The organism is Halomonas sp. DP5Y7-2, from assembly GCF_019802025.1.
Lineage (GTDB): Bacteria > Pseudomonadota > Gammaproteobacteria > Pseudomonadales > Halomonadaceae > Halomonas > Halomonas litopenaei_A.
The window spans coordinates 230,687-288,357 of sequence record NZ_JAHVHY010000007.1 but is presented as its reverse complement, the minus strand read 5'-3'; the positions used below and the strand labels follow the sequence as shown (position 1 = coordinate 288,357).

Below are 57,671 nucleotides of genomic sequence, written 5' to 3'. Positions count from 1 at the left end.
GCTGTTCGATGACGAGATCGACTCGATCAGCCTGTTTGATCCGTTGACCGGCGAAGTGCGTGGCAAGGTCCCGCGCATGACCATCTATCCCAAGAGCCACTACGTGACCCCCAGGGAAACCATCCTGGCGGCGGTGGACCGGATCAAGGAAGAGCTGGTGGAGCGTCTGGCCTTCCTGCGTAAGGAAGATCGACTGGTCGAGGCTCAGCGCCTGGAGCAGCGCACGCTCTACGATATCGAGATGATGCTTGAGTTGGGCTACTGCAACGGCATCGAGAACTATTCCCGCTACCTGTCTGGAAGGAATCCCGGTGAGCCGCCGCCCACCTTCTTCGACTATCTGCCGTCCGATGCACTGCTGTTCATCGATGAGTCCCACGTGAGCGTGCCCCAGGTAGGAGGCATGTATCGGGGTGACCGCTCGCGCAAGGAAACCCTGGTGGAGTATGGCTTCCGCCTGCCCTCGGCGTTGGACAACCGTCCCATGACCTTCGAGGAGTGGGAGCGGATCTGCCCTCAGACGATCTTCGTGTCCGCGACGCCCGGCCCTTACGAGGCCGAACACGCCGGACAGGTCGTCGAGCAGGTGGTGCGACCCACTGGACTGCTGGATCCGAAGATCGAGGTCAGGCCGGCGTCGACCCAGGTGGATGATCTGCTGTCCGAAATTCGGTTGCGTACCGGCGTCGGTGAAAGGGTGCTGGTCACGACCCTGACCAAGCGCATGGCAGAAGATCTGACGGAGTATCTGGACGAACATGACGTCAAGGTTCGCTACCTGCATTCCGACATCGATACGGTCGAACGGGTCGAGATCATTCGTGATCTGCGACTGGGCAAGTTCGATGTGCTGGTGGGCATCAACCTGCTGCGAGAAGGCCTCGACATACCAGAGGTGTCTCTGGTTGCCATTCTGGATGCGGACAAGGAAGGCTTCCTGCGTGCCGAGCGTTCGCTGATTCAGACGGTCGGGCGAGCCGCGCGTAACGCCAACGGCAAGGCCATCCTCTATGGCGATCGCATCACTGACTCGATGCGCAAGACCATCGACGAGACCGAGCGTCGTCGCGCCAAGCAGATGGCCCACAACGAGGAGCACGGCATCACGCCCCAGACGGTCACGCGCTCCGTGGCCGATATTCTGGAGGCTGCCCAGGCTCCCGGTAGCCGCAAGAGCAAGGGGCGGGGCAAGGATCGCAAGGTGGCCGAGCCGGAAGCCACCTACGACGTATCCAGCCTGTCGGGGGATGAATTGCGCAAGGAAATGACGCGGGTCGAGGACGCCATGAGCGAGGCCGCCGCCAACCTCGAATTCGAGGAGGCTGCGCGTTTGCGCGATCGCTTGCACGAGTTGCGCGAGCGTCAGCTTGCCCTGGGGGCGATGTAGGTCGCAGCCTGCGGGGCCGGCATGATGGCGAGGGATGAGGCGACGCTGTCGCCTGCCGTTGGCAGGTAGCGCCCCTCACGGTACGCCTGATGGCCAATGGTTGCCGCCCCCGGTATCCGACAGGAGGCAGAATGCCAGAAGGTCCCGAGATTCGACGCGTCGCCGACCGGTTGGGACAGCAGTTGCAAGGTCGCCGGCTCGATCATGTATGGTTTTCCTTCGCCGAACTAAAGGCCCAGGCGTCGTCGCTGATAGGGCGCAAGGTGTCATCGGTGGACTGCTGGGGCAAGGCGCTGCTGATTCACTTTGACGATCAACGAACGCTGTATTCACACAACCAATTGTACGGTGTGTGGAAGCTGCACCGGCGTGATCGTCCCCCGTCCACGCGGCGTTCGCTGCGGGTATCGCTGGCAGCAGGGCAGCACGCCGCCAGTCTCTATAGTGCATCTGATGTCTCCCTGTGGCAGCACGATGCACTAGCCGATCACCCGTTTCTTGGCCGATTGGGGCCAGATCTGCTGACCCACCAGGTCACTCCTGAGGATATCGAAGAGCGTCTCGACGCCCCGCAGTGGCGCGGTCGGGCGCTGGGAAACAGTCTGCTTGACCAGGGGCTGCTGGCCGGTATCGGCAACTATCTTCGCTCAGAGATCCTGTTCTTCGCCGGCGTCGCTCCAGGGCGGCGCCCCCGGGATCTGTCGACTCAAGAGCGCCAGCGACTGGCGCGCACGATCCTTGACATCACGCAGCAAGCCTACCGGCAGGCCGGGGTCACCAACCGCGCTGAGTGGGTGTCCCTGGCCCGGCAGCAGGGAGCCACACGGCGGGGGTGGCGGTTTGCAGTGTTCGAGCGGGATGGCAAGCCATGCCACGCCTGCGGCGGCGAGATAGAACGCATCAGCATGGCCTCGCGTCGGCTGTATCACTGCCCGCGCTGCCAGCGCTGAACCGTCTTTCACGCCTGTCTGGGTCGGGGAGTGGCTGCCTAGCGCAGCGCATTGCGCTACACTAGCGCCCCTCGCAAGCCTGCCGTGCTGCCTCCGCGTGGCCAAGAGAGCGGGCGTACCGACCCAGCCAAGGAGTCTGCCATGACCGTGATTCGCCAGGACGACCTCATCACGAGTGTCGCCGATGCCCTCCAGTACATCTCCTACTATCACCCGAAGGACTTCATCGACGCCATGGCGGCCGCCTACGAGCGTGAGGAGAACCCGGCAGCGAAGGATGCCATCGCCCAGATCCTGATCAACTCGCGCATGTGTGCCACGGGGCACCGCCCGATCTGCCAGGACACCGGGATCGTGACCGTGTTCGTCCACGTCGGCATGAATGTACGCTTCGAAGCGGACATGAGCCTCGACGACATGATCAACGAGGGCGTGCGTCGTGCCTACAACTTTCCTGACAACGTGCTGCGCGCCTCGGTTCTGGCTGATCCTGATGGCAAGCGCCAGAACACCAAGGACAACACCCCCGCGGTCATCCACCACAAGCTGGTGCCGGGTGACAAGGTAGAAGTCCACGTCGCGGCCAAGGGCGGCGGCAGCGAGGCCAAGTCCAAGTTCGCCATGCTCAACCCGTCCGATTCCGTGGTGGACTGGGTAATGGAGCAGTTGCCCAAGATGGGGGCTGGCTGGTGCCCGCCGGGCATGCTGGGTATTGGTATCGGCGGGACCGCTGAAAAGGCCATGGAGCTTGCCAAGGAAGCGCTGCTGGATCCGATCGATATTCAGGATCTTCAGGCCCGCGGAGCATCCAGCCGCGCCGAGGAGCTGCGTCTGGAGTTGTTCGACAAGGTCAACAAGAGTGGTATCGGCGCCCAAGGTCTGGGTGGACTGACCACGGTGCTGGACATCAAGGTCAAGGATTATCCGACCCACGCAGCCAACAAGCCGGTGGCGATCATCCCCAACTGCGCCGCCACTCGTCATGCCCATTTCACCCTGGATGGTTCCGGGCCTGCTGCGCTGAAGGCGCCCAAGCTTGAGGACTGGCCCGAGATCACGCGCGAGGCGGGTGCCAACGTCAAGCGCGTGAATCTCGATGAGGTGACCGCCGAGGACGTCCAGAGCTGGCAGCCGGGTGATACGTTGCTGCTGAACGGCAAGCTGTTGACCGGGCGCGATGCGGCTCACAAGCGCATGGTCGATATGCTGGCCAAGGGCGAAAGCCTGCCCGTGGATCTGAAGGGGCGCTTCATCTACTACGTCGGGCCGGTGGATCCGGTGGGTGATGAGGTCGTCGGACCTGCAGGACCGACAACCGCGACCCGCATGGACAAGTTCACCCGCACCATGCTTGAGCAGACTGGCCTGCTGGGCATGGTCGGCAAGGCCGAGCGGGGACAGCTTGCGATCGATGCCATTCGCGATAATCAGGCGGTGTACCTGATGGCCGTTGGCGGCGCCGCTTACCTGGTGTCCCAGGCGATCAAGGCATCCCGCGTGGTGGGCTTTGAAGACCTTGGCATGGAAGCCATCTACGAGTTTGAAGTGGAAGACATGCCAGTGACCGTGGCCGTGGACAGCCAGGGCACGTCGGTGCATCAGACCGGCCCGGCCAAGTGGAAGGAAATCATCGCCGAAGCGGTGTGACCCTGCCGCTACGACGGCCGGGGAGGCAGTGGCGTGATCCCAACGTCGCCTCTGGCGATGCGCGGCTCATGCGCTGACGAGATACGACGGCTCCGCCACCTGGCGGGGCCGTCGTCGTTACCGGTATGCTGGTGCCGGCACGAGGATGCAATACGGTGCCTTGTCACATGGACGGAGACCCGCGATGACCTCATGGTTGATTGGTGTGGCCATCTTTTTGATACATGTCGGCGGCGCCATTTCCGCTGTCATGGCGCTGATGTCGAGCCGTACCTCCCAGGGCGCGATTGCCTGGATCATCTCGCTGCTGACGATGCCCTATCTGGCCTTGCCCGCCTACTGGGTATTTGGGCGTCCACGCTTCTACGGCTACGTATCCGCTCGTGGGCAGCGCGACACCTTGCTGAGACGCGTGCTGCTGCGCTACCGAGATCGGTTCGACTCCTATCTGGTCAGTTCAAGCCATGCCGATGTCAAGGCGGTCGAGAAGCTGGCCATGATGCCGTTGACCAGCGGCAACCGCACCGAACTACTGATAGATGGTGAGCAAACCTTCGATAGCCTGTTCGCGGGTATCGATGCCGCTCGCTCCTACATCCTCATCCAGTTTTTCATTGTGCGAGATGATGCCCTGGGGCGACGCCTGCAGCAGCACCTGATGCGTGCCGCCGAGCGTCAGGTACGGGTCTACTTCCTGTATGACGAGATCGGTAGTCGCCAATTAAGCGAGGGTTACCTGCGGGACTTGCGCGACGCTGGGATCAACGTCAGCGCCTTCCATTCATCGCGAGGCTGGCGTCACCGCTTCCAGCTGAATTTCCGCAATCACCGCAAGATTCTGGTGGTGGACGGCCGCGAGGGCTGGCTCGGAGGGCTCAATGTCGGCGTCGAGTACCTCGGAGAAAATCCGCGACACGGAGCCTGGCGAGATACCCACCTCAAGTTGACCGGCCCCAGCGTGCTGGGTCTTCAGGAGGCCTTTTGGGAAGATTGGCACTGGGCCACGGGGACCATGCTCAGCCTGTCGTGGGCGCCGGCTGTCGATCATCACGACGCCACTGACGACAGTGACCGTCAGGTGGTGATCGTGCCCTCTGGTCCCGCCGATCCCCAGGAGACGGCCAGCCTCATGGTGCAGCATCAGATTCACAGCGCGCAACATCGGCTGTGGGTGACCAGCCCCTATTTCGTGCCGGACGAGGGGGTGCAGGGGGCGCTACGTCTGGCGGCCATGCGCGGCGTCGATGTACGTATCATGATGCCGGAGCGTCCGGATCATCTGCTGGTGTTCCTGTCGGCCTTTGCCTTTCTGCCGGACATGATCAAGGCCGGTATTCGAGTGTTCCGCTATCAACCCGGCTTTTTGCATCAGAAAGTGATGTTGATCGATGACGAAGCCGCCAGTGTGGGCACCGTGAATCTCGATAATCGATCCTTCAGGCTGAACTTCGAGATCACCGCACTGGTCCCTCACCGCGGGTTCGCCAGTGAAGTGGAAGCCATGCTGCAACAGGACTTCGCCAATTGCCGTGAGGTGACGCTCGAGGAGATGCGTGCACGCCCTCTGTGGCGCAAGCTGGTGTCCCGCGCCGCGTATCTGTTGGCGCCGGTGCAGTAGGGGCCGGTTTTGTTGCAGCAAGGCATGGCTTCAAGGCATGGCTGCAAGGTACGGCTTCAAGGTACGGCAACGGTGAAAGTGCGGCGGTCCCGACACAAAGTCTGGGACGATGCTTGGGCATGGGCCTGGTTTCGGGTACATTGAGCCGCTTTGGCATCCATCACAGCCATTTGCCCTCTCGAGAGCGTTAGTCGAAGAGGGCGACGTTGGACGGGGCAACAGTTCAAGGAGTACCGGTGAATCTAGAAACGAAATGGCTCGAGGACTTCGTTGCCCTGTCCAACACTCGGAGCTTCTCGGCCTCAGCACGTCAACGCCACGTCACGCAGCCCGCTTTCAGTCGCAGGATTCGCTCTCTTGAGCAGGCGGTAGGGGTCACACTGGTAGACCGCTCTACCACGCCGATCGACCTGACCCCCCAGGGGCAGCTGTTTCTGGTCACGGCGCGCAATATCGTCGAGCAGCTCAATGAGTCGTTGGGCCACCTGCGTGGCCTGGCCATGGCCAATGAGGCGCTTGATGTGGTGGCCGCGCACTCTCTGGCCCTCAGCTTCTTTCCTCAGTGGATTTCCCGGCTGCAGAAGGGGTTGGGTGAGCTGCCCACCCGACTGGTCGCGATGAACGTGGGGGAGGCCATTCACGTGCTGCGCGAAGGCAATTGCGACTTGATGCTGGCCTACTATGATCCCTATGCCAGCATGCAGTTGGATGGGGAGGTCTTCCCATCGTTCTCGATCGGCAGCGTCAAGATGATTCCGGTGTGTCAGCCGGACGCCAATGGCGAGCCACGCTTCTCGCTTGACGGCGATTCGTCGCTGCCCTATCTGGCCTATACCCAGGGTGCCTTCCTTGGCCGCAGCGTGCGTATGCTGCTGAAGAATGACCCCTTGCGGCTGCGCTTGCGCACCGTATACGAGACGGCGATGGCCGAGGGCTTGAAGGCTATGGTGATGCAGGGGGTAGGGATGGCATGGATTCCCGATTTCTGCCTGCGCCAGGAGCTGAAAAACGGCACCGTGGTCAGGGCTGGCGGTGAGAAATGGGATGTCCCGCTGGAGATTCGCCTGTACCGCTGTTCGCTGGTGCACAAGCCGGGCGTCGAGAAGCTGTGGCGTCAGATGATGAAGCTGCCACGGGACTTCCTGGAGGCCTGATGCTGGCCAGGCCTCGGTGGTGGGTGAGATGGCGCTCGTGGTCAGGAGCGCCGGTCGGCAGGCAGGCCAAGAAAGTTCTGAATGATGAAGAAGTGATCTTCGAACAGACTCTCCGGCTCCAGTTCGGCCAACGGTACCCAGCGAGCATGATCTCCGCCCTTGACGGGTTTGATCCGAGGAAGGTTCTGGTCAGGGCGCAGCGCAAAATAGAAGGCCTCGGCCAGGGTCCTGCCACGCCAGCTGCGATGGGGCTCGTCGAACAGGCGTTGTCCCCTCAGTGATCCCTTCAGCACCGGCTCCGGCACTTTCAAGCGGATGCGCTCCCGCAACTCTCGCAGACAAGCATCCATCAAACGCTCCTGGGCGCTGATAAACCCCCCTGGCAGGGCATACAAGCCCTTGCCCGGGGCCGAGGTGCGCCTTGCCAACAGCACGTGACCCGACTGCACCACTACGGCGCATACGGTGACAAAGATCGGCGGATAGGGCGCCTGTGCCCAGGCCGCGCGATATTGATCAAGTAGCTGTTGTTCCTCTCCCAACTGGCGGTAGGGTTTGCTGTCCATGAACTCATGGACGTGCTCAACCACACCGGGTGGAAGGTCATGGCTGGCGTTAGTGGAGAGATATTCCACTGCGGAGCCCTGTGAGCGGAACAGCCGCTCACGAATCTGGCTGGCAGAGATCGCTTCTACCAGCGGCACGCTGACGGACTCCCACTGGGGAAACAGCGACAGGTAGTAGCTTGACTGTCCTCTGCTTGCGCCGATCAGACCGATTCGCGGCAGTCTCGCGCTTTCGGGGTGCGCCAGATCACGCACCTTGCGCTGCACGTCGTGGACCCAGACGTCGTCGTTGTACAGTGCGTCGAGCAACGGCACGATTTCGAGTCGGGCGTTGTCCTCGTCGTCGAAGGCGCTACGTAACATCTGGCGGCGCTCGTCGAAGCGCCAGGGGTTGCGTAGAGATCGCGCCTGCCAGGCAGACCCTACCAGGACGATGACCTGGCGCGCCTGCTTCAGCGCCGCCCGGATCACAGCGAGATGGCCCAGGTGCGGCGGCTGGAAGCGGCCAATAAAGACAAGGCAGTCGAAGCTGGCCTGGGACGATGGGCTGGCCGGGACGGGGGGCATGAACGACTCCTGTATCGCAGACGCCGCCATTATGGTGGGGTGGGGCAGGTCGCGCAAACCCCTACATGAGACAGGGTGTTGAACATCGATTCTGCGTTGTCTCGCGCTCTTCGGTATGCTGACAGCAAAGAAAATGACGAGGGAACGTTATGATCATTCCATTCTTCGCCTTCTGGTGGGGAGTACTGCGGCGGTCCGTGGCGCTCTGGCTAGAGCGCAATGCTTTCAGCTATGCAGGGTCCCTGGCGTTTTACACGCTGTTCTCCCTGGCCCCCACGGTGATCATTGCAGTGACGGTGATTGGGGTAGTGCTCGGTGAAGAGGCGGCCCAGGGACAGATATTTGCCCAGCTGCAAGGCACCATGGGACCCGACGCCGCCTCTGCCATCGAACAGGCCGTGGCCCAGTCGCGGATTCAGGAGTCCGGGCTGTTGCCGACCTTGCTGGGCTTTGGCGCCTTGATCGTTGGTGCCACCACCGTGTTCGGTCAGATGCAGTTTTCACTGAACACCATCTGGGGAGTAGCGGCCCGTCCTACCAGTAACAGTGCCTGGATCTTCGTGAAGAACCGGATGCTGTCGTTGACCATCGTGCTCGCGATCGGCTTCATTCTGTTGGTTTCGGTAGGTCTTGGGGTCTTTGTGAGGGCGGCGTTGAAGGCCGCTGATGACCTTCTACCCTATGTCAGTCTACTGACCAGGGGCATTGAGTTTGCCGTGTCGGTGGGGGTCATTGCCGCCTTGTTCGCCACCATCTTCAAGGTCTTGCCGGACGTGGTGTTGCGCTGGCGTGATGTCATTGTCGGGGCCGTGGTCACCGCATTGCTGTTCTCGGTAGGCCGCTCAGGTATTGCGCTGTACCTTGCCTACAACGCCACTGCATCGACTTACGGCGCAGCGGGCTCTGTGGTGGTGGTGTTGCTGTGGGTCTACTACTCCTCCTTGATCCTGCTGTTCGGCGCCGCCTTTACCAAGGTGCACCTGGTCGCCCGCCACAAGCCGATTATTCCTCGCAACAGTGCCGTGCTGGTCAAGCAGGAGTTGATGGATCAGCAAAGCGTGAAGGCCCAGTGGAGCGCTGAAGAGCAGCGTGAATTCGAACAGGAGGCGCAACAGCGTCAGCAAGAGGTCGACACGCTTGAGCGCGTCGATGGGATGTCCGAACATGAAGTAGGCGGCACAGGCCATGCAGCCACCGCCCAGCAGCACGATCAGGCGCTGGAGGACGATATGGAGAGTGACATGATGTGCCTGGAGGCTGTTGTAGAAGGGCAGGTGCAAGGCGTGAGTTTTCGCTGGTCGACTCAGCAGCAGGCCCAGGCGCATGGGCTGGTTGGGCACGCGCATAATCAGCCTGACGGCAGCGTGGAGGTACTGCTGTGCGGCCCTCGCCATGAGGTCGAGCAGGTCGCTGAGTGGCTGGAGCAGGGTCCGCCCCAGGCCACGGTGACCCGAGTGACGCGTCAAGAGGTGACGCTCTCGTCGATGCCCGAGGCATTCACGACGGGCTGACGCGAAGGCGACAGCGACAGGGGGCGGTCACCGAGCGGTCGGTGGCCGCCCCCTTTGCTTGGGCGCCATGCGGCGTTGCTCCTTGCTAGATCAACGGGGCAACGAGCTAGTGCAAGATGCGCCGACGCCAGCGGCGTGCTGGGTTAGCCGAGCGTATCTGCGATCCATTGGCTGACCGCAGCGCCGTCTACCTCGAGACACACCTGCGCAAGAGGAGTGCCGGACCAGCGAGGCTCGATGAACTGGCGACCCTCCGCGGCAAGAATGGTCTGACCCTCCGCAGCGCCCTCGGTGACCACGGTGAGGTGGCCCCGGGTGGTCTTGAACAGCTCCGGGCGTACCAGCCAGGCCAATGCCACACTGTCGTGAGGGCAGCAGCCGTCGATGCCCAGGGCATCACGGTAGAAGGCGCGGTAGAAGTCATAGCTGCCGGCGAGGACGCGACCGAGACTCCCCTGGGCAGCTTCAATGCGGGACATGTGCTCGGGGGTTAGGATGCAGCGATGGGTGACGTCGAGTCCCACCAGGGTCAGCGGCCAGCCCGCCGTCAGTACCTTTTGCGCGGCGTGGGCGTCATTGAAGATGTTGGCCTCCGCCACCGGAGTGACATTGCCCCCTTCGCGGATGGAGCCGCCCATGACGACCACTTGGCGAACCAGATTGACAATCTCTGGCGCCAGCTGAAGTGCTGCGGCCAGATTTCCCAGGGGGCCCACGGCGACAAGTGACACCTCACCTGGACGTGCACGCACCGTATCCACGATGAATTGAGCCGCGTTGCGTGACTCCGCCTGGCCGGTGACGGGTGGCAGCGGAATGTTGCCAAGCCCATTGTCGCCGTGAATATGTTTCGGTGCCGGGTGTCGCGGCTTGACCATTGGGCATGCCGAGCCCTGGGCCACTGGCACGGGCTGGCCCGCCAACTCACCGAGCAACAGCGCATTGTGGGTGGCGGTATCGATATCGACATTGCCGAAGGTGGTGGTCATGCCCAGCAGGTCAATGTCGGGATGACGCAGGGCGATGGCGATAGCCTGGGCGTCATCAACGCCAGGATCGGTATCAAAGATGATCGGATACTTCACGATAGCTCCTGTGCGGCAGGCGTGGCGTGATGCCACGCCTACGCTGAAGAAGAATGGCTCAGCGGATCTGGTGCTGACCGGATGAAAGGGCGCTGTCCACTTCATGGCGCGCGGGAACGCTGGTGGCAGCGCCTTGGCGTTGAACACCCAAGGCGGCTGCGGTGGAAGCGAGGGCCAGGCACTCGGCAACGCTTGCTTGCTCCTGCATGGCGGCCAGATAGTAGCCAATGAAGGTGTCGCCGGCTGCTGTAGTGTCGACGGCCTTGACGCTGCTGGCGGGCTGAAAGTGCCGCTGATCGCCGTGCTGGTACCAGGCGCCTTCGGCTCCCAGAGTCAACACCACTGCCGTTGTTGGAAGCTGTTGCGCCAGGGCGTCCAGCAAGGCCTCGGCAGAGGCGTCATCCTCACATTCAGCGAGCCAGGCGGCTTCGCCGCGATTGACGAACAGCAGATCGACCAGATGCAGCGGCAGACGCTTGACGTCATCGCTCATCGGCGCAGGGTTGAAGGCGATCTGGACGCCGCGCTGATGTGCCAGCTGGATGCTGTCGGCGAGTACGCTGCACTCATTTTGCAGCAACAGCCAATCACCGGCTGAGCAAGCCCGCATCAGTTCGGCGATATCCTCCGCCTTGAAGTGATGATTGGCGCCGGGGAAGAGCAGAATGGCATTTTCCGCGCTGTCGTCCACCTGAATGATGGCGTGTCCGGAAGGGCCTGGCACGTGCTTGACGCCGGCAACGTCGACGCCAGCATCCTGCAGTAGCTCGCGAGCCCAGCCATCCTGTGCGTTGAGGCAGCCCCAGTGCTGGACCTGGCCTCCCGCTTTGGCAAGGGCCAATGATTGATTGGCGCCCTTGCCGCCAAGACCGACACGGTGTTCGTGGCTGGCAAGGGTTTCTCCAGGACGCACCAGATGAGAGACGCGGTAGACATGGTCGAGGTTGATCGACCCGTAGTTATACAACATAGGGTGTCCGATGACGGTATGGGCTTAGGGCTTGTGCGAAAAGTGCCTGCGCTTGGTGATACGGCGTTAGCGCGAAGTATCGGAGTGAAGGCCGGTGTGTGCAAGCGCAGTCGACGGTAGATTCATGTTTATACCGTTATCTTCATAGGCAAGCACCTTATTGAGGTGCCCTCGAGTAACATCAAGGTTAGACAAGGGCACCAGGGCACAACGCAAGGTCGTCAGGCGTTTCGCAAGTTCTCGGCGGTCAGCCGCACAATGTTCTGTCGCGCTTCCGGGGTGATCCACGCACTGTGTGGCGTCACCAGTAGATTGAGCCGCGGCGTCTCGTTGAGCGCGTCAATCAGCGCATGACCATCGCGGGGTGGCTCTACCGGCAAGACATCCACGGCCAGGCCGGCCAGACGGCCATCACGCAGCGCCGCCAGTGCGGCTTCCTCGTCGATGACACCACCGCGGGCGCAATTCACCAGCAGCGCGCCGGCCTTCATGCGTGCAAGGTTGTCGGCGTTGATCAGGTGGCGGCTGTGTTCGGTCAGGGGACAGTGCAGGCTGACCACATCGGCCTCCGGCAACAGTTCGGCCAGGGCGGGGCGATGGTCGTTGGCTTCATTACCTGGACGTGCACTGAACGTCACCCGCATGCCGAACGCCTCGGCCAGAGAGGCGACGCGAGACCCAAGCTCACCCTGGCCGACCAGCACCAGATGCTTTCCTTCGAGCTGTACCGTGGGATGCCCCATCATGCAGAAGAAGGGACTCTCACCCCAGCGTCCTTCAGCAACATCGCTGGTGTACTGTGGCAGGCGAGTGGCCAGCGCCAGGATCAACATCAGGGTGTGCTGGGCGACGCTGGCGGTACCATAGGCGCTGACGTTGTCGACCCGAATGCCGCGTTGCCGGGCGACCTCCATATCGATGTTGTTGGTGCCCGTTGCCAGCACGCAGATATGCTTCAGCGAGGGCAGGGCGTTCAGCGTATCGGCGTCCAGCACGACCTTGTTGACGATCGCAACATCAGCACCGTCGAGGCGCGCGCGGGCCTCGGCGGTGGTGCTGGTGGGGTGGACGTCCAGGCTGTCGAGCTGCTCGCGCAGGGGGGTCAGGTCAATGTCGTCGCCCAGGCTGTCGGCATCGAGTAGAACGGCTTTCATCACGGCTCCTCTTGTCATTGGGGGTAGCATGGCCGAGTTTGAGCGGTTTGATCGCACAGGGCTGTGCCTCATGGGGTTCAGCGCGCTATAATACGGCCCCTTGATCTGGGCTTGGAATTGCTTTTGGCCGGCCCTATATCGCATGTCGGGACAGAGAGCTGCGGAAGATGTGCCGCTGTGGCGTCTCTGTTCCTACTTTTAGGGTTGATGCGAACGGAGACCTCAAACCATGCCCATCTACGAATATCAGTGCAAGGCCTGTGGCCACCGTCTCGAGAAGCTGCAGCGAATGAGCGCCGCTCCCTTGAGCGATTGTCCAGCCTGTGAAGCCCCCGAGCTGAATCGTCTGGTCTCTGCCGCAGGCTTTCGTCTTGCCGGCGGTGGCTGGTACGAAACCGATTTCAAGACCGGCGGCAGCAAGAAAAACCTGGCGGGCGACAGTGGTGCCTCGAGTGGCAGCAGTGGCTCCGGTAGCTCGTCCTCCAGAGACGGCGCCGCCGCCTGAGTCTCGATCCGTCCAACCTTCACGCAACATGACAGGAATCAACATGCGCAGCCATTATTGCGGCCAGCTCAACGAAACCCTGGTAGACCAGACGGTCAGCCTGTGCGGCTGGGTGCATCGCCGCCGTGACCACGGTGGGGTGATCTTCCTAGACCTTCGCGATCGTGATGGCATCGCCCAGGTTGTGGTCGACCCTGACACTGCCGAGGCCTTCGCCAATGCCGACCGCGCCCGCAGCGAGTACGTGCTGCGCATTCAGGGCCGTGTGCGCATGCGTCCCGAAGGCACCCAGAACCCGAACATGCCGACAGGCCTGATCGAGGTGCTGGCCAAAGAAGTAGAGGTGCTCAACACCGCCGCAACGCCGCCGTTCCAGCTGGACGAGCATGGCAAGGTCGGTGAGGAAATTCGCCTCAAGCACCGCTACATCGATCTGCGTCGCCCTGAGATGATCGAGAAGCTGCGTCTGCGTTCTCGCATCTCCCACAGCGTACGCGCCTTCCTCGAAGGCGAAGGCTTTCTGGATATCGAGACCCCGGTACTGACCCGCGCCACCCCTGAGGGTGCCCGCGACTACCTGGTGCCTAGCCGTACCCATGCTGGCAACTTCTTTGCGTTGCCGCAGTCCCCACAGCTGTTCAAGCAGCTGTTGATGGTGGCGGGCTTCGATCGTTACTACCAGATTGCCAAGTGTTTCCGCGACGAGGACCTGCGGGCGGATCGTCAGCCTGAATTCACTCAGATCGACCTCGAGGCATCCTTTGTCGACGAGTCCGACATCATGGGTATTACCGAATCCATGATCCAGGGCCTGTTCAAGGATGTGCTGGATGTCGAACTTGGCGACTTCCCGCGGATGACCTGGCATGAGGCGATGCATCGCTTCGGCTCTGACAAGCCTGATCTGCGTATTCCGCTCGAGCTGACCGATGTCGACGATCTGATGAAAGACGTCGACTTCAAGGTCTTCTCTGGTCCTGCCAACGCCGAAGACGGTCGTGTGGCAGCGCTCAAGGTGAGTGGCGGTGCCAAGCTGTCACGCAAGGAAATTGACGAATACACCAAGTTCGTCGGTATCTACGGAGCGCGCGGTCTGGCCTGGATCAAGGTCAACGAGCGTGCGAAGGGTATCGAAGGTCTGCAGTCGCCGATCGTCAAGTTCATGGAAGACGTGATCGAGACGCTGCTTGACCGTGTCGGTGCGGAAGATGGCGACATCATCTTCTTCGGCGCCGACAAGGCGCGCATCGTCAACGAGGCACTGGGAGCGCTGCGGGTCAAGCTGGGCGAGGATCTCAATCTCTACACCCAGGCCTGGGCACCGCTGTGGGTCGTCGACTTCCCGATGTTCGAGGCGGATGACAACGGGCGTCTGAGTCCGCTGCACCACCCGTTCACGTCACCAGCCTGCAGCCCGGAAGAGCTCAAGGCCAATCCGGCGGGGGCCCTTTCACGCGCCTATGACATGGTGCTGAACGGTACCGAGCTGGGTGGCGGCTCCATTCGTATTCACGATCAGGCCATGCAGAGCGTGGTGTTCGAGATTCTCGGGATCGGTGAAGAAGAGGCCCGTGAGAAGTTTGGCTTCCTGCTCGACGCCCTGCACTATGGCGCGCCGCCCCACGGTGGCCTGGCATTCGGTCTCGACCGTCTGGTCATGCTGATGACCGGTGCGCGCACCATTCGGGAAGTCATTGCCTTCCCGAAGACGCAGAGTGCCGCGTGCTTGATGACGGACGCACCGGGCGATGTCAGCGCCGATCAGCTCAAGGAGCTGAACATTCGTCTTCGTCAGAAGGCCAAGGCCGACAGCGCCGAGTGAGACAAGCCGCCCAAGCCGTCACCTGGGCGCTTGCACCAGGGGCTTGTTTCGACAGGTCCGCCTGGCGCATGAATGACGCAGAACCCCCGCCATATGGCGGGGGTTCTGCGTTTGTATAGCGGTCATTCCTGCTTACTGCTGGCGAGATGGCGCCCCTGAAAACAACAGGGAAGGAAAGGGCGCAGGTGGCAGGGGCAGTGACGGCAGCCCAGGGAGTGGAATCGGCCCTGCTCGACTGGGCGCGGTCTGAGCAAGCTGCTGCGCTAGCCAATGGCGGGCAGGAGACAGTCGCTCTCCCGCTCGTAAACCAAGGTGTCGCAGGATGCGAGCATGGGGGCGTTCATCGGTATATAGCCCGACGATGGCCTGGGTCGCCTGATACAGCGGCCAAGTGGCGAGACGATGCTCCCGTTCATAGCCGACCAGCAGATGGGGGGCGGCGATATCCTTACCCTGCTGATAGGCGCCGATCAACCGTCGGGCCAGGCGGTATTGGCTATGTATCCCGAAGTTGAAGCCATGGGCGGTGACAGGATGCATGCCCACCGCCGCATCGCCGACCAACGCCAGGCGAGTGCCGACAAAGCGTTCCGCATAAGCGCTGACCAAGGGGTAGACGTGAGCTTCACCGTCGACGGTCATCGCTCCCAGTCGGTTGGCGTAGCGCTGTGTCAAGGCAGCGGAAAGCGCTTCTGAGGGAAGTGACGACAGTTCTGCCATCTGCCGGCTGGGCAGGGTGACTACCGCGGAAGATAGATGAGAGGTCAACGGTAGTAGCGCCAGTGTCTGGCCGTGATCAAACCACTCCCAGGCAGACTGGTCGTGAGCGCGTTCGTGGTAAACGCGGCACACCATCATGCTGCGTCCATTGTCCCGCATGCGTGCGGCGATCCCCATTTGACGGCGAGTCTCGGAAAAGCGGCTGTCGGCGGCGACCGCCAGCCGCGCTGTCACTTCCTCACCATTCTCTAGACGAAGCCGCGCGCACTGAGCATCTGTGTCAATCTGCTTCAGGGAAGAGAAGTGCCACTCGATGCCATCGATTCGACTTGCCTCATCGTAGGCCGCCTGGCGGATCAGATGGTTGGAGACCATCACGCCGAGGGGATGATCGGGATCGTGTGGATCCACCTTCATCGAGAACTGCGATGCACCATTGAAAATTCTTGCGCTCGCCAGTGGATACACCTGCTGCTGGGGAATCCGCTGCCATACGCCTAGCGTTTCCAGCAGACCCGCAGACGCTCGGGTGACGGCGATCTCGCGGCCATCTGGTTGGGGGGTGGAGAGCTGGTCCTGGCGCGCGCGCTCAATTAGCGCCACGTCCATTCCAGCGCCCGCCAGTGCACGCGCCAAGCAGATGCCAACAGGCCCCGCGCCTACGATGGCCACATCTTTCATACCTGACTCCTGTGTCGGATTCGCTGGTCATTTGAAGGAACGATAGAATGGTGCGCATTACGCTAGCACAGCCTCAGACGCTTTCGTCTGCATTGTGCGGTTATCTTGATCTGGTCAAGGATGGCAGCGCCACGACCCTAAGGACATAAATGCTAGATTTTTCCACCAATTCAGGCCAAGGCCATGCCATTCTTGCGGGCGATGACAACGGCCGTGGCACGTGTGTCCAGTACGCGGCACAGGAGAGACAGGGATGATTGTGCTGGGCATTGACCCTGGTTCACGTGTGACAGGCTACGGTGTACTTGACGCCAGCGAGCGACAGCCACGCTATGTGGCCAGTGGCTGTATTCGCCTCAAAGACGACGCCCTTGCGCAACGGCTCGCCCAGGTCTACGCCGGCATCAGCGAGTTGATTGGCCTCTACCGCCCAGCCGCCTTTGCCATTGAGCAGGTGTTCATGTCGAAAAATGCCGACTCCGCGTTGAAATTGGGACAGGCCCGAGGGGCTGCGATTGTGTGTGCCGCTAACCACGGTCTTACCGTCAACGAGTATGGTCCACGACAGATCAAGCAGGCGGTGACCGGTTCCGGTGGCGCAGAAAAGACCCAGGTGCAGCATATGATCACCGCCACCCTTGGGCTGTCGGGCACTCCTCAGGCAGACGCTGCAGATGCATTGGCGATTGCCTTGACGCACCTCTACGCGTCCCGAGGACTGGTCAATGAAGGCAATTATGGCGGGCGTCGCGGCCGTGGTCGCGGACAATCCTGGCGGCAGTACCGTCCCTGACGATAGCGTTGGAGCCGTGCCCTTGGATGAGCGTCTCTTTATGCAGACACCTTGATTTTCGAACAGTGTTTGTCACGCTAGCGATGGCTATCTGGTAGCCGTATAGTGGGCGCAGCCAAGGGGTAGTCCGGTGGCATGTTACGGCGTTGCGCCAGCGAACTCCGGCCCCGGTCTCGGTTACACTGGTGGTCACCTACACCGAATGTTCAAGGAAGTTATAGCGCCATGATTGGACGCATCACAGGCACATTGCTCGAGACTCAGCCCCCCTGGCTCGTGGTGGATGTGGGAGGGGTCGGCTACGAAATGGAAGCCTCAATGACGACCCTGGTCGCATTGCCCGGTAGTGGTGAGAAGGTGTCGTTGTACACCCATTTGACCGTACGCGATGACGCTCATCTTTTGTACGCCTTTGCTCGCGAGCAGGAGCGGGCGTTGTTTCGGGCCCTGATCAAGGTCAACGGCATCGGGCCGAAACTGGCATTGGCGATTCTCTCGGGCATGGAGGAGGACGCCTTCGTGCGCTGCGTCATGGAGGACGACGTGAAGGCTCTGACACGTCTACCTGGCGTGGGCAAGAAGACCGCTGAACGCCTGGTCATCGAGATGCGAGACCGCTTCCCCCATTGGCAGCATCCCGACAGTCTCCCGCTGGAGGGACAGCCTGCGGCACCCACGTCCTCCACGTCTTTGCTGGCGGATGCGGAAGCAGCATTGGTCAGTCTCGGCTACAAGCCTACGGAGGCGAGCCGCATGCTGTCGGGACTCGAAGGGGAAGGCAGTACCGAAGCCATGATCAAGGCGGCACTGACACGCCGCATGGCGGGCTGACATGATTGAAACGGATCGCCTTATCGCCGGAGACACCCTGGAAGGCGAGGGTCGGGTGGATCATGCCATTCGTCCCAAGCGTCTCGCCGATTACATCGGTCAGCCGCGAGTGCGCGAACAGCTCGAGATTTTCATCCATGCGGCCAGAGCCAGGGACGAGAGCCTGGATCATACCTTGGTATTCGGCCCTCCTGGTCTCGGCAAGACGACGCTGGCGAACATCATCGCCACGGAGATGGGGGTTGGGCTGACCTCGACGTCTGGTCCGGTGCTGGAGAGAGCCGGAGATCTGGCTGCCATGCTGACCAACTTGAAGGCCGGCGATGTGCTGTTCATCGATGAGATACACCGGCTCTCTCCTGTGGTCGAAGAGATCCTCTATCCGGCGATGGAAGATTTTCAGCTGGATATCGTGATCGGTGAAGGGCCGGCAGCACGCTCGATCAAGCTCGATCTGCCTCCTTTTACCCTGGTCGGCGCCACGACCCGGGCAGGCCGGCTGACCTCACCACTACGCGATCGCTTTGGCATTGTTCAGCGCCTGGAATTCTATGCCATCGACGAGTTGACCGAGATCGTGGCGCGTTCTGCGCGCTTGCTTGAGGTAGAAGCCGACCTCGCCGGTGCCAGAGAGGTGGCGAGGCGGTCTCGGGGCACGCCCCGAATTGCCAATCGCCTGCTGCGGCGGGTGCGAGACTTTGCCGAAGTGAAGGCGGGAGGTCATATCACCGCCGACGTGGCCGACCAGGCCCTGAACATGCTGCATGTGGACCACCATGGACTGGATCATATGGACCGCCGACTGCTGCTGGCGATGATCGAAAAGTTCGAGGGTGGTCCGGTAGGCGTGGACTCTCTGTCCGCTGCCATCGGAGAAGAGCGCGACACCATTGAAGATGTCATCGAACCCTATCTGATTCAGCAGGGTCTGATGATGCGAACCGCAAGAGGCCGGGTGGTTACCCGCCAGGCTTGGACCCATTTTGGCATGGCCCCGGACGACCGGGCCCTTGACGCTTCCAACGACTGATTTGAGACGAGGATTTCCGTGAACGACTCCATGTCCATTCCCCACTTGATCATGAACGCCAGCGGCGTGGTCCAGTTCGTCATGCTGTTGCTGATGATCGGTTCCGTGCTGTCCTGGATCGTGGTGTTTCAGCGCAGCTTCGTCATGCGGCGTGCCCGCAAGGCTCACCGCGCGTTCGAAGATCGGTTCTGGTCCGGCGTCGACCTCAACGAGCTGTACAAGAATGCTCCGGCCGAAGGCGATAGCCAGGGCGCTGAGCACATCTTTCGTGCGGGTTTCCGTGAATTCAATCGGCTGATGCCCAAGACGCGCAGCCCACAGGCGATCCTTGACGGCGTTCAGCGCAGCATGCGGGTGGCCTGGTCCCGTGAAGAAGAGCGCTTGAACCTTCATCTGGTCTTTCTGGCCACCGTCGCCTCGGCCAGTCCCTATATCGGTCTGTTCGGTACCGTGTGGGGCATCATGGGCTCCTTCCAGTCACTGTCCATGGCCCAGCAAGCGACCTTGGCCACGGTGGCACCGTGGATTGCCGAAGCGCTGGTCGCTACCGCGATGGGCCTGTTTGCGGCCATTCCTGCGGTTATCTTCTACAACCGCCTTTCTGCCGAGTCGTCACGCTTGCTGGGCAAGTACGAAGACTTTGCCGAGGAGTTTCACTCCATCCTGCATCGCAACCTGCAGGGCCGTCCCGACGCAAGTGCGGCCTGAGGAAGGAGACCCTCCATGCTAGGACCCTTCAATCGCCGTGGGCGCAGCAAGCCCATGGGGGAAATCAACGTCGTGCCCTTCATCGACGTCATGCTGGTGCTGCTGGTGATCTTCATGATTACCGCACCCATGCTGACCCAGGGGGTGAAGGTCGATTTGCCACAGGTGACGTCCGAGCCGATCGAGGATGTCGAGAACAGCGAACCGATCATCGTGTCGGTCGACAAGGAAGGCCAGTATTTCATCAGTCTTGGTGGAGACGAGACGCAGGTCAGCCTGGATGAGCTCAGTGATCGCGTCATTATTCTGCTGGAGCGCAAACCCGGCACGCCGGTGATGGTGCGTGGTGACCGCAATGTGGCATATGGCCAGATAGTGACCCTGATGAGCACGCTGCAGGTGGCTGGCGTCGCCAACGTAGGGCTGATTTCCGAGCCCCCGCCCCAGGAAGGCTAGGAGAGCTCATGGCGAAACCACAACGGCGAACGACCAGCAAGCGCGCCGGAAGCGTCGGCTACGGCCTGCCGACAGTGCTGGCCGTGGCATTGCACCTGGGGCTGCTCATCCTGAGCGTGATCAAGTGGCCGACCAGCGAGCCTGAGACGCCCAATAACGCTATCGTGCAGGCAACGCTGATCAGCACCGAAACACGGACGGATCAGGCGCAGCAGGCTGCGGAGGCACGTACCCGTGCGGCGGAACGTCAGGCAGAGGAAGAGGCCAAGCGTGACGCCGAGCGACAAGCCGAGCAAGAGGCTGAACGCAAGGCTCAGGAAGAGGCTGAGCGTGCAGCGCAGCAGGAAGCGGAACGGCAAGCTCAGGAAGAAGCGGAACGGCAGGCCCAGGCGGAAGCGGCGGAGCAAGCACGTGCTGAAGCAGAGCGTCGCGCGGCTGAAGCGGAAGCTGCCGAACAGCAACGGGCGCAGCAGGAGGCTGAGCGTGAAGCGGCACGTGAGCAGGCCGAGCAGGAGCGCCAGGCGGAAGCCGAGCGCAGACGTCAGGAAGAGGCCGCTCGTCAGCAGGAAGCCGAACGCCAGGCCCGCGAGGAGGCCGAGCAGAAAGCAAGAGAGGAAGCCGAGCAAAAGGCCAGAGAAGAAGCTGAGCGCCAAGCCCGCGAAGAAGCCGAGCGCCAGGCCCGCGAGGAGGCCGAGCAAAAGGCCAGAGAAGAAGCTGAGCGCCAGGCCCGCGAGGAAGCCGAGCGAAAGGCCAGAGAGGAAGCCGAGCAGAGGGCCAAAGAGGAAGCTGAACGCAAGGCCCGGGAGGAGGCTGAGCGCCAGGCACGGGAGGAAGCCGAGCGGCAGTTGCAGCGCATTATCGAAGGCGATTCCGATGCCGTCTCCAATGCCGAGCAGGGCGCCGAGGCCGCCAATGGCTTCATTCAACTGGTGCGACGTGCCGTAGAGCAAGCCTGGGTCATCCCGCCGAATGTCGGCAATGGCACCACGGCCGAAGTTGAAGTTCGGCTTGGTCCCTCCGGGGAAGTGTTCGCGGTGAGCATCCGTCGCTCCAGTGGCGATGCCGCCTTTGATAATTCGGCGATTCAGGCGGTGGAGTCGGCCGCGCCATTTTCCGAGCTGCGGGACCTTCCCAGCGGCGTGCAACGCGACTATCGTCAATTCAATCTGCGGTTCAGACCAGGAGACATTCGCTGATGAGAGCATTGAACGCGAGTTGGTGGGCAGGAACAGAGCGTCGATCCGGTGGTCATCGACGTGCGCTCTGCAAAGGACTGGCTTCGGTCGTGACCGGCGCCATGCTGTGGCTGGTTGGCCCCGTGGCTTCTGCAGACCTCACCATCGATATTACGCGGGGTAACGAGCGCGCCACGCCCATCGCTGTGGTTCCCTTCGCTGATCAGGCCGGTGGCTTGCCCGAGGACATCGCCCAGGTCGTCTCCGACGATCTGGAGCGCAGCGGCTACTTCGAGCCTCTGCCTCGCTCGGCGATGTTCAACCAGCCCTCCAGCAGTGACGACGTCACCTATGGCGACTGGCGTAGCCTGGACTCCCGCTATCTGGTCGTAGGCAGCACCAGCCAGGAAGGTGGACAGGTCAAGGTGCGTTACGAACTGCTCGACGTCAGTGGCGAAAGTCGTCTGCTCGGAGAGACTGTGACGGCCTCAAGCTCCGACCTGCGTGGGGCGGCCCACTATATCAGTGACCAGATCTTCGAAGAGATCACCGGTATTCGCGGCGCGTTTTCAACCCGTATTGCCTATGTCACGTCCCAAGGCGTGGGTGATAACACCCAGTATGGTCTTTATGTGGCGGATGCCGACGGTCGCAACAGCCAGCAGGTGCTGACATCCGATGAGCCGATCATGTCACCGGCCTGGTCTCCTGACGGCGGCAAGCTGGCGTACGTATCCTTCGAGACCGAGCGTCCGGCGATCTATGTCCAGAACCTGGCTACTGGACAGCGGGCCAAGTTGACCGACTTTGAAGGTCTCAATAGCGCGCCGAGCTGGTCCCCGGATGGCCGTCGTCTGGCCATGGCGCTGTCCCGCGATGGCCAGCCTGAAATCTACGTGATGGATATCGGTTCTCGTAACCTGCAGCGTGTGACCAACTCCAGCAGCATCGAGACCGAACCGGCCTGGAGCCCCGACGGCAGCAGCCTGATCTTTACCTCTGACCGCTCTGGAGGTCCACAGATCTATCGTCAGAGCGTCAACGGCGGCAACGCCGAGCGTCTGACCTACACCGGTAGCTACAACGCGCGTGGACGCCTGTCTCCGGACGGCAAGACGCTGTTCTTGATCCACCGTGGCAACAATGGTTATCAGGTGGCGAAGCAGGATCTGGACAGTGGGCGCCTGGTGGAAATTAGCGATGCACAACAAGCTGAATCTCCCAGTATCGCGCCCAATGGCACCATGGTAATCTTCGCCACCCAGCAGGGTAGTACGGGGGTGCTGGGGGCGGTCACCGCCGATGGACGTGCGCAGTTCCGCCTGCCAGCCGCCCAGGGTGATGTGCGTGAGCCGTCCTGGTCCCCGTTCCTCAACTGATTCGTTGGTAGCCTCGGCCCACGAATCGACTTTGATGCATCAAGCAAGGAGAGTGACACGATGTTTCTGAAGCCCTACGCCCGTTCGCTGGCAATCGCCGCTTCCCTGGCCGTGCTGGCCGGCTGTTCCAGCACTGGCGGCACCCAGGACGGCAGCGCCGCCGGAAGTGGTTCCGGCACCATGGGCGGATCCGGTGTCGGCACCGGCACCGCAGGCAGCGGCCAGGTAAGCGGCTACGGCACCGATGGCTCCGGCCAGATGTCCGATGCACGCATCCCGGAAGTGCGCACCATCTACTTCAACTATGACAGCGACGCGATTCGCCCTGAGTTCGAGTCAGTGGTCAATGCCCACGCTCAGTACCTCAGCCGCAATCCGAATGCCTCTGTCGTGTTGCAGGGCCACACCGACGAGCGTGGTACCCGCGAATACAACCTGGCACTGGGTGAGCGTCGTGCCGGATCTGTCGAGCGCTACCTGCGCCTGCAAGGCGTCAATCCGTCCCAGGTGGAAGTCGTCAGCTACGGTGAAGAGCGCCCGGCGGCTCGCGGTAGCAACGAGGATGCCTTTGCACAGAACCGCCGCGTGGTCTTTGCTTACTAAAGGTCACTGACGTCGGACGTGGGAGAAGTCAATGAGACACAGTCTTAAGGGACTGTGCGGCGCGGGAGCCCTGGTGCTCCCGTTGTCCGTCATAGTACCCGCCATCATGTCACCAGCGCTGGCCCAGCAACCGGTTGTCAGGGATCTTGGGGGCAGCAACAGCTTTTATGATCAGACGGCCACCCAGGCCCAAGCCAGCGGTAACCTGGCCTTGTTCAACCAGGTCGAACAGCACCAACGGGAGCTGAGAGAGCTGCGCGGGCAGATCGAGGAGTTGCGCTATCAGCTTGATCAGCTGAAGCAGCAGAGCCGCCAGCAGTACATGGACCTGGATCAGCGCCTCAGCGAGCTGCCTGCCCAGGCGCCGCAAGCCTCATCCTCAGCGGCCGCTGCCGACACTTCCGAGCCGAAGGGCGACTCGACCAGTAACTCATCCCAGCAAGCGGGAAGCGGCGCGAGTGACCAGGCTCGCGAGGCGTATCAGGCCGCTTTCTCCAAGGTCCAGTCACGCAATTTCGATCAAGCCATCAGTGATTTCGATACCTTCGTGGATCGCTATCCCGACAGCAGTCTGACCGGCAATGCCTACTACTGGCTGGGTGAGTTGCATTCGGCCCAATCGTCGTTTGGCGATGCCGAGAAGGCCTTTGACACGGTGCTGGAGAGATTCCCCGACAGCAGCAAGGTTCCCGATGCGATGTACAAGCTGGGATTGCTGAAAGCGCGCCAGGGGGATACGGATGCGGGACATGCGCTGCTGAAGTCGGTGCAGGAAGACTATCCTGACAGCAATGCCGCATCGCTGGCCGATGACTACATGCGCCAGAGCGGGGCCTGATCGAGGAATCGCCATGAGTGACCATGAGACCGCCTGCAAGATCGACTATCAAGCGCCCAGTGACTTGCTTAACGATCGCATCGTTCTGGTAACCGGCGCCGGAGACGGCATTGGTCGAGTTGCCGCGATCGAATACGCTCGCCATGGTGCTACCGTGATTCTGCTGGGTCGCACCACGTCCAAGCTAGAGAAGGTGTATGACGAGATAGAAGCGTCGGGAGGACCACAGCCGGCGATCTTCCCGCTGAACTTCGAGGGGGCAACGCTCAAGGACTATCACGACATGGCTGAGGCGTTGAACAAGGAGTTCGGCCGTCTCGACGGCATCCTGCACAACGCCGGGCTACTGGGCAAGATCACACCCTTCGAGCAGTACAATCCTGAGCTCTGGGAGCAGGTGATGCAGGTCAACCTGCAAGGGCCGATCTGGATGACCCAGGCCCTGTTGCCGCTGCTGACCCAGTCCCAGGATGCCTCCGTCATCTTTACCTCCTCCAGCGTCGGTCGCAAAGGGCGGGCCTACTGGGGAGCCTACTCGGTGTCAAAGTTCGCCACCGAAGGGTTCTCGCAGGTGCTGGCCGAAGAAATTGAGCACCTCGGGACGCTCAGGGTCAACACGCTGAACCCTGGTGCGACACGCACGGCCATGCGCAAAGGGGCTTATCCCGGAGAGGATCCGATGACCCTGCGCACACCGGAGGACATCATGCCTACCTACCTGTGGCTGATGGGGCCGGATAGCAGGGGCTGCAATGGTCAGGCCTTCGACGCTCAACCACCAAGGCGTTGAGTGTGACTTGCTGCCATTGCCTTGAGCTGCCTCAGGTGGTGCAAGATGCAAGGCAATGGCAGCGTGGAACTGAGCTTAGTGACGACGGCTTGGCCGTAGTCGGTCTCTCCACTGCCGTCGTGTCAGGGCAGGCTGAGCGCTTCCACGACCGCCTCAGCAGTGTCGAACCAGCGATCCGCTGGCCACTGCCGAATGTCGTCTTCCTCTGCGATATAACCGTATCCCACTGCGATAGCGGTCATGCCGGCCGCTCTGGCGGCTTGCATGTCGCGCACGTGGTCGCCCAGATACCAGCACTCCTGCGGGGTCACTGACAGGCGCCGTGCTGCCTCGAGCAATGGTTCCGGATGGGGCTTCTTGTGGGGTAGGTCATCGGCACACAGCAAGGCTCCAGGCTGCAGTCCCAGCGCCTCAACCAAGGGCTCGGCGTACAGGCGCGGCTTGTTGGTGACGATGCCCCAGGGACGCGAGCGATCGCTCCAGTGCAATAACAGGCGGTCGAGGGGCGGAAACACCTGGCTGTGGTCGGCGACAGCTTCCGCATAGAAGTCGAGCAATGTCTGGCGTGCCGCGGCGTGATCAGGGTGCGACGGTTCCAGTCCCAGGGCGAGGGTCACCAGGGCACTTCCGCCATTGGAGACTTGAGCGCGGATGCGCGGGTAGGGCAGCGCCTCCTGACCATGCAGTTGGCGCAGTCGATTGGTGGCCATCGCCAGATCAGGCGCCGTATCGACCAGGGTGCCATCGAGATCAAACAGCAGGGCCTGGGGCGATGACTGACTCATGCCACCTCCTTGCGGCAATGCATCAGATAGTTGACCGAGACATCATCGGCAGAGAGCGAGAAGCGGCGGGTCACCGGATGGTAGACCAGCCCTGTCTGTTCGCAGACCTTGAGCCCAGCGTCACGGCACCAGCGAGCCAGTTCCGATGGGCGGATGAAGCGCGCATAGTCATGGGTCCCGCGGGGCACCATCTTGAGCAGATATTCTGCTCCCAGGATGGCCAGGGCGTAGGACTTGGGGTTGCGATTGATCGTCGACAGCACCAGTTGCCCACCCGGCTTCAACAGTGAGGCGCAGGCCCGGATGATCGCTTCGGGATCGGGGACATGCTCCAGCATCTCCAGGCAGGTGACGACATCGGCACTTGCTGGAGCTTCGCTCGCCAGATCCTCGACGCTGACCAGCCGGTAGTCGACGTCTACGTCGTTCTCCCGGGCATGCTGTCGAGCGACCTCCAGCGAGGCGTCGGCGAGGTCAATTCCGGTGACTCGGGCACCGCGTCGTGCCATGGCCTCAGCCAGGATGCCACCGCCACAGCCCACATCGATGACCTTGCGACCAGCCAGCCCAACCCTGGCGTCGATAAAGTCCAGGCGCAGCGGATTGATGGCATGCAGCGGCTTGAATTCCCCTTCGGGATCCCACCAGCGATCCGCCAGCGCAGAGAACTTGTCGATCTCGCTGTGGTCAACGTTGGCGGAAGGGGTATCGGACATGTTCATTAGGTTCTCCAAGGCAAGCCGCCAATGTCAGCGGACCACATTCGTCTGATACGCTATTCTACGCATTCCCTGTTCCAAGTCCCATGGTGCACGTCGCCATGGATGACACTAGAACCACCTGTTTTCGACAAGAAGGAAGTCTCCATGATCCGCAAGGCCGTTCTCCCTGTCGCTGGTTTTGGCACCCGCTGCCTGCCTGCGTCCAAGGCCATCCCCAAGGAAATGATCACCATCGTGGATCGCCCGGTGATTCAATACGTGGTCCAGGAGGCCGTTGCGGCAGGTATTCGTGACATCGTCCTGGTGACTCATGGCACCAAGAGTGCCATTGAAAACCACTTTGACAAGCACTTCGAGCTGGAAGCCGGGCTTGAGGCCAAGGGCAAGACCGAATTGCTCGAAGAGCTGCGGGCCATCGTGCCTGCCGACGTCAATATCATCAGCGTGCGCCAGCCCGAACCGCTGGGTCTGGGACACGCCGTGCTATGCGCGCGCCCAGTGATCGGCGACGACGAACCCTTTGCCGTGCTGCTGCCGGACGTGCTGGTGGATGACGATGGTCTGAGCCGCAATGACCTGGCCGGCATGATCGAGGCGTTTGAACAGACCGGGCGCTCCCAGCTGATGGTCGAGGAAGTCCCCCGCGAGCTGACCTACAAGTACGGCATTGTGGCACCCAAGGGCGAACCGCCCCAGCCGGGCGAATCCTGCCAGCTCGATGGTCTGGTAGAGAAGCCCAAGGTGGAAGAAGCGCCTTCCAACCTTTCGGTGATCGGTCGTTACCTGCTCCCGGGACGGATCTTTCCGATGCTGGCCCGCACCAAGCCGGGCGCCGGCAATGAGATTCAGCTGACAGACGCCATCGAGGAGCTGCGCAACGCTGAAGGCGTTGACGCCTACCGTATGCAGGGCACGACGTATGACTGCGGTCACCAACTCGGCTATCTTGAGGCGATTCTGGCTTACGGTCGCCGACATGCTCGCTATGGCGAGGGCTTCACGGAGCTGTTGAAACGCTACGCTGCCGAGGACTGATGCCATGAAAGTGGTGATACATGGAAGTGAACTGTCAGCCGCCACCGCCGCCGCTGCCTTGTCCTGGGTGGGTCATGATGTCGTCTGGCGTCCTCTGGACCGCCGCTGGGACGAGCTGAAGGACAGCGGATGGCTCACTCGTGAGCCATCCGTGCTCGCGCATCTGACAGCGGCCATGGAGGCCGGGCACCTCAAGGTAGATCACGACGACCCGCCGCCTTACGCCGCCGTGGACGTCTTATGGCTTGCGCTGTCGCCCACCCAGCGTGATGAGGCGGCACGACTGGTCAAGGATGCGGCCGAGATGTTGGCCAACGGGGCGGTGATTATCAACAATGCTACCTTCCCGGTAGGTGATACCGAGCGTTTCGAAGCGCTGCTGCCCGATAAGGACGTCATGTCGGTGGCGTTGCCCGACACCCTTGAGGAAGGCCGCGCCTGGGACACCTTCACTCGGGCAAGAAGCTGGCTGCTGGGCTGCGACGATGATCGTGCAGAGCGCCAGGTCCGTGAACTGATGCGGGCGTTCAACCGTCGGCATGAGGTGTTCAAGCGCATGCCTCGGCGCGCCGCCGAGCTGACCAAGCTGGCCATCAACGGCATGTTGGCGACGCGGATCAGCTATATGAACGAGATGGCCGGACTGGCGGACACCCTTGGTGTCGACGTCGAGTACGTGCGCCAAGGCATGGGGGCAGACCCCCGTATTGGCTATGAGTACCTGTACCCGGGCTGCGGTTTTGGCGGTCCCAATTTCAGCCGCGATCTGGTGGGGCTGGCAGATGTACAGTCGGCCAGCGGTCGCCACTCTGAATTGCTCGATCAGGTCCTCGAGATAAACGAGCACAAGAAAGAGACGTTGTTCCGCAAGCTGTGGACCCATTTTCAGGGTCGTCTGGAAGGCCGCCGTGTGGCGATCTGGGGCGCCGCCTTCAAGCCCGGCACGGCGCGGATCGATCACGCTCCCGTGCTGACGCTGCTGCGTGCCCTGTGGGCCCAGGGCGTACACGTGCATCTGCACGACCCGGCAGCGCTGCCGGAGGTGCAGGCAGCGGTGGGTGATCATCCGCTGCTGACACTGCACTATGGAGACCCCCTCGACGCCTGTCAGCAGGTAGATGCGCTGTTGCTGGTGACCGAGTGGAAGGCTTACTGGAACCCGGATTGGCAGCTCCTGCACCAGCGCCTGAACGAGAAGCTGATCCTCGACGGGCGCAACATCTTTGACCCCGCGTATGTCGCGGGGCAGGGCTTCCATTACCGCGGCATCGGCAGGCGTGCAGACCCCGTCTGTTGAGTCTTCCTCAATCCTGAGCGTTGCGAGCGGCAAACGGCCAATTGATCAGAGGCCACAGCCGCTCCAGCGCCTCACTGTCGCCCAGGACGTCCAGTACCAAAAGGGGTTCACCCTCTATCGTCATAGGCTCACCTGTCCCGGTGGTGGCGATGACAAGGGAATCGTCCTGACGCAGAACCCACACCCAAGCGGCGCTCTCTCCGGCCTTGCCCAATATCCTGATGCAGGCCTCCTTCATTCCCTCGACACTCCCGTACTGACGCTGAATCATCGTCGCCAGTGGCTCCACCAAAGGCTCCGGGCGCGGTGTCAGGCAGTGCCAGAACAGGGTCAGGTTCCACGCCTCCTGAGCGTGATGACGCACCTCTTCACTGGCCGCTCGCAGCCCGTCGTCAAGTGACAGCGCTGCTTGCCCTTGCACGGCCGCCCAGCGGTTGAGAACCCGCAGATGATCGAGATGATCGCCCATGTAGCGGTGTTCGATCCAGCTCTTGGCAAGCCGAGGCTCCAATAGATGGCTGTCGTAGGGTAGTGCGGGTAATTCGAAGGACATGATAGCTCCTGAACAGGTCTTGCCACGGGGTCCAATAGCGGCGTCAATAGCATGTTGACAGCAGAGAAGCGCGCAGCGCCGTGCGTAATGGTGGTAAAAAACCTTACACTATCAGCCAACTGTTGGCTGCCAGCGACGTGACGTACGGTTCTCGGATCGCTACAGGTTGTGTTCGCGCCAGCTCCTCATGCAGATCAGGAGACCCCTATGGCTCACCCCCCAGACATCGGACGCCCGGGCAGTATCGTGCCGGATCCGGGCGAAAGCGTGTCCGCTACCCGTTATCGGCAAGCACCAGCGCCCAGGCTGTGGCCTTTGTGGCTGCTGATGCTGTTGGTCGTAGGTGGCCTGGCGGCGGGTAGCTGGTGGCTGTGGCAGGAACGCCAGCGGCTTAATCAGGAATTGAACCGTCTGCGCGGAGAACTCTCCAACGTTCACGCTCGCTTCGAGGCCGAACAAGGGGAGGGCGACCTGATAGCAGAGTTCGAGCGCCGCCTGGATGGGTTGGAGAGCGCCAATGAGACTCTCGACCAACGGCTAGGGGAAGGCCTTGCTGGAGTGGAGGACGCACTTGCCGAACAGGCACAGGCATCGCTGGACCGCCAGGAAGTCAACGCAGAAACTTTGCAGGATCTAGATGTGAGACTGTCCACTCTCAGCGACACCCTGGCATCGGCCCGCTCGTCACTGGCAGCGGTAGAACGGGCCGGCGACAGCGCCAGAGGTGCCCTCGAGGCGCGCATGGACAGGTTCGACGACGCCCGCGAGTCATTTGCTGGACGGCTGGCGTCCGTCACTACCCGGGTAGATGAAGTGGTCAGCCGACTGGATACTCGTCTCGGCGAGATGCTGCCACGGGTAGAAATCGCTGAAAATCGCCTGTCCGAGGTGACGCGTGACGTTGAAGGCTTGCGCCAATCACGCCAAGATGTGGCCGAGGAGCAGCAGGCGCTGGAGGCCAGGATCGGACAGCGAATCGACGCCATGGAAGACAATATGGCGTCGCTGGCCGCCGATCTGCGCGACCTGCGCCAAGCTCAACTCGCCTTCAGCGCACAACTGGAAGCGCTGCGTTGATCCAGTACCCACGTCAGGAACGCTACAACATGATGGAACATCGTGCTCCCGCTCGCCGGAGACTGGGTGCTGTTGCCTTGGGACCGGGCCTGCTGCTGCTGGTGGCACTGCCGACGTTCGCCATGGATGCCGAGGTCCAGGGTATCGAAGGACGAATCGCTGACAACGTCGAGGTCTACCTCGAGGGGCTGGATGGCAGCCAGTACCGCGTCGAACGCCTGCGCAACGAAGTGGCGCGCCTGACCCAGGAAGCCATGAGGGTGTACGGCTACTATGAGCCGTCCATCGAGATGCGCTTCGATCGTGATGAAGAGCCACAGGAAGTCTTCCTGACCATCGACAAGGGAGATCCGGTGCGCCTTGAGGTCATCGACTTCACGCTGGAAGGGGACGCGAAGGATGATGCGCCCTTCCAACTGGCGATCGACGCCTACCCGCAAGAGCTCGGCGACATCCTCGAGCATGCTCCCTATGACAGCCTCAAAAGCCGACTTCAGGGGCTGACCATCGAGCGCGGGTACTTCGACTGGCAGTTTACTGATGAACGTATGGAGATACGCCCCTGGGCGGATAGTGCACGCATTTACCTGGGCATGGACAGCGGCCCTCGCTATCGCTTCGGTAATGTCTACATCAAAGGCAGTCACATCGTCGAAGATCGCCTGCGCAATCTGGTCCCCTTTGACTACGGTGATCCCTACCTGGCCAGCGATGTGGCCGAACTGAACAACCGACTGAGCTCGACCGAGTGGTTCGGCTCGCTTACGGTTCGCCCCCGGCTGGAGCGCCAGAAAGGCAGTCTTGCTCTGCCGGAGCACGATGGCTGGTGGTACTCGGTTGATGTGAGCGAGATCCCGGCACCGTTCTCTGGTCCCCGGATTAGCCGAAAAGCCTTGGCCAGCGCACTTTCCCTCTATCCGCCTGCGCTACCCACAATGCCCGTGGATGTCACCGTTACCCCCGCTGATCGACATCAGTTTGAGGCGGGTATCGGCTTTGCCACGGATGTAGGGCCCCGGCTTCAGTTCTCCTGGGAGCAACCGTGGGTCAACCGCTACGGGCATAGCTGGGACAACCAGGTCTACCTGTCTGCACCCGACCAGCAGTTCAGCGGTACCTATCGCATCCCCCTGGAAGACCCCCTCAATGACAGCTATCGGCTGCAGTACGGTCTGCGTAATCAGGATATCGAGGATACCGAGAGTTTCGAGAGCACCGTGGACTTCGGGCGCCACTGGGTCTTTGAAAACGACTGGGAACAGACGATCTACGTGCGTACCACCTATGAGGACTTCACCCAGGGCGAGCAGTCCGATCAGGTGCTGCTGTTGTACCCCGGGGTGAAATGGTCCCGGGTGCGCACCCGCAATCCCCAGTTTCCGACCTGGGGCGACCGCCAGAACCTGGAGCTTCAGTATTCTCATGAGTCCTGGGGGTCGGACGCGGAATTCTTTCGCATGACCGGTGACACCGCCTGGATTCGCAAGCTGGGTGACGACAACCGCTTTATCGGCCGTCTGGGCGTAGGCGCGATCAACACCGATGATTTCGACAAGATCCCGCCATCACTGCGCTTCTTTACCGGTGGCGATACCAGCGTGCGTGGTTACAGCTACGAATCCCTGTCCCCGGAGGATGAGAACGGCGACCTGGAAGGCGGGCAGCACGAATTTACCGCCAGCGTCGAGGCCCAGCGCCGGATCACCGGCAAGTGGTGGGGGGCCACCTTTGTCGACATTGGCGATGCGTTTTCGGAGTGGTGGCCCAATGACCTCAAGAAGAGCGCTGGGGTGGGTGTGAGATGGATCTCTCCGGTGGGGCCGATACGTTTTGATATCGCGCATCCCTTCGATGACGAGGACGATAATTTCCGCCTGCACTTCGCCATCGGACCAGAATTTTAAGGCCAGCCGGCGCCAGCCCCCTGACAGGAGGGCGCCAGCCCCTGCAATGAGGCTTCAATGAGAAAAGGACGCGCCCTCTGGGCCTTGACACGATTATTGATCTGGCTGCCGTTCAGCCTGATAGGTCTGGTGCTGCTGATTGTCGGCCTGGTGCTGAGTCCGTGGGGGACACGGATGGCCCTGGATCAGGGCAGTCGCATGGGCGTGCTGGAGTATTCGTCGGTCCAGGGAGCGTTGCTCGACAGCTTTGATCTTGAGGGTTTTCGACTGGAAGCGGGCAGTGTACGGGTGAGCGTCGACTCCCTGTCCCTGGCGTGGGCGGAGGACTGCCTGCTCAATGGTCGGCTGTGTCTCGACCACTTGCGCGTGTCAGGCACCGATGTACGCCTGGGCGAGAGTGATACGGTCGCCGAGCCTGAACCGGAGCCAGTGCCGTCCAACGAACCAGCGGCGCCGCTATCGTTGCCCTTTCCGGTCGAGATTCGCGAGCTGACGGTGAGCGACGTTGCGGTTCACCTGGCGGATGGGACGCAGCTGGCCTGGGAGAGCTTTACCACTGCGGCAGTAGCCGAAGGCGATACGCTTTCCGTCAGTCCCACGCGTCTGGCGGGACTGCATCTTACGCTGCCATTGACGCCTGGGGCCATGCTGGCCCTCAGCGATGCGGAGCACGACGGTCCGAAGGTAAGCGCCGACGCCATTGATGCGGCGATCGCCGTTCGTTCTCCGTTGCCTGGCAGCGCTGCGGCAGAGCTGGAAGGTGCCGCCTCCAAGGCCGATGACATTCCTCTGGATCAGCGTGAACGGCTTGTCCTGCCCGAGGTCACTCTGCCCCTGGCCATCGAAGTGCCGGAGCTGGTGGTGGAGGACACTACCATCGATGGCGCCTTTGACTACCAGGTAGAGCGACTGGACCTGAGCCTGCTGGCACGGGGACAGGACGTCACGATTGAGCCGCTGGCCGTGGCCACCCAGGACGCCGATGCAGAGCTCCAGGCCAAGGCCACGCTTAGCGGCGACTACCCGCTAGAGGTTCACTTTGCCGCGGACCTGTTCCTGCCCGAGATTTTTCCCGCTCTTGATGGCGAGCGTGTCGAGCTTTCCGCCAATGGCAGTCTTGCCGAGCTGGAGCTCAATTTGACCACGACTGGCCCCGTCTCCACGCAGCTGGTCGCCCGCCTGGATGCCCTCGACCCGACGCTACCGTTCACCGCGGCCTTTTCTAGCCCTCGTCTGCAATGGCCGTTGCCGGGCATGCAGCCGGCCCAGCCGGACGCCGAAGGGGACGAGACCGAAGCCACCGATGTCGATCCTTGGGTCGCTGAGGATATCGATCTGTCCGTCGACGGCTCCCTGACCGGATATCAGCTGAAGCTGGCCCTCGCGGCCGAGGGGCCTGATCTGCCGAGAACCACCCTGGCCGTCGATGGTCAGGGCGATCTGTCACACTTCTCCTGGGCACCGCTTGAACTCGCGCTGGAGGGAGCAGGGCAGCTGCGCACGCAGGGCAATGTCGACTGGTCGGATGGCGTAGCCGTGACCGCCACGGCCGCTCTGGACAACCTTAATCCTGAGCCTTTTGTCGAGGGTTTGAAGGGTAATCTGAGCGGCACCCTGGACGTCGCCTTCACCCAGCAGGACGAAGGTTGGGAAGTCGATGTTCCTGATATCGATATCCAGGGAACGCTGGATGATCGCCCCTTGTCCTTGGAGGCCGCGCTTGCCGGCAACAGTGCCATGCGCTGGGATATCGATCGCCTCGATTTCCGCCAAGGGGACAACCAGATTGAGGCCAAGGGCCAGGTCAGTGAAGCCCGCCTGAACGTGGATGCAGAGCTTGCCTTACCCGACATGGCCAGCCTGTATCCTGGGCTGTCGGGGCGTCTGTCTGGCAATATCCAGGCACGAGGCAGTCTTCGTTCACCACAGCTGGAGCTCGCCATCGAGGGGAGCGGTGTCGGCTATCAGGAAAATCGTGTTGGCGAGCTCGCCCTGGCCGGTCGTGTCCGCGGCCTCGATGACCCCCAGCTGGATGTAGGGCTGTCCGCACGTCAGGTAGACGCTGGTGGCCAGCGTTTCGAGGATATCGCCCTCGACCTGGATGGTCGCCTGTCCCAGCATCGGCTGGAACTCACCGTCGACGGCAGTGACGAAGGCCCGCTCAACCGCCTTGTGCTGGCCCTGGACGGTGCCATGAACGATGCCCGCGATCGCTACCGGGGGACACTGACGCCGCTGGAGATTACCTTGCCCCAGGGCGATATTGCACTGGATGGGCCTCTGGCCTTCGATGCCAATCTGGCCCAGGGCTCTGTGCGCACCGATCCTTTCTGCCTCGCCCGCCAACAAGGTGGGGCGATCTGTATCAGCGAACCGCTCAGCGCCTCGGCAGATGCCGGCAAGCTGACCCTCGACATCAACGAACTGCCCATGGACCTGGTCAATGAGGCGCTGCCCGAAGGCTGGGCCATCGATGGCGATACCGGTGCACGTGTGGTGGCAGGGTGGTCAGCGGGCGGCAGCCGCTGGCAGGCAGATGCGCAGCTCGACAGTGAAGTCAGCGTGACCGGTGTGGATGCCTATGGCCAGCCCTGGTCGGTGCCTGCCACACGGCTGTCATTGAATGCTGACGCCAGCGACGCCCGCGTCGATCTCAACGTCGATCTCTCCCTGGCCCAGAGCGGTGACATCACTCTGGCCCTGACGATCGACGATCCCGTGGGTCGTGGTGGACTGGACGGCAACCTGTCGATAGACGGCGTCAGCTTGTCACCGTATCGCCCCCTGGCAGCGGGACTGGATCAATTGGAAGGCACCTTGGCCGGCAACATTCGTATTGCGGGCAGCCGCGAGGCACCGGATCTCAGCGGGGAGCTGAGCTTGACGGGTCTCAAGGCTCACGGAGGAGACATCCCTGTCGCGGTGACGGATGGTCGCCTCAATATCGATCTGACCGGCGACAGCGCACGTATCTCTGGCTATGTCGATGGTGAAGAAGGGCGCCTCAACATCACCGGTAACGCCGCCTGGCCAGGCGGTAGCTGGGAAGCCAATCTGGCGCTGTCCGCGGTCCAGGACCCGTTGCTGGCCGCGATGCCTGCCTATGGCCGGCTCAAGCTGGCTCCTGACCTGACGATAACGGCGAACCCCACCCGCCTGCGTATTCGCGGTGAGGTGCGTATTCCCTGGGCCCGCCTCGACATCGGCGAGGTGCCGCCGTCGGCAGTGTCCCCAAGCAGTGACGAGATCATCATCACTCGCGAAATGGACGAGCAGGCCAGAGAGGCCGAGCGTCAGGCCGAAGAAGACCCGGTGGGTGCCTCCACCGCCCAGGCCATGGCGGAAGCGGGTATGGCCATCGATATCCGTATCAGACTGCTGCTGGGTCCTGACGCCCGTTTAAGTGCCTATGGCTTGCAGACGGAGCTGGCCGGCGACCTGGAAGTGCGTCAGAACGCCGGCCCGCTGCAGCTGTTTGGGGATGTCAGCCTGGTCGATGGGCGCTTCCGGGCCTACGGCCAGGACCTGCAGATCCGCCAGGGTAAGGTGATCTTCGCCGGACCGCCTAGCGTGCCGACGCTGGACTTTGAGGCCATTCGCAATCCAGCCAGCACCGAGGACGGCGTGGTGGCAGGTCTCAAGGTGACCGGGACTGCCAGCCAGCCGGACCTGGAGATCTTCTCCGAACCCGCCATGGACGAGTCCCGTGCTCTGTCCTACGTGCTTCGCGGACGCGCCCCTGATGACAGCGGTGACGCCAGCGGTGCGCTGACCTCGGCACTGATCGGCTTGACCTTGGGTAAGACAGGCGGCGCCGTCGGCGCCATGGGTGAGGCCTTCGGCATCCAGGACCTGTCACTAGATACCTCCGGTAGTGGTGAAACCAGCCAGGTGGTCGTCAGTGGCCGCCTGACCGATCGTCTTGAGGTGGGCTATGGCGTGGGCATCTTCTCGCCCATCGCCGAACTCACGCTGACCTACCAGCTGTGGCGAAGCCTGTACCTGGAGGCGGTATCCGGTGCTGCCCAGGCGGTTGACCTGATCTACACCTGGAGCCTGCCGGGCAACCCGCCAGAGCTGCAGTAAGCGCTGTGCAACAACCCAGCAGAAGCCCCGACCAAGGTCGGGGCTTCTGCTGTTTCAGGTCAGGGACAGCTCCTGCAGATAACGTTCCAGTCGCTTGCCTAACCAGTAATCGGGGCGGTAGCCGTCTCCGGGCGCCATGAACCCCACATGCCCCCCTTGCTCCGCCAGCTCCATGGTGACCATGGGGGAGCGCTGCGGAAAACGATCGATCAGATCCGCTGGCATGAACGGATCATCCTTGGCGTGGAGCAGCAGCGTCGGCACTTGAATGCGATCCAGCACGGGACCGCTGGAGGCCCTGGTGTAGTAGTCCTCGGCATCACGAAAGCCGTGCAGCGGTGCCGTGATCAGGTCGTCATAGTCACGCAGGCGCTTGAGCTTTCTGACTTGTTCCGCCGTCGCGACAAGGGGAAGCTCCCCGCGCTCCAGTCGAGGCAATACCTTGCGCTTCAGTGATCCGAGCAGATGGCGTTCGTAGACCCGCGAGAAGCCTTCACCCAATCGTTGGGCGCATGCGGCAAGGTCCAGCGGCGCGCTGATGACCAAGGCCGCATGAAGACCCAGTGCATCACACTCTGGTTCGGCCAATAGCCGCAGTAGCATGTTCCCGCCCAAGGAGACGCCGGCGACGACCTTGGGAGCCCTGGGAAAACGCCGAGACAGGCTATCCAGTAAAACCCGAGCATCCCCGGTGTCGCCGCTGTGATACGCCCTGGGCAGGCGGTTGGGTCGACTCCCACAGCCTCTGAAATGCATCAGCAGCGGGCGATAGCCCTGGTCTCTGGCCGCCGCCAGCAGATCGTGGGCATAGGGAGAGCCCATGCCTCCCTCAAGGCCATGGAACAGCACAAACAGAGGGGCCTGCACATCCGCCGGTTCAGGCGTCACCCATGCCAACTCAACTTCATCACCGTCCGGCAGCGTGAAGAATTCCTGGCGCCACTCAACCCGTTGCGGTCGCAGCAGGCGGGGTAACAGCGTCTGTACATGGGGGTTGGATAACCATCGAGCGGCACGAAAACGAGAGGGTACCAGGCTTGCCGAGCCATCGGCGTTGATCGACGCAGGGTTGGCTGTGGGTTGGGGCAAAGGAATATCTCCAGTCAGCCAGCGGCGCTGCAGTGACCGCTGACATTCACGTCAAGGTGTCCTGTGGCGAAAGTCCTGGCAGTAACCCAACGATCATTTACCTGCCAGGAATCAGCAAGACTACATCAGGAAGGCTACATCAGAAGACTAGGGCACCAGCGCCCGTGCGCGCAGGACTTGCCACGCGGTATCGACCGCTGCACGTCGTGTCGTGAGATGTCGGTAGAGTCGAATATCAAAGCTCACGACCCAGCGCTCATCTCCTGCAGGCACCAACTCGCCGCTCGCGAGGGCCTGGGACAAGCTGCGTTCTGGCAACCATCCTAGGCCATAGCCAAGGCTGACCAGTTCTCGGATATTGCCACTCTGGATGCTCTCGTTGAGCACTGTCAGGGTGGGGGAATCTCCCAGTCGATCAAGGTGGGCGCGTATCGCCGCATCGATCATGCCTCGTGGATGATAGGCGATCAATGGCAAGGAACGCCCCTTACCAGACTCCTTGCCGATCCCTTTACCCGCGTCGTTGCCGCCTCCGAGAGCGAACCTGGGCTGGCCTCGGTCATCGGCAAGGCTGACGGGAATGAAACGTTCACGCCCGATGACGCAGTAGTCGGTATCCTCATTGGCCAGTTCCAGCGGGCTGCCCGTGGTCGGCCAGTAGCATAACGCCAGGTCGATTTCCCCGGAGGCCAAGCCCTGGAAGTAGTCACCCACCAGCCAGGCGGTGGCACGCAGATAAGGCTGTATGGGCGGTGGTTCGCGCCAGTGCTGAAGCCATTGTGGCAGGAATTGGGCAAGTAGGCTCTGGGGCGCACCGAGACGCAGCTGTCCAGCCTGCTTCTCCGCCATCTGTGCCAATCTCTGACGAGTCTGGTCGACGCGACGGGTCACGTCGTGGCACATGCCGAGAAAGGCCTCACCCGCGGGCGTCAGTGACAGCGGCAGGGTCTGGCGATTGATCAGCGTCGTGCCCATCTCCTCTTCCAGCAACTTGATGCGGCGAGAGAAGGTAGGTTGGGTCACATTTTGCTCTTCGGCGGCGCGAGAAAAGTGTCGCGTACGGGCCAAGGCGAGAAAATCTTCCAGCCAACGTATTTCCATGGAAGGGTCACCTGTCCAGCAATGCGACGATTGTGCCAGATAACGTCATGCCGGGCGTACCCGGCATGACGAAAACGGAGGTACTACGACTGCCACAGACGTCATAGCAAAAGGCGGGCATCACGTAAGACGACCTTCCTCGACACCATGGCAGGCCACTTGCCCGCCGTCATCCGTGGCGATCAGTGTCGGGATTTCCCGACGGCAGCGATCATTGGCATGGGGACAGCGGCCATGGAACACGCACCCCGACGGCAGATTGACCGGCGTCGGCACTTCCCCCTGCAACCGCAGGTGCTGGGGACGGTCGTCTTCCAGTCGTGGAATCGCCGACATCAGGGCCTGGGTGTAGGGGTGACGTGGGCGAGCAAACAGCGTCGCCGTAGGTGCTACCTCACAGACCCGGCCCAGATACATCACGGCCACCCGAGTGCCGAAATGTTCCACCACTGCCAGGTCGTGGGTAATGAACAGATAGGTGAGATGATGCTCGCGCTGTGCCTCCATCAACAGATTGAGCACCTGAGCCTGGATCGAGACATCCAGCGCGGAGATCGGCTCATCGGCAACGATGAACTCAGGATCAACCGCCAGTGCCCGAGCAATGGCAATACGCTGTCGCTGGCCTCCGGAAAACTCATGCCCATAACGGGAACCCCAGTCTGGGGCGATGCCGACCGATGACATGACCTCGTGGACCTTCTCGACCACCTGAGCTGGCTTCCAGTCGGGATGATGCAGACGGATGGGCTCTTCCAAGGTCTGCTGAATGGTCATGCGCGGGTTCAGCGAGGCGTAGGGGTTCTGGAAGATCATCTGCATGCGCTGGCGGTAGGGCAGCAGTGCCTTGCTATCCAGATGGTCGATACGCTCTCCGGCGTAGCGAATCTCACCGGCGCTGGGTGTCAGCAGTCCCATGACCGTGCGTGCCACGGTGGACTTGCCGCAGCCCGACTCGCCGACCACGCACAGGGACTCACCGCGGCGAATATCGAGGTCAACGCCGTTGATGGCATGCACGTGATGCTGTTCACGCACAATACGCCCTCGCCGGAACTTGAGCTGTTCAAGAAAGTCACCGGACAGCGAAAAACGCTTCTCCAGCCCCCGGATCTCGAGCAGGCTATCACCGCCTGGGGCGGGTTCACGCTGAGTCGACGCATCCTGATGCATCGGCGCCATGGCGGCTTGAATCGTCTGGCTCATGAGTTTTCCTCCCTGACCTCGATACGCTCGGCATCCTGCATCTCGGCCACCATGTGGCAGGCCACCTGACAGTTGCCGGAGCTGACGAAGGCCGGTACCTCAGTCTTGCAGCGACTGCGCTCGCTGCCGTCCTGACGTGTTGCAAAGTCACAGCGTGGATGAAACGGGCAGCCGCTCGGCAGCTGGCTCAACGACGGCATGCTGCCGCGAATCTGGTTGAGCCGTTCTCCCGGCGTCGCCATTTGCGGCAAGGCATTGATCAGACCCTGGGTGTAGGGATGCTGGGGGTCGTTGATGATTTCTCGGGTCGGGCCTTGCTCAATGACACGCCCGGCATACATGACCAGCATGCGCTGCGTGACCTGGCTGACCACCCCCAGATCATGAGTAATCAGGATCAGGCCGACGTTATGCTTTTCGCAAAGCTCGAGCAGCAGCGCCATGATCTCTGCCTGGATCGTGACATCCAGTGCCGTTGTCGGCTCATCCGCGATGATGATGTCCGGGTCCAGCAGCAGGGCGATGGCAATAATGATGCGCTGACGCATGCCCCCAGACAGTTCGTGGGGATATTGATCCAGCCGTTTCTCTGGAGAAGGGATCTGTACCTGTTCGAGCTTGCGCAGGGAAATGGCGCGAGCCTCGCGGCTGGAGATACGGCGGTGGGCCTTCAAGCACTCCACCATCTGCTCGCCGATCGACAGCACCGGGTTGAGGGTCATCATCGGATCCTGAAAGATCATCGAGATCCGGTGGCCACGAACCTTGCGTAGCTGGCGGTCACTGAGTCCCGTCAGCTCGAGCCCGTCAAAGGTGATGCTGCCCCCCGCAATGTAGCCGGGCTTGGCAATCAGATTCAGTAGGCTGAAAGCGGCAACGGACTTGCCAGCACCTGATTCCCCCACGATGCCCAGGCGTTCACCACGGTCCAGGCTGAAGCAGACGTCGCGCAGCGCCTTGACGTCGCCCTGACGAAGGGCGAAGCGCACGTCGAGATGATTGACGTCGAGTAGTGCCATGGTTGTCCTCCTAGCCCTTGTACAGTCGTGGATTGAGCACGTCACGCAGCCAATCGCCGAGCAGGTTGATGACCAGCACCAGCACCACAAGTACCAGGCCGGGGATCAGGGTGATCCACCAGGATCCCGACTGGATATAATCGAAACCGGACTTGATCAGCGAGCCAAGGGAAGGCTGCGTCTCGGGCATGCCAAGCCCAAGAAAGGACAGCGCAGCTTCGGAGATGATGGCATTGGCCACCTGGACCGTTGAGATGACAAAGATCGGTGACAGGGTGTTGGGCAGGATATGGCGGAACATGATGCGTCGACTGCGCAAGCCCATGACCCGCGCTGCATCCACATATTCCTTGGACTTCTCCGCCAGCACCGAGGCACGCACGGTACGCGCATATTGTGGCCATTCCGCGAGGCCAATGATCAGCACCAGCAGCCACATGGCGTAGTCCGAGTAGGTGGCACCGCCAAAGATCGCCTTGAACAAGGCGCCAACCACGATGGCCACCATCAGCGTGGAGAAGGACAGCTGAATATCCGCCAGGCGCATCAGGAAGGCGTCGACGCGCCCGCCCAGATAGCCGGCCAACAGCCCGAAGCACACGCCCAGGGCTGCCTGCAAGGCCACCGCACCGAAACCAATGACCAGCGATACCCGCATGCCATAGAGAATGGTGGACAGCATGTCGCGGCCCTGGGAGTCGGTACCCATCAGATACTGGGGGTCGGCCCCATCGATCCAGAAGGGCGGTAGTTCTGAGGCCAGAATATCGATCTGGGCCAGGTCATAGGGGTTGGCCGGGGCCAGCCATGGAGCCAGCAGGGCGGCGAGGACCATGACGACGAACACCAGCAGGCTGACCTGGGCGATCACATCGCGTTTGAAACTGTACAAGAGGTAGGAGTCGCGAAACCGCTCCCACCGAGTGCTGGTCGCAGTGCTGTGGGTGCTCATGCGGGCTTACCTGTCAGCTTGACGGTGGGGTTGACCAGGCCGTAGACCAGATCGACCAGAGTATTGGTGATCACGAAGATCAGGCCGACGATCATCAGGTAGGTCACGATCAATGGGATGTCCGAGCGCTCGATGGCATCGAGGAACATCAGGCCCATGCCGGGCCACTGGAACACCGTCTCGGTCAGAATGGTGTAGGCCACCAAGGTACCGATCTGCACGCCACCAACGGTGATGACCGGCAGCATGGTGTTCTTGAGCGCATGCAGGAAGTAGATGCGACGCATCGAGATTCCCTTGGCACGGGCGAACTTGACGTACTCGGACTGCAGCACTTCCAGCATTTCTGCACGAATCAGGCGAATGAACAGCGGCAGCATGATCGACGCCAGGGAAATCGCCGGCAGCACCAGGTAGGTCAGGCCTTCCAGGGAAGCGAAGTTGGTGCTCCAGGTACCGAACACATGGACAGGATCACCACGTCCATAGGCCGGCATCCCGCCTTCGGTAGACACTAGCCCGTTAAGCCAGGCGCCCCAGCCAGTGTCGGCCGGAAAGGGGGTGAAACTGACGCCAATGGCAAACAGTTGAATAAGCACAATCGCGGTGAGAAACACCGGGATGGAGATACCGATGATCGACACCCCCATAAAGAACCGGGACAGCCAGGCGCGAGGCTTGATGGCGCTGTAGACCCCAATGGGAACCGACAGGGCGATGATCAACAGGGTGGCGGCGAAGACCAGCTCAAGCGTGGCTGGAAGGTGGCGCAGGATCACCTCGGTGGTCGGCTCGTTATAGACGTAGGAATAGCCGAAATCAAACTGGGTGGCATTGGCAGCAAAACGCAGATATTGCACGAAAAACGGATCGTTGAGGCCCAGTTCCTCACGCAGCGCTTCACGCTCGCTCTCGGGTACCGATTGTCCGACCATCTGCTGGATCGGGTCACCCAGATTGTCTTGAATGGCGAAGGCAATCACGCTGATGACGAACATCACCAGCAGCGCATGAAAAAGGCGCTTGATCAAAAATGCGATCATTTGGCGTTACCAGGGTACAGGCCCTCAGCTCCGCGAGGTTGTCACGAAGCTGAGCGCACTGAATGGGAGCGAAGGGCACCAGGGTGCGGTGCCCGTAGGCTTACTCTTCGTTGATGACCAGGTCACCCAGATAGGGGAAGTTCAGCACGTTGACCACCGGCTCGATGTCGACATTGGCGGCCGAAGCCCAGGCCAGGTCCTGCCAGTGCAGGGGAATGAAGGCGGCATCGTCGTACAATCCCTGCTCCAGCTGTTGCAGCATCTCGCCACGCTTCTCGAGATCCAGCTCCAGGTTGGCGTCGACCATGAGCTGGTCGAGTTCCGGGTTGCAGTAGTTGCCCGCATTGTACTGACCCGCCCCGGTGTCGGCGTTGGGGCATTCGGTCAGGTACTGGTGGAAGTTGGCGGAATCCTCGGTATCCGAGTGCCAGCCAATCATCATCATGTCGGCGGCGCGGTCGTCGTACTCTCCCCAGTACTGGGCTTTGGGCAGGGTCTTGAGGTCCACGGTGACGTTGATGCGAGCCAGCATGGCGGCAACCGCCTGGGCGATCTTGGCATCGTTCACGTAGCGGTTGTTGGGCGCCATCATGGTGATGGAGAAACCGTCCTCATAGCCTGCTTCGGCCATCAGTTCCTTGGCCCGGTCCAGGTCGAAGCGCGGCTCGAGCTCCGGGTTGTGGCCGGAATAGCCGTCAGGCGAGAACTGGGCAGCCGGGGTGGCAAAGCCTTTCATCAGGCGATCGGCAATGCCTTCCTGGTTGATCGCGTAGACGAAGGCCTGGCGCACGCGGGGGTCTTGGAACGCCTCGACCCGGTCCTGGTTCATGTGGAACAGGATGATGCGAGTGCCGGACATGGTCACCAGGTTGGTGTCTTCGTTACTCTCGATGCGCTCGAGATCGTTGGGCGGCACCGGAGCGATGAAGTCGACATCGCCGGACAGCAGGGCGGCCACACGGGTGGCATTCTCGCTGATCGGCGTCAACGTGATGTTATCGACGTTACCCGGAGACTCGCTGTCCCAGTAGTCATCAAAGCGCTCGAAGTCGACCCTGACCCCTTGCTGGCGGTTGGTCACCTGAAATGGGCCGGTACCCGACACATTGCGCGAGGCATAGGAGTTACCGTTCTTGACGATCTCATCCTTGGCCTTGCCGTCCTCTGTCTCACCAGAATAGAACTGGCTATCCATCGGGAAGATATAGGTCGCCATGTTGAGGAGCAGCGGGTTGGGCCGCTTGGAGACAATCTCGACGGTATGATCGTCAATGACATTGACGGTTTCGATGGGCTCGAAGATGGCCTTGAAATCGCCGCTTTGCTTCAGGCGATCAACGGTCCAGGCGACGTCTTCCGCGGTGAATGGGTTACCGGAGTGGAAAGTGACGCCTTCGCGCAGGGTGATGCGCATGGTGGTGTCGTCGATCTGTTCCCAGTCGGTCGCCAGGCGAGGCTCGAACTCGAAGTCCTTGGTCCAGCGCACCAGCGGGTCAAAGACCATGTGTGACAGCTGCAGGATACCGCCAGACAGCTGCTCGTGGATGTCCAATGACACCGGATCGGCGTCATAGGCCATACGCAGGGTAGTCTCAGCGACTGCCGCCTGAGGCAGGGCAGCCGTCAACATGGCCGCGCCCAGAGCGCTGGCCAGAAGGGTCTTCTTGAACATGGAAGGTGGTCCTGCTTGTTATTGAGGTTGTTGTAATGGCTAGTCGGACGCTTGGCGCAATTGGCACATGCCGCCTAGTCAATGTCCACCAACAACATAGTGAGATGTGCCGTTTAAACACAATCGAAATTCTGATAACCCCCATGCGAGGATTGAATAGAACACGATGCATGTCATGCAGGCAGGAAGGGGGAAGGGCCACGGCAGCCGCGCAGGGTCCGCTTATAGTGCCTTGTTGTTCACCCGCTGGGTCTGCGCGTCATCCCGGAAACCGAAGATCCTGTGGACGGGCTGCCCACTGAACGATGTCCACTGAACAATGCCCGCTGAGAGAGCGCTAGTCATGGGTGAGCCGCCTATGGACCTGCTATCAGCAGTTGCACTCGTCGCAGTTCGTCTTGCGCAGTTCGTCTTTTGCGGTTCGTCTTTCGCAGTTCTCCTTGCAGCACGACCTTCCTCAGCGAATCCATACTGATGACGCGCGAGAAAACCCCCGCTCGGCGAAGGCCAGGCGGGGTAATGCACCAAGCTGACGACATCGTAGCTGGTCGGAGGGGTGATCAATCCTGCGACGGGGTGACGCGATCGATCCGATAGAGTTGGGCAACCTGATCGAGGCCGTGGACACTGCACTCCAGGTCCGTCACCCGGCCGTCGCTGAGGCCATAGACCCAGCCGTGAACCGACAGCTGCTGTCCGCGCTGCCAGGCACGCTGAATGATCTTGGTGCGGCAGAGCGTCTTGACCTGCGACTGGACGTTCAATTCACACATACGGTCGACCTGCTCATCCAGCGGCAGCTGCTCGAGCTGAGGGCGGTGCATGCTGTACAGCTCACGTACGCTGTGCAGCCAGTTGTCCACCATGCCATTCTCGCCACCGGTCACTGCCGCACGCACGCCGCCGCAGTTGTAATGACCCACGATCATGATGTGACGTACCTTCAGCACGTCGACGGCAAATTGCACGACCGACAGAGCATTCATGTCGTTGTGATAGAGCAGGTTGGCAACGTTACGGTGGACGAACACCTCACCCGGAGGGAGATCGATGATCTGGTTGGCCGGCACGCGGCTATCCGAACAGCCAATCCACAGGTACTCGGGGCTTTGCTGCTGGGCCAGACGAGAAAAGAAGTCGGGGTCATCCTGGCAGACCTTGTCAGCCCAAGCCCGGTTTCTTTCAAGGAGGTTGTCGATATCACTCATGTTCTTTCCCCGTCTGTGCGAATGGTGACTAAAGTGGTGCATGTTTTTACCCCCGTCGGCCAAGGTGGTCAAGCACCCTCCCGGGGTAAGCGTACCGCTGGTATCATGGCAGCCTGCCGCCGCGAGCGGACCATCTGTCCTCTCCGGTGTCCTCAACCTGGCTATTCGTAGGCGAGGACGTTGGAGCGAGCTGACGAGAATCGGATTTCAGGAGACGCAAGTGTCACAATACGACTACGACCTCTTTGTCATTGGTGCCGGCTCTGGCGGTGTACGCGCGGCGCGCACCGCAGCAGCAACAGGAGCCAAGGTGGCCGTCGCTGAAGATCGCTACCTGGGTGGCACCTGCGTCAACGTAGGCTGCGTACCGAAGAAGCTGTATTCCTACGCCGCCCATTTTCATGAGGCCTTCGATGATGCAAGGGGCTTCGGCTGGGAGCTCAATGAAGCCCCCAGTTTCGACTGGAACACGCTTCGCGACAACAAGATCGGGGAGATAAAGCGTCTCAACGGTATCTACGGCAAGCTGCTCGACAACGCAGGTGTGCGCCTGATCAATGGCCGCGCCAAGGTGGTCGACGAGCATCGTGTCGAGGTCGCAGGTGAAACCATCAGCGCCGAGAAGATTCTTGTGGCGGTGGGTGGCTGGCCATGGGTGCCGCCGTTCCCGGGCAGTGAGTTGGCCATGAACTCCAACCAGATCTTCGACCTGGACCACTTCCCTAAGCGTTTTCTGGTCCTCGGTGGTGGCTACATCGCCGTCGAGTTTGCCAGCATCTTCAACGGCCTGGGCGCAGATGCCCATCTGGTGTATCGCGGGGAACTGTTCCTGCGCGGCTTTGACCAGGAGGTCCGCGAATTCACTCGGGACGAGATGGCCAAGAAGGGCGTTAACCTTCACTTCAACACCAACATCGAGTCTCTCGAGAAGGTCGAGGGCGGCATCAAGGCTACCCTGACCAACGGCGATGTACTGGAAGTGGATGCGGTGCTGTCGGCCACCGGTCGTAAGCCTCACCTGGAAGGCCTGGGACTGGACCGTCTTGATATCGCCCTCAACGAGAATGGCTCGATCCAGGTCAACGATCGCTTTGAGACGTCGGTGCCGTCCATTCTGGCGCTAGGCGACGTCACCGGCGGGCCGGAGCTCACCCCGGTGGCCCTGGCCGAGGCCATGCACCTGGTCGCTCACCACTATGGGGATGCGCCCAAGGCACCGATGAACTACGACAACATCGCGACAGCGGTGTTCTGTCACCCGAATATTGGCACCGTCGGCTTGTCCGAAGAAAAGGCACGTGAGATATACGGCGATATTCGTGTCTACACAGCCGACTTCCGTCCGATGAAGCACACCCTGTCCGGCAGCGATGAGCGCTGTCTGATGAAGCTGATCGTCGATGACAAGAGCGACGTGGTGGTGGGCGCCCATATGGTCGGCGAAGAGGCTGGTGAAGTCATTCAGGGCATCGCCATCGCCGTGCGTGCCGGACTGACCAAGGCCCAGTTCGATGCCACCGTTGGCATTCACCCCACCGGCGCAGAAGAGTTCGTGACCATGCGGACTCCCACCCGCACTTGAGGCATCGACTGTAGCGGCAACGCGGACAGCACTGGCTCACCTCTATAAGGCACCTTCGGGTGCCTTTTTTGTTCAATGCTTTGTAGGGATACGGCCAGTGTATGCGGGGAGGGAGGGCGCGGCACCATCCGCGATGGACTCAAGCCGACCCTGACGGCAGCTCAGCGTCAGGGTGCGGCCATCGCGCTGACGTTGCTCCACCAGGCGGAAGTGAGCACGCTGACCGCGGTTAGACTCGGCAATGTGGCGGTAGCGCTCCTGGCTACCGTCTCAAGGGGAGAAATCCGCACACAATAACGAGCAATCCATCTAATTCCAAACGATTGTTGACTCTCCTGGAATAGTCAACTGCATAGCCTCAGGACCATTATATGATGCGTCATCCATGCTTATAATAAGCTTTGCGCCGCTTTTTAGCTTAATCACCACTCTAGCTTTGTCCTCTTCAATATCACTGACGATGTCGCCCGTGCTGATTACTCTTGCTTCTCCATTTTTGCTTGTGATGATGAAATTATTGTAAATCGTTAGACAAGCTCCACCAGTCACAACAAGGGATGCCTCACCTTCAGTCAAGATGGATTCTGTGACTACTCTTCCGGTTAAGCTATCTGTAAGATATGGCATAGGGGCGCCTAAATGTTCGAACTCTGCAGCCAACGTCGAAGAGACTTTCTAAGTATAATGGTGCAGGAATAGCTAACCATCCAAGAGATTATTAGCAACATTCCGCTTAGATAGCTTTTGCTCAAAAAAGTGATGCAGTATAGTCCAAGACTTGTCATCATCCATACCTAGCTTCTCAAGATAGAGAAGCAGCCAGTCTAAGGATTCATTTAATGAATTCTTGTCACTGGGAGTCGCAAGAAGACTTAACGCAAGTCTGGCTTTTAAAGCGCGCTCAGAGTTAATGTTGCGCTTTCCAGATTTTCTTTCTTCATCATTAATTATGTCAAATAAATTATCCCTGACAGCTTGTATATCATAATTGCATTCTTTCCCTAGCAAATACCCATTGACTAGAGCTACCGGGTTACAGTGTTCTTGGCTAAAGGTGATATTAAACTCCTCAATCAGCATAAGACCCAGATGTCGATATTCCAATAACGCCTCATGCATACATTCGGACCAAGGAATGTCGTCCATACAGTTAATTTCCATCTTCTGAGACTCCAAATTCTCTAAGGGTATCTTGGCAAGAGCGACAAGCTGGCTTACGCGTGCCATGTCCTCCCCCAGATCTCCCGATATTGACAGTACTGATAGTTCCCCCTCTAGGATCTACCCCTTCATTTAGGGCTTTCTCTATACAGACGACTTCTGCACAGCCTCCGAGCCAATCTTCTCTTTGGCCATTCGGGGTTCCCATTAGTACACCAGTCATTTCACCCGTGTGAGCTACTTCTTCACCGCTCACTCCAGTATACGTATGGTCACCAACTGTAAGAACTGATGCAGCACCACGTGACTGTCCACGTATTTTGGCTTCGTCTGCAACCTCAGTTGCTGTAATACGCTTTCTGCCACTCAACCCCAGCGGATCCACCCAGCCCGTGGGGTTGGGGGCGTAGACGTAGAGGTTATCACCTCCCGCCAGGCCGATGGGGTCCTGGGTGGTGAAGCGGCCTATCTCTGGATCATAGTGCCGATGGCGGTTGTAGTGCAGCCCGGTTTCTTCATCGTGATACTGGCCCTGAAAGCGAAAGGGGTTGTCGGTTTGGGCTGCATTGCCCTGGCCGTCGCTGGCGTGACGCAGCTTGCCCCAGGCGTGGTACTGGCCCACCCAGGCGAGCTGTCCGTCTTGGGTGGTGAGTTCCAGTGGGGTGCCCAGGTGGTCGGTCTGCAGGTAGTAAAGGGTAGGCTCGCCGGGTTGGGTGTCGTGATACAGCAGGGTGTCGTCGGTGCCCGTGCGCATCGTGACCGGCACGGCGTGATAGTGTCGCTCGATTTTGGCCGCGGGAATAAAGCTCTCTGGCTCGAACAGGTAGTTGGCCTGATACACCGGGGTGAGGCTTGGGTTGACCAGCTCGTAGCGGCATTGGGCCACCGGCAGGGCGTGGGGCCGCTCGGGGTTCTCGGAGGTTAGCTCCAGCGGCTGGCGTCCCGGCACGTACCACAGGGCGGTGTCAAAAGGAGTCTGTGCTCGGCCTTCGAAGCGTTCTTCGCCGATCAGCAGGTCTCCATCCCAGGTAAACACCGTTAGCTCAATGGTGGTGTGGTCTAGGGTGGTGTAGCCAGGCTCCGACGGGTTGCGCTTGGCGCTGCCGGCCCGCTCGACTCGCTTCCAGATACGTCGTCCCAGCCCATCATAGGCGTAGTGGGCACGCAGCATCGGTGGGGTGTCATCGCCTGCTGCAGGGGCGCTACGGTAGTGGTTGGCCTCGATCAGTCGGTGTTCGGCGTCGTACTGATAATGCCAGGTCTCACCATTGGGCGAGATACGCCGGGTCAGGTTGCCATGTGGGTCGTAGTGGTAGTGGGTGCCCGCGTAGCGCTTGAGCAGGTTGCCCATGGCCGGGGAGAGCTTGGGGCTTCCGGGATAGCCGACGCGCACGAACTCTTCGGTGCCGCCGTCCAGATGGTCACGACGACGCTCGCTCCACCAGCGGGTGGCACCGTGGGGGCTGGTGGGGTGAGGCGTCGTTTCTGTACCTGAAGACTCCGCAGTGTCGGGTGGGTCGATCAGGTTGCCGGCCGGATCAAAGGCGAAGACTTCCTCCAGCCCTGGCGCACTGGCTTGTCGCAGGCGCCCCAACGGATCGTAGCCGTACCGGGTGGTGCCGCGCAGGCTGTCATCCACCTGGCTGAGCAGGCCATTGGCGCTGTAGTGCCACTGGCGGGTGAGCGTGCGGCCCTGCGCTGTTCTGCTATGTCCTTGGGGGAGCTGATCCTGGGGAGAGCGGGGCGTACGAATCTGCTGCTCGATCAGGCGTCCGACCGGGTCATACGCCGAGTGAATCTCCTGGGCCCCTTGGCGGCGGCGAATATCCCGATGCAGGTCGTCACGCTCGAAGGCGATCAGTTCCTGCTGATCCAGGCTCATGGCATGCACATGGCCGGAGCCATAGCGCAGCCAGGCCAGGGTCTGGCCGTTGGGCAGGGTGGTGGTCTCGCGGTGGCCGAGGACGTCGTAGGTATGCCGGGTGACGCTGGCATACTCCCCACCGGTCGGCAGTTGATGACGCTGCACTTCGGCGATCAGGTTGTCGGCATGGTCGAAGTGGAAGCGGGTCTCACTGCTCGGATTGGCGGCCCTGGACAGTCGCCCGAGCAGGTCATAGCCATACCGGGTGATGAACTCGGCCTGTTGGCCGATCTGTGTCTTGCGCTCCAGCACGCGGCCCAGGTTGTCGCGCTTGAAGGTCATCACCTGGTCGCCGTCGACGCGCTCGATCAACGCGCCACCGGCGTCGTAGCGGTACTTCAGGGTGCGTCCATCGAAGCCGGTTTCTTCGATGAGCCTGCTGCCACCGTCATAGACAAACTGCCAGCGATCCCCGTTATGGTTGGTCAGCGCGCTAAGCCTCAGCAGGCGGTCGTAGTCGTAGGTGAAGCGCTGGCCCATGGGATCGAGACGCTCGATCGGCAGCCCTTTTCCATTGTAGCGGTAGCGGGTACGTTGGCCGGTCGGGTCCTGGTACTCGGTCAAGCGGCCGTCACCGTTGTAGCTGAAGTGCTCCACGGCACTATCGGGGTGCTGGGCACTGAGCACCAGGCCGGTCGGGTCGCAGGTGTAGCGTGTCACGTGGCCAGCGGCATCACGGCGCTGGGTCAGCAGGCCGCGATGGTCATAGGCGAAGGTAGTGGTCTTGCGGGAGCAGTCCGACGCGCTGGTCAGTCGCCCATAGGCGTTCCAGGCGTAGTGGTAGGTGTTGCCGGCGGCGTCGGTCATGGCCGTCAACAGGCCACGCTCGTCGTGTTCAAAGGTGGTGGTGCGCCCGTTGGGGGCGATCTCCTCCAGCGGCAGACCGCGCTCATCAAAGCGCATCTGGCGTGCGCGACCATCCGGCTCGGTGACCTTGATGGGCAGGCCATCGGCGTCATACTCGATGCGGGTGGTCAGGCCCTGGGGATCGGTGATCTCGATCAACCGTCCGCTATCATCGTAGCGATAGTGACTGGTGCGGCCTTCACCGTCGATATGGCGGGTGAGGCGACCGTGTTCATCCCAGCGCCAGTGCTCGCTGCCAAGCTCCGGGTTGAAGGGGTGAGTGATCGACTCGATCTGGTTGTGATAGTTGTAGCGGTAGTAGGTGATGATGCCGTCAGCATCGGTGACCTTGGTGTACCACAAGCCCCGGTGGTACTCGAAGTGGGTGTCTTCACTGCCGTCTTCCAGACGATTGCGGATACAGCGGGCGTCATGGGCGGAGGGCAGGGCACCGTCGGCCTTGCCCGGCCAGTCCCACTCCAGCAGGACGGCCAGTCCATCGCGATGGGTGTAGCGCGTGACCAGATGGTGCTGGTACTCGTACTCACGGGTGTAGCCGCGGATATCCCGGCTTTCGATCAGGTCGCCGTCGTCACTGTGGGTATAGCGGACCAGGACCTCGGGTTCATGAGCCGGTGTGCTCTGACCGCCGAGGGCCTCCGGCTGCGGATAATGGCGCACGACCTGGGACATCAACCCTTGCTCAGAGTAGCTAAAGCGCAGCTCCAGCGCGGCACCATCCGTGATGGATTCGAGCCGACCCTGGTGGTAGTTCAGCGTCAGGGCGCGACCATCGCGCTGACGTTGCTCCACCAGGCGGAAGTGAGCACGCTGGCCGCGGCCGGACTCGGCAATGTGGCGATAGCGCTCCTGGCTGCCGTCCAGATAGTGAAGCAGGTAGTGGGCGGCGTCCGGGTGCTCGATGGTCAGGTTGTCGCGGGGCAGGAAACGCTGCTCTCCCACCGCCAGGGGCTCGATGGGCAGTGCGCGGTTCAGGCTGTCGATAAAGGTGAGGGTATCGCCCTCGGTTTCCAGACGCAGGTGGAAGGGCGAACTCCAGCGGGCACCCAGTTCGCTGTCATCCAGCTCATCGATGCTGGAGCGGTAGTAACGGGTCCACTCGACATCGACCAGCCCCGGCACGTTGAAATCGGTGTGCCAGAGGTTCTCATCGCCCATCACATAGTCGATGGGGTTGTTGGTCGTCGTGCGGGGAAGCACCGCGTTGAAGTTACAGGCACAGCCGCTCGGGGTACGGCTGGGCGTCGACGCTTCATGGGTGGTCTGGATTTTTTGTGCCCCTCGGCGAGAGGTGTTTTGCTGGCCGGCAATCGCGGTGGTCTGGTGTTGGACACCCCCCGTTCTTTTACGACGGTCTACCGCCGCCTCTGCAAGCCTTCTTACCACTGGCAGAAGTTCGCCTATACCAGCGTTTATCAGCCGCTCAGCCATGCCGCCAAGCTCATGTAGAAAATTGATGAGTTGCTGGCGATCGTAGCCAAAGGCTTCAAGCAGGCGATCAAAAGCGATAAAGATGATGCGCTTGCCTTTCTCCAGGATATTCCACCATTCGGGGTTGTCGTCGATAATTCCTGCCTGCTCCGCAGCGCCGACAGGGTTCTGGATATATCGCTGGAGTATAAAGATAAGGTTGCGAAGCTCAGTCAGCAGCTTTGGTTTCTGCGCATTGATCCAAGGTTCGAGGTTTTCCAGAAAATCGAGGGCTTCACCAGCGGCATAGTTGAAGAAGATGTCAATGACGACCTCTATCCCGTCATTGCGGGAAAAGGCCAGCAAGCCTTCGCGAACGCCCACGCGTACAGGGCGAGAGGCATTGCCAACGGCAGGCACGAGACCAATGGCATCAATCACCAGCACTGCCCAAAGCATCGCTTCAGGCTGTCTTGTATCGTTGTCGTAGATGTTCCCGATATCTCGAGCAACGTCACCAATGGCCATGACGTTACCGACGACGGGCAGCATATACGCGGCCTGAATCAGCACGTCTAGCGCGGTGATGCTATCCTCCTCAACCTCCATAAGCATCACTGCGTCAGGGGTTTCACCTTCACTATATGCTTCGGAAACAATGACACGGTTCTTGTTGAGATACTCTCTTAGCTCACGCTCATTAGGGAGCATTGGTGCAGATTCAGCTTGATCATAGAGATCATTTAAGGCATCAAAATTACGGGTCGACATGCGCAATTTTCCCTGTCCATGTGCTGCTTTATAAGCGCTATCCTTATGGCCAGTCTGGGACGCCTTTCTTTGGGTGGGAGTCTCCAGGCCAGCCAGCGGCGACTATCTCTGTGTCGCCAGGCAGTTCGCTGACGTACCCAGCGCTATCCACTGGCCAGATCTACTAGGTTTTTTTGCGTGGCCCCCCTGGCCAACCAGGGGAGGACAAGGGGCTGTCGGTTGGCCGTGAGGCGCGATCCTGAAGCGTGTCCTTAAGTCCCCCATCGAGTAGATCATCGGGAACGTCGTCCTCTTTGAGGATCTTGTTGAAGGCCTTTTCGAGGACGGCCTTCTTGGCCCGCTGTTCGAGCTGGTGCCCGGCCTTGTCGACGACCTTGCCGATAAAGTTGTCCCTCTCATGGGGTCGGAGACTATCTGGCAACACGTCCTTCAACGGGGGTAATCCGGCCGTCACGGCTGAGGCCAGCAACGAGGGTAATGACGATGGCGAAGGACCCGGCCCGCCGGGGGAGGAAAGGCCTGCCGGGGGAGACATTGATGTTCCTTTGTTCTGGCCGGGGAACATTCCTCGTGGGCTGCCCTTAGCTGACGCGACAGGCCCCGTTGACGGCACGTCGACGCGGGGTTTGGCGGGCGGCGTGCGTGGCCAGGCCTGGGGCCGCTTCTCGATATCCCTCGGGTCTTGGAAGTACTCGACCTGAACGGCTCCTGTGGGGACGCCGGTGAGGGTCGCCTTGCCAGCAGCATCAAGTACGCCATGGCGGATCGAGCCATCAGCGAGAATGGCGCGATAGCGCGCTCCGGGAACCGGCTGGCCGTTGCCGTACAGGTGTTCAAGCTCCAGATTGGTGGGCTCGGTCACGGGCAGGTTGGCCAAGGGGTAGCTCAGACTCGCGGGCCCCCCAAGCAGGTGCTGCCCGCCCTTGACGTCGATCAGCCCCGGCGCATGAATCTCGATATCGCCGCCCTTAAGGCGGATATAGCCCCCGCCGCTGGTGAGCAGAATCTCTTCGGCGGCGGCGATGTGAACGGCATCCTCGGTGGAGGTGATGGTGACCTTCTTCTCGGCGGTCAGGGCCATCTCGTCAGACTGGGCCTGGACATCGACCTTGCCCTGGGCGGCGAACAGCTTGATGCCGGCGCGCTGGACAAACAGCGAGAGCTTCTCGGACAGCGAGCCGATCAGGCTACGCCCGGTGGCCAGGTTGATGTCTTCACCGCTGGTCACGCTGAGCGACTTGCCCTGCACCAGGTGCGTCGACTGCGGCGTGCTGGCGGCGATACCGGCAGGGGAGGCCAGGTGCAACCAGGGCGCCTTGAGGCTGCCGGCCTCACCCTGGCCGCCTTGGCTTGCACTCTGGGCGCTGCTGCCATCGAAGCGGTGTCTGGCGGCAGTGCTGGCGGGGCGACCGTGGCGCCCCTGGGCGTCGTCGCTGGCCTTGTGCAGGTCATTGAGGCTCGCCAGCGGTTCGGCCTGGTGGTCGACGGCACTGTCACTCAGCGTATCGGCAAGCTGCCAGGCGGCTTGCAGTTCACGCCAGGCCGGTGGCAGGTCGAGCTGTTCACCGCCAGCCCCGAGCTGGCCCCAACTGGTCAGCAGCAGGACCTCGTTGGCACGTACGGCGCCATAGGCGTCGGTGCGCAGCTCAAAGCCGGTACCGCGAAAGTCGCCCCGCGTATTGCCCTGCTGGTGAATCAGATAGCCCAGGTTGAGCTGACTCTTGGCATGTTCGGAATTGAGCCGTACCCGCTCCTGATCGGTGGCGTCGTCAAACACCAGCTCGTTGTACTTGCCACCGCGATAGGTCTTCGACTTGAGGCCGGACAGCAGGCCGTTGGAGTGCCACTCGGGTCGCTCGTCACCGTTGTAGAGGCGTCCGGTGATCAGCGGGCGATCCGGGTCACCCTCGAGGAAGTCGACAATGACCTCCTGACCGATGCGCGGTACGAACACCCCGCCCCAGCCCGCGCTGGCATTGGGTGAGGCGACGCGCAGCCAGCAGCTCGACTGGGCGTTATGGGCGCCTTCGCGATCCCAATGAAACTGCACCTTGACCCGGTTGAGACGGTCGGTGTGGATCTCTTCCCCTTCGGGGCCCACCACGATGGCAGTTTGGGGGCCACCCACGATGGGCCGGGGGTGGTCAAGGGTCGAGCGGTAGGGCAGGAGCCGCCGCTGGGCCTCGAAGTCGACCAGAAAGTGGCCGGTCCCGGCGCGCTGATAGTCCCCCTGGTGAAGACTCTGGCCATCAATCGCGTGATCCAGGCCGTGGGCGCGACGGGCGTCCGTCAGCTCCTGCTGCAAACTGCCCGGCAGGGTAGAGAGGTGAGCCGACACCGGCAGGGCGTTCTCGGCGTACAGCTTCAGCGCCAGCACTAGAAACTCGCGTTCGCTGGCATCGCCCCGGTCATGCTGGTGGTGCTGGGTCAGGGTGAAATGGCCGCCGACCTGCAGCTGGCGGGCGCCACCGGCACCAAAGAAGCGCTTGGCGCGGGATTCCAGTGCCTCGAGGCGGTTGGCGCCAAGACGCTCACCCCGATCATGGTCCGCATAGTAGTACTCGCCGGGAACGTCATAGACCTCGGTAGGAGGCAGGTTACCCTGGGCGCGGATGGTGTGCTGAGTGGTGGTGGTATCGCGCCGCGGGTGCTTGTAGTCGAAGGTGGTCAGGCTGACCCGCGTCGGCTGCTGGACCCGCGTGCCGCCCCACTGGGTGATGGCGTCCTCGGCCTCGGTCGCTGCCTGGCGATGAAAGCGAATGGTCTGGGGGGCGACGGCGGGACAGGTCATCACATCGTCGGTGATCACCAGGCGGTGGCTGACCTCGCCTGCGCCCCTGGCGCTGTCGGAGGACGCATTGGTGAAGGGGTGGTGCTCGAAATAGTAGAACAGTCCTTCCTGTTCCATCAGGCGATTGACGAAGTGGTAGTCGCTCTCCCGGTACTGCACGCAATAGCTGCGGGCGGGGTAGTCCCGGCGCAGGTCGAAGCGATATCCCCCCTTGGCCTCAGTGTGGCCGTCGAACACCGCTTCGATGATCTCGACCACCGTCTTGTCCTGAAAGATGCGGCTGTCGCGGCCAAGGCTGAGCATGGCAAGCCAGGGCACCAGCTCGAGCTGATAGTAGAAGACGCCGCCGTCTTCACCGAGCAGGGCGGCGGATTCCACCAGCCCGGAAAGCTGGCGGTAACTCCCGTCGGCCTGGCGAATCTCCAGCGTGGCGGGTTGAGCGATCAACGACTTGAGTTCGATATCACCACGCTGGGCGATCACGTCCAGACGATAGCGATAGGGTCGCGACAGCATTTCCTCCCCGACCAGGCGATGGGGAATCAGGGCGTGGCGGGATGAGGAATGGCCGGATAGCTGAAGCTTGAGCAGCCGGTGGTCCTGGGTCAGAGGGACATCAAAGGCAGCCAACAGCTCATGCAAGCGGCGGGGGGAGGGCGGGGCATTCGTGCCAGGCTGGTCAGAAGCGTCAGAGTTATCGGAAGTGCCAGAAGGCGGCTGACCGGAGGAAGGAGGTATCCACATGTCAGTGCCCTCCCGTCTTGCCGTCATTTACGAGGACACAGCCCACCCAGTGGACATTTCCCAAGCGACATGAACGCGACAACAACGGCATGCGAGATCCTCCCTGACAGCGCACGGGGCCATAGACACGGGGCTATAAACACGGAGCCATAGACACGAGGCCCTGGATGAGAAGGATCCTAAGCATTGTGAAACCGTGACGCAGCGAGGAGCTGCGCACTTTCAGACATTGCCCATAGTGGGAGCGCGAATCCGCGAAGTTAGTGACAGGTTGTGGCGGATTTCACAGCAGTTGGCGTTGCTGAGGCGATGAGAAAAACGGAAGCTGGCCGTTCGTCAAGCGCCTTCTATACTCATTGAGGTACGTATTTCATGATCCAGGAGTGTCGATACGCACCTCAAGAACGGGGGCCTGGGCTGACATTCGAGTCGCTGGCAAGCGTTGGCGGCTACTGCCGGTACCAAGGCGCCCAACCACGGGCGCTACGGTGCTCGCATAACATTTTGTTATGATTCTGAGGCTTAAGAATAATCCAGATTTTGAAATGTCATAATCGACTGTTATAATGGCTGTCCAAATTCGCTACAGCGAAGCATAACGAACATGACTGCAAGCACTGAGCCCTTCACACCTTCCGCCGACCTCGCCAAGCCCACCGTGGCAGATGCAGTGGTCGGGCACGAAGAGGCGCCGCTGTTTATTCGCAAGTCCAATCCCGAAGACGGCTGGGG

Annotated in this window: 45 protein-coding genes and 1 pseudogene (2 of these 46 running past the window's edge); 26 read left to right on the top strand and 20 right to left on the bottom strand. The window is 61.2% G+C overall.

The window, feature by feature from the left end:
- From uvrB to KUW18_RS15090, 5 genes are all read left to right on the top strand, one after another.
- Positions 1 to 1,387, top strand: partial view of an excinuclease ABC subunit UvrB gene (uvrB, locus tag KUW18_RS15110; protein ID WP_222561766.1) — the 3' portion only. Its footprint begins 644 nt before the window's first position; 1,387 of the gene's 2,031 nt are visible here — the last part of the coding sequence; the start codon falls outside the window, past its left edge; the stop codon is at positions 1,385 to 1,387.
- Positions 1,388 to 1,518: 131 nt separating this feature from the next.
- A complete protein-coding gene (nei, locus tag KUW18_RS15105) occupies positions 1,519 to 2,337 on the top strand; it encodes an endonuclease VIII (protein ID WP_222561765.1) in 819 nt (272 codons plus the stop codon).
- Positions 2,338 to 2,478: 141 nt separating this feature from the next.
- Complete coding sequence (locus tag KUW18_RS15100) at positions 2,479 to 3,984, top strand: fumarate hydratase (RefSeq protein ID WP_206938623.1); 1,506 nt, start codon at positions 2,479 to 2,481, stop codon at positions 3,982 to 3,984.
- Positions 3,985 to 4,168: 184 nt separating this feature from the next.
- Positions 4,169 to 5,602: a cardiolipin synthase gene (cls, locus tag KUW18_RS15095; RefSeq protein ID WP_222561764.1), complete on the top strand. Its 1,434-nt coding sequence runs from the start codon at positions 4,169 to 4,171 to the stop codon at positions 5,600 to 5,602.
- Positions 5,603 to 5,838: 236 nt separating this feature from the next.
- Positions 5,839 to 6,756, top strand: a complete 918-nt coding sequence (locus KUW18_RS15090; RefSeq protein ID WP_222561763.1) for a LysR substrate-binding domain-containing protein — start codon at positions 5,839 to 5,841, stop codon at positions 6,754 to 6,756.
- A gap of 41 nt (positions 6,757 to 6,797) precedes the next feature.
- On the opposite strand, the gene KUW18_RS15085 is transcribed toward KUW18_RS15090, so the two are convergent.
- Positions 6,798 to 7,889: a bifunctional nicotinamide-nucleotide adenylyltransferase/Nudix hydroxylase gene (locus tag KUW18_RS15085; RefSeq protein WP_206938629.1), complete on the bottom strand. Its 1,092-nt coding sequence runs from the start codon at positions 7,887 to 7,889 to the stop codon at positions 6,798 to 6,800.
- A 149-nt stretch (positions 7,890 to 8,038) separates the two neighbouring features.
- Here KUW18_RS15085 and KUW18_RS15080 point away from each other — a divergent pair.
- Positions 8,039 to 8,935, top strand: a pseudogene (locus KUW18_RS15080) (YihY/virulence factor BrkB family protein); the annotation flags it as partial.
- Positions 8,933 to 9,400, top strand: coding sequence for an acylphosphatase (gene yccX, locus KUW18_RS19920; RefSeq protein ID WP_308126698.1), 468 nt, complete (start codon positions 8,933 to 8,935; stop codon positions 9,398 to 9,400). The pseudogene KUW18_RS15080 and the gene yccX, both read left to right, overlap by 3 nt.
- A 143-nt stretch (positions 9,401 to 9,543) precedes the next feature.
- Here the strand turns inward: yccX and KUW18_RS15070 are convergent, their stop codons facing one another.
- The 3 genes from KUW18_RS15070 to KUW18_RS15060 all read right to left on the bottom strand — a co-directional run bounded on the left by KUW18_RS15070 (position 9,544) and on the right by KUW18_RS15060 (position 12,609).
- Entirely contained in the window at positions 9,544 to 10,485 is a 942-nt protein-coding gene (locus KUW18_RS15070; protein WP_222561762.1) for a nucleoside hydrolase, read from the bottom strand.
- A 58-nt stretch (positions 10,486 to 10,543) separates the two neighbouring features.
- Positions 10,544 to 11,455, bottom strand: coding sequence for a ribokinase (locus tag KUW18_RS15065; protein WP_222561761.1), 912 nt, complete (start codon positions 11,453 to 11,455; stop codon positions 10,544 to 10,546).
- 221 nt (positions 11,456 to 11,676) lie between these two features.
- A complete protein-coding gene (locus KUW18_RS15060) occupies positions 11,677 to 12,609 on the bottom strand; it encodes a D-2-hydroxyacid dehydrogenase (protein ID WP_206938641.1) in 933 nt (310 codons plus the stop codon).
- Positions 12,610 to 12,838: 229 nt separating this feature from the next.
- Between KUW18_RS15060 and KUW18_RS15055 the strand changes: the two genes are divergently transcribed.
- Complete coding sequence (locus KUW18_RS15055) at positions 12,839 to 13,114, top strand: FmdB family zinc ribbon protein (protein WP_206938642.1); 276 nt, start codon at positions 12,839 to 12,841, stop codon at positions 13,112 to 13,114.
- A gap of 43 nt (positions 13,115 to 13,157) precedes the next feature.
- Positions 13,158 to 14,936 (top strand): aspartate--tRNA ligase, encoded by a 1,779-nt coding sequence (gene aspS / locus KUW18_RS15050; protein WP_206938644.1) that lies wholly within the window; start codon positions 13,158 to 13,160, stop codon positions 14,934 to 14,936.
- Between the two features lie 132 nt (positions 14,937 to 15,068).
- On the opposite strand, the gene ubiM is transcribed toward aspS, so the two are convergent.
- Positions 15,069 to 16,337 carry a 5-demethoxyubiquinol-8 5-hydroxylase UbiM gene (ubiM, locus tag KUW18_RS15045; protein WP_222561760.1) on the bottom strand — a complete coding sequence of 423 codons (1,269 nt, stop codon included), beginning with the start codon at positions 16,335 to 16,337 and terminating at the stop codon, positions 15,069 to 15,071.
- A 253-nt stretch (positions 16,338 to 16,590) separates the two neighbouring features.
- On the opposite strand from ubiM, the gene ruvC reads away from it, so the two are divergent.
- The 10 genes from ruvC (at position 16,591) to KUW18_RS14995 (ending at position 24,940) form a co-directional block, all read left to right on the top strand.
- Complete coding sequence (gene ruvC, locus KUW18_RS15040) at positions 16,591 to 17,130, top strand: crossover junction endodeoxyribonuclease RuvC (RefSeq protein WP_222561759.1); 540 nt, start codon at positions 16,591 to 16,593, stop codon at positions 17,128 to 17,130.
- Positions 17,131 to 17,355: 225 nt separating this feature from the next.
- Positions 17,356 to 17,961 carry a Holliday junction branch migration protein RuvA gene (ruvA, locus tag KUW18_RS15035; protein ID WP_206938656.1) on the top strand — a complete coding sequence of 202 codons (606 nt, stop codon included), beginning with the start codon at positions 17,356 to 17,358 and terminating at the stop codon, positions 17,959 to 17,961.
- Between the two features lies 1 nt (position 17,962).
- On the top strand, positions 17,963 to 18,991 hold the full coding sequence (gene ruvB / locus KUW18_RS15030) for a Holliday junction branch migration DNA helicase RuvB (protein WP_206938665.1): 1,029 nt from the start codon (positions 17,963 to 17,965) through the stop codon (positions 18,989 to 18,991).
- 18 nt (positions 18,992 to 19,009) lie between these two features.
- On the top strand, positions 19,010 to 19,699 hold the full coding sequence (tolQ, locus tag KUW18_RS15025; protein ID WP_224852098.1) for a protein TolQ: 690 nt from the start codon (positions 19,010 to 19,012) through the stop codon (positions 19,697 to 19,699).
- 15 nt (positions 19,700 to 19,714) lie between these two features.
- The gene (tolR, locus tag KUW18_RS15020; RefSeq protein WP_206938666.1) at positions 19,715 to 20,155 is read left to right on the top strand and encodes a protein TolR; all 441 of its coding nucleotides are present in this window, start codon (positions 19,715 to 19,717) and stop codon (positions 20,153 to 20,155) included.
- An 8-nt stretch (positions 20,156 to 20,163) separates the two neighbouring features.
- A complete protein-coding gene (gene tolA / locus KUW18_RS15015) occupies positions 20,164 to 21,351 on the top strand; it encodes a cell envelope integrity protein TolA (protein WP_222561758.1) in 1,188 nt (395 codons plus the stop codon).
- 101 nt (positions 21,352 to 21,452) lie between these two features.
- Positions 21,453 to 22,709 (top strand): Tol-Pal system beta propeller repeat protein TolB, encoded by a 1,257-nt coding sequence (tolB, locus tag KUW18_RS15010; RefSeq protein ID WP_222163897.1) that lies wholly within the window; start codon positions 21,453 to 21,455, stop codon positions 22,707 to 22,709.
- 60 nt (positions 22,710 to 22,769) lie between these two features.
- Positions 22,770 to 23,312, top strand: a complete 543-nt coding sequence (gene pal, locus KUW18_RS15005) for a peptidoglycan-associated lipoprotein Pal (RefSeq protein WP_206938672.1) — start codon at positions 22,770 to 22,772, stop codon at positions 23,310 to 23,312.
- A 31-nt stretch (positions 23,313 to 23,343) separates the two neighbouring features.
- Positions 23,344 to 24,150 (top strand): tol-pal system protein YbgF, encoded by an 807-nt coding sequence (ybgF, locus tag KUW18_RS15000; RefSeq protein WP_206938674.1) that lies wholly within the window; start codon positions 23,344 to 23,346, stop codon positions 24,148 to 24,150.
- A gap of 13 nt (positions 24,151 to 24,163) precedes the next feature.
- The gene (locus KUW18_RS14995; protein ID WP_222485982.1) at positions 24,164 to 24,940 is read left to right on the top strand and encodes a YciK family oxidoreductase; all 777 of its coding nucleotides are present in this window, start codon (positions 24,164 to 24,166) and stop codon (positions 24,938 to 24,940) included.
- Positions 24,941 to 25,062: 122 nt separating this feature from the next.
- On the opposite strand, the gene KUW18_RS14990 is transcribed toward KUW18_RS14995, so the two are convergent.
- Both KUW18_RS14990 and ubiG read right to left on the bottom strand, forming a co-directional pair.
- Positions 25,063 to 25,725, bottom strand: a complete 663-nt coding sequence (locus KUW18_RS14990; protein WP_222561757.1) for an HAD-IA family hydrolase — start codon at positions 25,723 to 25,725, stop codon at positions 25,063 to 25,065.
- Positions 25,722 to 26,441, bottom strand: a complete 720-nt coding sequence (ubiG, locus tag KUW18_RS14985) for a bifunctional 2-polyprenyl-6-hydroxyphenol methylase/3-demethylubiquinol 3-O-methyltransferase UbiG (protein WP_409995835.1) — start codon at positions 26,439 to 26,441, stop codon at positions 25,722 to 25,724. Before ubiG ends, KUW18_RS14990 begins: the two co-directional genes overlap by 4 nt.
- 150 nt (positions 26,442 to 26,591) lie before the next feature.
- On the opposite strand from ubiG, the gene galU reads away from it, so the two are divergent.
- On the top strand, positions 26,592 to 27,482 hold the full coding sequence (gene galU, locus KUW18_RS14980; protein WP_206938682.1) for a UTP--glucose-1-phosphate uridylyltransferase GalU: 891 nt from the start codon (positions 26,592 to 26,594) through the stop codon (positions 27,480 to 27,482).
- Between the two features lie 4 nt (positions 27,483 to 27,486).
- Complete coding sequence (locus tag KUW18_RS14975) at positions 27,487 to 28,779, top strand: nucleotide sugar dehydrogenase (RefSeq protein ID WP_206938684.1); 1,293 nt, start codon at positions 27,487 to 27,489, stop codon at positions 28,777 to 28,779.
- 7 nt (positions 28,780 to 28,786) lie between these two features.
- Here KUW18_RS14975 and KUW18_RS14970 read toward each other — a convergent pair whose 3' ends face one another.
- Positions 28,787 to 29,332: a Fe-Mn family superoxide dismutase gene (locus KUW18_RS14970; RefSeq protein WP_206938686.1), complete on the bottom strand. Its 546-nt coding sequence runs from the start codon at positions 29,330 to 29,332 to the stop codon at positions 28,787 to 28,789.
- 207 nt (positions 29,333 to 29,539) lie between these two features.
- Here KUW18_RS14970 and KUW18_RS14965 point away from each other — a divergent pair, with 207 nt between their 5' ends.
- The 3 genes from KUW18_RS14965 (at position 29,540) to KUW18_RS14955 (ending at position 36,399) form a co-directional block, all read left to right on the top strand.
- Positions 29,540 to 30,409: a hypothetical protein gene (locus tag KUW18_RS14965; RefSeq protein ID WP_206938688.1), complete on the top strand. Its 870-nt coding sequence runs from the start codon at positions 29,540 to 29,542 to the stop codon at positions 30,407 to 30,409.
- A gap of 29 nt (positions 30,410 to 30,438) precedes the next feature.
- Positions 30,439 to 32,313, top strand: coding sequence for an autotransporter assembly complex family protein (locus KUW18_RS14960; protein WP_315900678.1), 1,875 nt, complete (start codon positions 30,439 to 30,441; stop codon positions 32,311 to 32,313).
- Between the two features lie 84 nt (positions 32,314 to 32,397).
- Positions 32,398 to 36,399, top strand: coding sequence for a translocation/assembly module TamB domain-containing protein (locus KUW18_RS14955; RefSeq protein ID WP_242520579.1), 4,002 nt, complete (start codon positions 32,398 to 32,400; stop codon positions 36,397 to 36,399).
- Between the two features lie 54 nt (positions 36,400 to 36,453).
- On the opposite strand, the gene KUW18_RS14950 is transcribed toward KUW18_RS14955, so the two are convergent.
- The 8 genes from KUW18_RS14950 to can all read right to left on the bottom strand — a co-directional run bounded on the left by KUW18_RS14950 (position 36,454) and on the right by can (position 45,689).
- Entirely contained in the window at positions 36,454 to 37,488 is a 1,035-nt protein-coding gene (locus KUW18_RS14950) for a hydrolase (RefSeq protein ID WP_261396704.1), read from the bottom strand.
- A gap of 147 nt (positions 37,489 to 37,635) precedes the next feature.
- Entirely contained in the window at positions 37,636 to 38,589 is a 954-nt protein-coding gene (locus KUW18_RS14945; protein ID WP_222561756.1) for a LysR family transcriptional regulator, read from the bottom strand.
- A gap of 120 nt (positions 38,590 to 38,709) precedes the next feature.
- A complete protein-coding gene (locus KUW18_RS14940; protein WP_206939265.1) occupies positions 38,710 to 39,771 on the bottom strand; it encodes an ABC transporter ATP-binding protein in 1,062 nt (353 codons plus the stop codon).
- Positions 39,772 to 39,791: 20 nt separating this feature from the next.
- Complete coding sequence (locus tag KUW18_RS14935) at positions 39,792 to 40,814, bottom strand: ABC transporter ATP-binding protein (protein WP_206938694.1); 1,023 nt, start codon at positions 40,812 to 40,814, stop codon at positions 39,792 to 39,794.
- A gap of 10 nt (positions 40,815 to 40,824) precedes the next feature.
- Positions 40,825 to 41,766, bottom strand: coding sequence for an ABC transporter permease (locus KUW18_RS14930; RefSeq protein ID WP_206938697.1), 942 nt, complete (start codon positions 41,764 to 41,766; stop codon positions 40,825 to 40,827).
- Entirely contained in the window at positions 41,763 to 42,809 is a 1,047-nt protein-coding gene (locus KUW18_RS14925) for an ABC transporter permease (RefSeq protein ID WP_206938698.1), read from the bottom strand. Before KUW18_RS14925 ends, KUW18_RS14930 begins: the two co-directional genes overlap by 4 nt.
- A gap of 100 nt (positions 42,810 to 42,909) precedes the next feature.
- On the bottom strand, positions 42,910 to 44,481 hold the full coding sequence (locus tag KUW18_RS14920; RefSeq protein WP_222561755.1) for an ABC transporter substrate-binding protein: 1,572 nt from the start codon (positions 44,479 to 44,481) through the stop codon (positions 42,910 to 42,912).
- A gap of 560 nt (positions 44,482 to 45,041) precedes the next feature.
- A complete protein-coding gene (gene can, locus KUW18_RS14915; RefSeq protein WP_206938703.1) occupies positions 45,042 to 45,689 on the bottom strand; it encodes a carbonate dehydratase in 648 nt (215 codons plus the stop codon).
- A gap of 220 nt (positions 45,690 to 45,909) precedes the next feature.
- On the opposite strand from can, the gene gorA reads away from it, so the two are divergent.
- Positions 45,910 to 47,271: a glutathione-disulfide reductase gene (gene gorA, locus KUW18_RS14910; protein WP_206938705.1), complete on the top strand. Its 1,362-nt coding sequence runs from the start codon at positions 45,910 to 45,912 to the stop codon at positions 47,269 to 47,271.
- Between the two features lie 309 nt (positions 47,272 to 47,580).
- Here the strand turns inward: gorA and KUW18_RS14905 are convergent, their stop codons facing one another.
- The 4 genes from KUW18_RS14905 to KUW18_RS14890 all read right to left on the bottom strand — a co-directional run bounded on the left by KUW18_RS14905 (position 47,581) and on the right by KUW18_RS14890 (position 56,939).
- A complete protein-coding gene (locus tag KUW18_RS14905; protein ID WP_206938707.1) occupies positions 47,581 to 47,898 on the bottom strand; it encodes a hypothetical protein in 318 nt (105 codons plus the stop codon).
- 72 nt (positions 47,899 to 47,970) lie between these two features.
- Positions 47,971 to 48,417, bottom strand: a complete 447-nt coding sequence (locus KUW18_RS14900) for a hypothetical protein (protein ID WP_206938709.1) — start codon at positions 48,415 to 48,417, stop codon at positions 47,971 to 47,973.
- Between the two features lie 4 nt (positions 48,418 to 48,421).
- Positions 48,422 to 53,248 carry an RHS repeat-associated core domain-containing protein gene (locus tag KUW18_RS14895; RefSeq protein WP_222561754.1) on the bottom strand — a complete coding sequence of 1,609 codons (4,827 nt, stop codon included), beginning with the start codon at positions 53,246 to 53,248 and terminating at the stop codon, positions 48,422 to 48,424.
- A gap of 319 nt (positions 53,249 to 53,567) precedes the next feature.
- The gene (locus tag KUW18_RS14890) at positions 53,568 to 56,939 is read right to left on the bottom strand and encodes a type VI secretion system Vgr family protein (protein WP_222561753.1); all 3,372 of its coding nucleotides are present in this window, start codon (positions 56,937 to 56,939) and stop codon (positions 53,568 to 53,570) included.
- Between the two features lie 604 nt (positions 56,940 to 57,543).
- On the opposite strand from KUW18_RS14890, the gene ectA reads away from it, so the two are divergent.
- Positions 57,544 to 57,671 carry the 5' end (the start) of a diaminobutyrate acetyltransferase gene (gene ectA / locus KUW18_RS14885; protein ID WP_206938721.1) on the top strand. 451 nt of this gene lie beyond the right edge of the window, so 128 of the gene's 579 nt are visible here — the first part of the coding sequence; its start codon is at positions 57,544 to 57,546; its stop codon lies off the right edge, out of view.

Excerpts from the sequence above, each read along its gene's own strand:
- pal (WP_206938672.1), top strand. The coding sequence starts at position 22,770 with ATGTTTCTGAAGCCCTACGCCCGTTCGCTGGCAATCGCCGCTTCCCTG.
- KUW18_RS14970 (WP_206938686.1), bottom strand. The coding sequence starts at position 29,332 with ATGTCCTTCGAATTACCCGCACTACCCTACGACAGCCATCTATTGGAG.
- KUW18_RS15065 (WP_222561761.1), bottom strand. The coding sequence starts at position 11,455 with ATGTTGTATAACTACGGGTCGATCAACCTCGACCATGTCTACCGCGTC.
- KUW18_RS14975 (WP_206938684.1), top strand. The coding sequence starts at position 27,487 with ATGAAAGTGGTGATACATGGAAGTGAACTGTCAGCCGCCACCGCCGCC.
- KUW18_RS14920 (WP_222561755.1), bottom strand. The coding sequence starts at position 44,481 with ATGTTCAAGAAGACCCTTCTGGCCAGCGCTCTGGGCGCGGCCATGTTG.
- ubiG (WP_409995835.1), bottom strand. The coding sequence starts at position 26,441 with ATGTCCGATACCCCTTCCGCCAACGTTGACCACAGCGAGATCGACAAG.
- nei (WP_222561765.1), top strand. The coding sequence starts at position 1,519 with ATGCCAGAAGGTCCCGAGATTCGACGCGTCGCCGACCGGTTGGGACAG.
- tolA (WP_222561758.1), top strand. The coding sequence starts at position 20,164 with ATGGCGAAACCACAACGGCGAACGACCAGCAAGCGCGCCGGAAGCGTC.
- KUW18_RS14895 (WP_222561754.1), bottom strand. The coding sequence starts at position 53,248 with ATGCTTATGGAGGTTGAGGAGGATAGCATCACCGCGCTAGACGTGCTG.
- ruvC (WP_222561759.1), top strand. The coding sequence starts at position 16,591 with ATGATTGTGCTGGGCATTGACCCTGGTTCACGTGTGACAGGCTACGGT.
- KUW18_RS14900 (WP_206938709.1), bottom strand. The coding sequence starts at position 48,417 with ATGGACGACATTCCTTGGTCCGAATGTATGCATGAGGCGTTATTGGAA.
- KUW18_RS15085 (WP_206938629.1), bottom strand. The coding sequence starts at position 7,889 with ATGCCCCCCGTCCCGGCCAGCCCATCGTCCCAGGCCAGCTTCGACTGC.
- KUW18_RS15055 (WP_206938642.1), top strand. The coding sequence starts at position 12,839 with ATGCCCATCTACGAATATCAGTGCAAGGCCTGTGGCCACCGTCTCGAG.
- KUW18_RS14945 (WP_222561756.1), bottom strand. The coding sequence starts at position 38,589 with ATGGAAATACGTTGGCTGGAAGATTTTCTCGCCTTGGCCCGTACGCGA.
- KUW18_RS14930 (WP_206938697.1), bottom strand. The coding sequence starts at position 41,766 with ATGAGCACCCACAGCACTGCGACCAGCACTCGGTGGGAGCGGTTTCGC.
- KUW18_RS15100 (WP_206938623.1), top strand. The coding sequence starts at position 2,479 with ATGACCGTGATTCGCCAGGACGACCTCATCACGAGTGTCGCCGATGCC.
- KUW18_RS14940 (WP_206939265.1), bottom strand. The coding sequence starts at position 39,771 with ATGGCGCCGATGCATCAGGATGCGTCGACTCAGCGTGAACCCGCCCCA.
- ruvB (WP_206938665.1), top strand. The coding sequence starts at position 17,963 with ATGATTGAAACGGATCGCCTTATCGCCGGAGACACCCTGGAAGGCGAG.
- ybgF (WP_206938674.1), top strand. The coding sequence starts at position 23,344 with ATGAGACACAGTCTTAAGGGACTGTGCGGCGCGGGAGCCCTGGTGCTC.
- KUW18_RS14905 (WP_206938707.1), bottom strand. The coding sequence starts at position 47,898 with ATGCCATATCTTACAGATAGCTTAACCGGAAGAGTAGTCACAGAATCC.
- ubiM (WP_222561760.1), bottom strand. The coding sequence starts at position 16,337 with ATGAAAGATGTGGCCATCGTAGGCGCGGGGCCTGTTGGCATCTGCTTG.
- cls (WP_222561764.1), top strand. The coding sequence starts at position 4,169 with ATGACCTCATGGTTGATTGGTGTGGCCATCTTTTTGATACATGTCGGC.
- ruvA (WP_206938656.1), top strand. The coding sequence starts at position 17,356 with ATGATTGGACGCATCACAGGCACATTGCTCGAGACTCAGCCCCCCTGG.
- galU (WP_206938682.1), top strand. The coding sequence starts at position 26,592 with ATGATCCGCAAGGCCGTTCTCCCTGTCGCTGGTTTTGGCACCCGCTGC.
- KUW18_RS14935 (WP_206938694.1), bottom strand. The coding sequence starts at position 40,814 with ATGGCACTACTCGACGTCAATCATCTCGACGTGCGCTTCGCCCTTCGT.
- KUW18_RS15060 (WP_206938641.1), bottom strand. The coding sequence starts at position 12,609 with ATGAAAGCCGTTCTACTCGATGCCGACAGCCTGGGCGACGACATTGAC.
- can (WP_206938703.1), bottom strand. The coding sequence starts at position 45,689 with ATGAGTGATATCGACAACCTCCTTGAAAGAAACCGGGCTTGGGCTGAC.
- yccX (WP_308126698.1), top strand. The coding sequence starts at position 8,933 with ATGGATCAGCAAAGCGTGAAGGCCCAGTGGAGCGCTGAAGAGCAGCGT.
- aspS (WP_206938644.1), top strand. The coding sequence starts at position 13,158 with ATGCGCAGCCATTATTGCGGCCAGCTCAACGAAACCCTGGTAGACCAG.
- tolB (WP_222163897.1), top strand. The coding sequence starts at position 21,453 with ATGCTGTGGCTGGTTGGCCCCGTGGCTTCTGCAGACCTCACCATCGAT.
- KUW18_RS14960 (WP_315900678.1), top strand. The coding sequence starts at position 30,439 with ATGATGGAACATCGTGCTCCCGCTCGCCGGAGACTGGGTGCTGTTGCC.
- KUW18_RS14925 (WP_206938698.1), bottom strand. The coding sequence starts at position 42,809 with ATGATCGCATTTTTGATCAAGCGCCTTTTTCATGCGCTGCTGGTGATG.
- KUW18_RS14990 (WP_222561757.1), bottom strand. The coding sequence starts at position 25,725 with ATGAGTCAGTCATCGCCCCAGGCCCTGCTGTTTGATCTCGATGGCACC.
- KUW18_RS14965 (WP_206938688.1), top strand. The coding sequence starts at position 29,540 with ATGGCTCACCCCCCAGACATCGGACGCCCGGGCAGTATCGTGCCGGAT.
- tolR (WP_206938666.1), top strand. The coding sequence starts at position 19,715 with ATGCTAGGACCCTTCAATCGCCGTGGGCGCAGCAAGCCCATGGGGGAA.
- KUW18_RS14890 (WP_222561753.1), bottom strand. The coding sequence starts at position 56,939 with ATGTGGATACCTCCTTCCTCCGGTCAGCCGCCTTCTGGCACTTCCGAT.
- KUW18_RS14995 (WP_222485982.1), top strand. The coding sequence starts at position 24,164 with ATGAGTGACCATGAGACCGCCTGCAAGATCGACTATCAAGCGCCCAGT.